Genomic DNA, 55365 nt, shown 5'->3' on the forward strand with positions numbered 1-55365 from the left:
TTTTACAACAATGTTTTAGCCAAATAGAAGCAACCAAGAATACCAGCGTTATCGCCGTTAGCTACTGGCACAATGTAATCTTCTAAATCAGGTACATCTAAATAATCACTCATTTGTTCAGCAAAACTCGCACGAATCAATGGGAATAAGGTTTCGCGATGTGGCACACCACCACCAAAAACAATCTTTTCTGGTCGCAAAATCATGGTATAGTCTAGCGCTGCTTGTGCTAGATAAAAGGCTTCAATTTCCCATGCCTTATCTCCGTCAGGAATTTCTTTAGCACTCTTATGCCAACGCGCTTCAATGGCTGGACCAGCTGCCAAGCCTTCCAAACAATTATCCCCGTGGAATGGACAATGACCTTCATAGTGATCTTCAGGATGCTTTTGCAAGAAAATATGTCCAGCTTCTGGGTGCCCATAACCACTCACCAATTTGCCACCTGACACAATACCAGCACCAACGCCCGTACCTACTGTCAAGTAAACCATATTTTGAGCATCTTTGGCAGCACCAGTCTCAAATTCAGCCCAACCAGCACCATTTACATCTGTTGTCCAGAAATAAGGAATATCACGCCAAGCCTTCATACGACCTAAGAAATCATAGCCTGACCAACCATGTTTTGGCGTGTCCAAAACATAACCATATGTTTTAGATTCAGGAACAATGTCAATTGGTCCAAAAGCAGCGATACCAATAGCATCAATATTGTCAAATTGGTCAAAAAACGCAATAACTTGATCTAATGTTTTCTCCCCATCTAATGTTGGGAATGCTGTCCGTTCAACAATATTATAATTTTCATCTGCTACGGCGACCACAAACTTTGTGCCACCTGCTTCAATTGCGCCTAATAATCCCATGATTCTTTTCTTCTCTTTTCTTATTTGTTTTGTAAGACTGTCTTGCCATTTGCTGTGATGACAAAGGTGCGTGTCTTGGCATTAGCTAGCAAAATAGCTATATTATCTCCGGAATGATCCGTTCGTGTAATTTTAATATCATGTTCTGATGGTGTCTCGACAGTGATTGTCCCATCCAGAGCAAATGCTGAAAACTGATTACGCCATGATAATAGTGCCAATAAGTCAGCAACAACTGGCCGCTTAACAGCTGATTTTATTTCTTCACGAGTATAGTAATGACGATTAATATTATGACCTTCTTTTGAAGATTCCAACAAATCAATATCATTCTCACCTGCAAGTAACCCAACATAATAAATTTGTGGAATACCAGGTGCAAAAACTTGGAAAACACGACTCAACAAATATGCGGCATCATCATTGCCTAAAGCTGAATAGTAAGTTGAATTAATCTGATAAATATCTAAGTTATTATACGCAGCTGATGAGTAGGTCTTTTTGACATTGGCACCAACTTTGTATAATTCCTCAGAAGCATAATCAATTTCTTCGTCCGTCAAAATATCACGTGCGTCAACAACCCCAATGCCATCATGCGTATCTAACGTCGTGAATTGTTTCATCGGAGACTGTTTGAGCCAGTTGGCTAGTCGATTTGTTTTGCCTGAGTAAAGCGTATAAAGTACTGTCATTGGCAAAGCAAAATCATAAGTGAAATAACCATGGGCGTTGATCTTTTGAGGAATTGTATAATGTTCATGAATTTCTGGTAAAATTTCAGCATGCATAGGTGCCAAAATGTCACGCACTTCGTTTAAAACAGTCCATATTTCTGGTTCGACAAAGAAATCATTTGTCCCAACTTTCTTAACAGCATAGGCGAAAGCATCTAAACGAATCAAATTGGCACCATGTTTGACCATGTCTTCTAGCGTTGCTTTAATGAAGGCTTTAGCAATTTGAGAATTAACATCAATATCAATTTGTTCTTCACCAAATGTATTCCAAAGATGCTCTGTCGTGCCATCAGCAAAAGTGATTTCTTGAATTGGCGCCTTGTCTTTGCGCTTATAAATAAGGTCGACGTCTGCTTGAGTTGGTCGATCTGGCCCAGCCTGTTGCCAAAACTTTTCCCAGCGAATGAAGAAATCACGGTACTTTGATTGATCGTGATTTGCTTTAAAATCTTGATACATCTCCGATTCACGAGAAATATGGTTGATCATAAAATCAAACATCAAATAGTATTCTTGCCCAAGTGCCTCAACATCATCCCAATCACCAAATGTTGCATCAACACGCGTGTAATCAGAAGGGGCGAAGCCACGATCACCTGTAGAAGGGAAAAATGGTAACAAATGTACCCCGCCAATCGCATCGCCAATGTCTTCCTTCAAAACTTGGTGGACTTCCTTGATATTACTGCCCAAAGAATCAGCATACGTAATGAGCATTGCTTTGTTTTGAATTTCCATGTCTTTACCTTTGTCATATTCAGTTTTTGTTAAGCGCTTACATAACTAGTTTAATCGATTATATTGATACATGTCAAGCGCTTGTCAGCACTTATTATTGAAAAGAACAAAACAATCATATGTCATTTTTTCTGAAAACAAATTGAAAACACGATGATATCAACTATCTTTTAACATTTCTAAGCAATAAAAAACGCACACTTTTATTCAAAGCGTGCGTTTTTTTATTTATTATTTTACAATTTCACAAAATTCAACGATAACAGCGTCTGGTCCTTCAATATTAAAGAACTTAATACCTTTTTCCCAGAAAGCTAAATGTTGTACTTCTGAATCGATTAGCTTGAAACCTTCAGCCTTTGCAGCAACAAATGCTGCGTCAGCATCAGTTGTATCCATAGAAATATGGTTAATTGCACCAGGCTTACCAGCAACCTCGTCCTGCTGCCAAGTTTCAATCACGAGGTTGTCACGCTTCATGAAAATAACATTACCAACTGGAAAATCACCTGTTTTAGTGAAACCTAGCTTTGTCCAAAAGGCTTCAGCAGCTGCTAAATCTTTTGTGGGAATACCAATGTGTTGTACGCCTGAATAATAATCTGAAAATGACATGTTATGCTCCTATAATTTAGAATGCAAAGGCTGGAACGATATGTTGTCCCACGTCTTCATGATAATTAAATTCCTTGATGTTTAAGATTTGGGAAAATCGCTTTATCTCCCCAACCCGTAATCCCACCTTGAAATAGAAATGCGAACACTGTACCGACACCATAATTGGTAAAATCAGGCAAGATAATAATAGCAATAATACCAATAATTGTTGGCGGAATATATGACGCCCACATCGCCTTAGCGGCAGAACCTTTGAAATACTTAAATCTCAAAATCTGCATCAAATCATCTGCGGGATGTAGGACAAGGTTTGTACGTTGATAAATTGAAATAGCAATTGCAATCATTGCAACACCAATGAAATTCAATACAGTATAACCTATGGTTGTCATGACACTATGTGACTCGGGTAGCACCTGTGAGAACATACCTGCAAAGAAACTAATCAACACTGAGAAAGGTACCATGAAGGCAATATTGCCAACAAACTTTTTCCAATCAAAATAGCCTTGTAAGAATACATTCAATATTGCAATTAAGACACCTACAATGAAAAATACCCAACCAAGCATCAAATTTGATCCTTGAAACACTGCTTTATTAAAACCTGATTCAGCGGCTGTCCAATAAGCAGAGCCCAGAAAAGCTGGGTGGATTTTTTGACTTGTAACGACTGTTAAGACATTACCAGCCGCGTTGATTACCAAAGAAAGCACAAAATATGATAATGAGGCGCCAATCGTCAGCGTGCGACCATTCTTAGATGTCGTCTGTGCTACGTTTTTAGCGTTCATGAAATTATGCCTCTTCTCCACCAACTTTAACAACAGCCTTTGAAACTACACCAAGCTTACCATTAACAAAGTCATCAACTGTGTTATAGTCCAATTCGTGAGACATCAATGCTTCTACGTTCAACTTGCCTGATGACAACAAAGCCAATGAATCTTCAAATGCATTAGGGTTAATAAATGAACCTTGGATTGTCAATTGCTTTTGGAAGACTTCGTATGTGTTCATTTCGAACTTAGCATCAGGACCGCCAACACCAAACATCAATACTTGTGCACCACGTGCTGAAGCTTCAATAGCAGCTTCTTGTGTTTGTGGCAAACCAACAGCTTCAATGATAACATCGTATTCGCCTTCAGGAATCTTGTCACCCTTCATCGTGTTGAAGGTATTTTTAACACCAAACTTTTCTTTGTTCATTGCCAACTTTTCGTCAACGATACCAGCCAGGTCAACTTGGTGAATACCATAGGCTTGCAAAATTTGTACAAAGAGTTCACCCATGAAGCCATCACCAATAACCAAAGCTTTTTGGTATGGTGTTACTTTCAATAACTTAATACCATGGACAGCACATGAAATTGGTTCAACAACAGCTGCTGATTTCAATGATACGTTATCAGGAATTTGATAAACGACTGAAGCAGGTGCTGTAAAGTACTCTTCAAAGCCACCATCGCGTGTCACACCAACGGCTGACAAGTTTTCGCACAATTCTGGACGACCTGTACGGCAGAACTTGCATTGTCCGCAATAAATATTAGGATCAACAGTCACACGGTCCCCTACTTTAACATTGGTTACAGCTGAACCAACTTCGGCAACAACACCTGAGTTTTCGTGTCCCAAAACGATTGGAGGTACGGCTGGAGCTGAACCTGGCAAACCAGCATACAAAGCGTGGTCTGTACCACAAATACCCGCAAACGCAGTATGAATTTTCACCTCGTTTGGTTTTACTTCTGGTTGTGCAATATCTTGCAATTCCAGTGACTTAATGCCTGTTAATACTAATGCATCCATGATTAATGCTCCTCTTTTCTTGTGATTCCTTTAACTTACAAGGACAATGTTAAACCTTAAATTTTTTGTTGTCAAGCGTTGTTCAAAAAATATATTGCAGTAATCATCGTGAGCGTTTACAAAACCGTGTATAATGGACTAGTATAAATATAATTTTTGAGATTAGTTTCTCCACCAATGGAGGTGTTTATGGTTGCAAAGCTAAGTGACGTCGCTGAATTAGCAGGTGTCTCAGTAACAACGGTATCACGTGTGATTAATAGTTATGGTTCATTAAGTCAAAAAACAATTGATAAAGTCCACACTGCTATGCGTGAATTACATTATCAACCTAATGCAATGGCAAGGTCTTTACAGGGAAAATCTTCCCAATTTATCGGTCTTATTTTTCCTAACATACAAAACCCTTTTTTCACAGCACTTGCAAGTGAGATAGAACAACTTTTGTTTGAAAAAGGATACAAGGTTATTATTGCAACAAGTGCAAATAATATAGAAAAAGAACAACAATATTTGCAAATGCTTGCTGCTAATCAGGTTGAGGGTATTATTACATCATCACATAATCTTGGCATTGAAAGTTACAGCAATAGTTTGCTGCCTATCGTCGCTTATGATCGTCATCTGTCTGATAATGTGCCAATTGTTAGCGAAGACAATTACCAAGGTGGTTTTCTTCTTGGTAACTACCTTGTCTCACAAGGCGCCAAAAATCTTTTAGTATTGAACGATAACGATCAATCAATCTCGCCTACGTCAAAACGTTATAACGGTTTTGTTGATGCTGTCGGCTCAAAAAGTAAGATTAGTGCTCTGGATTTTGATTCCAACAAAATATCCGAACCAAATATTATTCAAGACATCGTAAAGGATATCCAAACGCAGAATATCGATGGAGTTTTTGCTTATAATGATATAATGGCTATTCAACTGCAAAACGCACTGCGAACTGCAAACATTCGAGTTCCTGAGGATGTCATTGTCGTTGGTTATGATGGCTCACCAATTGTGCAATTACTTCATCCTGACTTACCAACGATTATTCAACCAATTCACGAAGCAGCGCAACGCTTAATTGAAGTGTTATTTGCTGAAATCAATCAACAATCAACTGTTAAAAACGATTTACTACCAGTCACACTACATGAGCCAAAATAAAAAACCACAACCAAATCTGGTATGTGGTTTTTTTATGCGTTCACCTGATTCAATGGTGCTTCGTTATTTAATACACGCACAACTTCTTTTGCTGCAGCTAATCCGACAGCATCAAAAGCTTCTCGAGACTTAGCAGCAACATGCGGCGTGATAAATGTATTAGAAAGACCTAGTAAGGCATTGTTGTCAGAAATTGGTTCGTTAGTGACAACATCTAAACCAGCTCCAGCAATTTCTCCGGACTTTAGTGCATTAAACAACGCGTTTTCGTCCACGATGGCACCACGTGCTATATTCACTAATACCGCAGTATTTTTCATTTTTTTAAACACTTCAGCGTCAATCATATTCTGGGTATCAGACGTTGCCGGCAAGGCTAACACAATAAAATCAGATTGCGAATAGATTTCTTCTAAAGTTGCCATACGTCCATTTTTAACTGATTTACTATGTCGCGCATAAGCTAGTACCTCAACGTTAAAACCAGTTAAGAGTTCATCTACTTTTTGACCAATCGCACCAAAACCAATGATACCAATTTTCTTATGTGACACTTCTTGTCCTTTGGCTGGGGCATCTGTCTCATCCGTGATGCTTTGTCTCTCTTGATAAAATAAACGTCCGCTCATGAGCATGTGCATTAAGGCTGTCTCTGCAACAGCTGTTGCATTAGCACCAGGTGTATTTGTCACAATGACATGTTGCTGACTGGCGTCCTCTAAATTAACGTTATCATAACCGACACCATACCGCGCAACGATTTTCAAATCCGGAAGCTGAGATAATATGTGCTTATCCACTGGATGCATCATCAAAATCATCCCATTCAAATCCTGATTCACTAAGAAATCGTCATCATTTTTTTGTTGATTTGATATTACCTCAATATGATTGGACTTGAGGTAATCAATGGCAACCTGAGCAATACCATCAAATACTAATACTTTTTTCATTGTTTACTCCTTCGTTTGCTTAATCTAATCCATTAAATGAACCAGGCATTAATGAAGCAATATTCGTTTTTATTTCTTTACCTGAATCATTAATTAACCAAATCGGCATATCTGGGTCAAAAAACTCAACCATCACTTGCCGACATGCCCCACATGGTGCGATTGGTGCTTTTGTACGTCCCGCAATCACTAACCCTTCAAACTGTCGGTAGCCGGCAGCCATCGCACTAAAAATGGCCGTTCTCTCAGCACAATTAGTCAAACCAAAAGAAACATTCTCAATATTAATACCTTTAAAAACACGCCCATCAGCGACTTGTAGTGCAGCACCAACTGGAAAGTTCGAATATGGTGTATATGTCTCATCAAGAGCCATTAAAGCGGTGTTGATTAATTTTTCAGGTGCTGAATTTGGCGACATAATAACTCTTCTCCTCGTTAATAGTTTACCACAGCAGAACGAGTGCTTGTCTTAGTTTGCAAGTAACTTTTCTAACTGGTTCAGTCGCGTTTCAAAGACATGGAAAGCTTGGTTCAGATAATCTGACTGGCTCATATCAACACCAGCTTTTCCAATAACATTTAGCGGATAATCAGAGGCGCCAGCACGTAAATAATTTTTGTAGTCATTAGCACCATCGTGATTGATAATACGGTCAGCTAGTGTTGTAGCAGCTGCTTCACCTGTTGCATATTGATAAACATAGTAATTGTAATAAAAATGCGGAATTCGTGCCCACTCATACGCAATAGCCTCATCAGGAAACAAATCTGGGCCATAATACTTTTGATTTAATTCACCATAATAACTACTCATTTTATCAGCCGTTAGAGCCTCGCCCTCAGCAGCTTGTTGATGAATCCAATCTTCAAATTCTGCAAATTGCGTTTGTCTAAAGACCGTCCCTTTGAAACCGTCTAGATATTGGTTCAAGACATAAGCTTGCACCTTAGGATCATGATTAGTTTTCAGTAAATAATCTGTTAATAGACTTTCATTCGTTGTAGAAGCAATTTCTGCCAAAAAAATGGGGTAGTCACCGTAATGATAAGGTTGTGTATGTCTTGTTAAATAAGAATGAACAGAATGTCCCAACTCATGAGCTAAAGTATAAACATTATTTAAATTATCTTGCCAATTCAATAGAATAAAAGGATTGGTATCGTACGCGCCGCTAGAGTATGCTCCTGTCCGTTTACCCTTGTTTTCAACAACATCTATCCAACGTTCATCAAAGGCACGCTGGACAATACGCACATAATCCTCGCCCAATGGCGCTAATGCTTTAATCACAATGTCTTGCGCCTTATCATAGGAAACATCAAATGTAACATCATCAACTAAGGGCACGTATAAGTCATAGCTATGGACGTCTTCAACACCCAACACTTGACGACGTAACGAGACAAATCGATGTAGTAATGGCAAATGATCATTAACTGATTTTCTTAGGGTCTCAAAAACCGTTGTAGGTAAGCCATGTGGTAAAATAGCGGCCTCGCGCGCTGAATCATAATGTCGTGCTTTCGCCAAGAAATTATGGCCTTTCACATGCGATGACAGTGTTGAAGCAAAAGTATTTTGAAAACTAATATAGCTGTCATAGAGTGTATCAAATGCTTCCTGACGTAGGTCGCGTGATTGCGATTCTAATAATAGACTGTACAAACCATTAGTCAAAGGCACCAGTTCACCTGTTTCAGTATGCACATCTCCGAAAGACAGATCTGAATTATCAAGCACACCAAATGTATTTTCAGACGCATTAAAAATATCACTAGCACCAGCTAGTAGCGCTTCTTGTTCAACAGGTAGTGTGTGTGGCTTTTGTAAACGAATCGTATCAAATAAATGACTAAATGGTTCTAACCCAGGTGTTGCTAGATACTCAGCTAATACCGTATCAGGAATGCGCAATACTTCAGGCTGAAAATAGGCCGTCGCTTCACTAACTTCAGCCCAAAGCGCCTGTACTCGAGCGTTAAATGCTGCATACTGCTGATTAGTTGTGTCTTGATCATATATTTGGTGGGCGTAGACGTAAACTTTCTCTAATAAACGTTCCAACGATAAATCTGCCACTAATGCCGCTTGTAACATGTCAGCCGAATCACCGACGTGCCCAACGAAACGCGTCATATTTTGAGCTGATTCATGAACTTTTTGAAAAGTCTTTTCCCAGGCCTCATCTGATGAAAAAATAGTTGTTAAATCCCATGTTAACGCTGTTGGCACTTCATGACGCTTTATCTGTGGCATATTATTACTGATCAACACTTGCTGCTTCATTAAGAAGACAAAACAGCGGGTGTTGCGTTCCTTTCTAAGATATAATATCTTATTTTATCACTTTTTTCTCACTTTATCTAACTTACCTGCAAGCGATATAAACCAGGGCAGCTCACTCAAAACACATAAATAATCTCCCTGTAAAAATATGTAGCCTTGTTGTTGCAAACTATCTAGCAATTTTTTTACTTGGCGCCATCTAAACCTGTCACTTCCTGCTACATAAGTAAATAATTTGTCTGCAATGCACCGTAAACGCACTTTATGACCAATCCCTACTTTTTCAATTAAACAAACTGCTAATAAACGCCATTGCCAGTTTGCAATTATCAGACCAAAAGTCTCACCATAATGTATCCACAACGGTGCTAGAATAATCAGCCTATTTTGATTATAAAAATAACTAATCATTTGCTGATTGACTCTTTTTTGTAACAGCAGATTTTGCAATTTATAGATTTGTTTTTTGATATCTAACGGCCTTTGTCTTGACAGCTTAGAAATAACAGTGAAAGGCATTGTATCACAAATTTCGGTATAGTGGACACGCTCAAAGTCCTTTTTGATAAAATGGCCGCGATGAATATAATGCCCTTGCGTTGGTAAATAAAAAACAACTTGATCATGAGCAGTCATGAATTTTAAAATCGTTTTTTGTGATAAATGCCGTTCAAAATAAGTCTCCCCTAGTATCCATATCACATCAATATTTTGACGCCGATAGCCTTCATTACGTTCAGCCAGTCTCTTTTGAGATATAGGACTACACTGATATTCAATTGCAAGCTGTTTATCCCCTATAGTTAACAAAATATCTGGCCTCTGCTGGATAGCTACGAGCTTAGCTTCAATTTGAACAACACCGTGAGTAGCCAGTTGCTCAGCTAATTGTAGTTTACCAGATAGATGCGCAGCTGTTTCATTCTCAGAGAATGTCTGACATTTTGCACCAACAATATGCGCAAAATGCTGCTGTTTGATGTCACCAACACGTAATATAACTGGTTCATGACAGCCCGGACAATTAAATTGACTATTTTTTTTAGCATCACGTGCCAAAACATATTGTTCTTTTCGATTAATTGCAACAAACATAAAAGCCTCCAAACCATAATACGGTTTGAAGGCTTTTATAACACATAATTATTTAATTTTTTTCTCAACCCAGTTGCTTAACCATGTTAATAGTGTGATAACAATCAGATATATCACCGCTACAATTGCCCAGACACGGAAGCCTTGAGAGTTACGCGCAACAATTAATGTTCCTGTTTGCGTTAATTCAAGCAAACCAATGGCTGACAAAATTGAGGTGTCTTTCAACGTAATAATAAACTGATTAATAAAGCTTGGCACCATAATACGTAGCCCTTGTGGCATGATTACTTTGCGCATAGCGCTATTATAATTCAAGCCAAGTGATCTTGCCGCTTCCATTTGACCACGTTCGACAGCTTCAAAGCCACCACGAACAAACGCACCGGTGTAAGCACCTTCATTTAATATCAAGGTAATAATACCAGCCGTAAAAGCCGGAATCTTGACCCCAGTGACACCAGGTAAACCAATATAAATAAAGAACGCTAATACCATTAAAGGTAAGCCACGGAAAATATAAATAATCGTTGTCGATACACCACGTACCCACTTCAACTCACTGACACCCATGACACCTAATAAGGTTCCCCAAATTGAAGCTAATACAATCGCAATCACAGTGAGTTGCACTGTTTGCCACAAGCCCTTTAAGAAGGCTGCTTTATTGGCTGTTAAAATCCCCAATACTGTGCTATTATCTTTCTTACTGCCAGAAAATGTTGCTTGACTAGCACCTAGATACTTAGCTGTAATTTTATTATACGTACCATCAGCTTTAATTGCTGCAAAACCTTTATTAAAGGCAGCTAGTAGGGCTTTGTTTTTTCCCTTTTGAACCGCAAAACCGTACCAACCCGCATTACTGGGGTTATCAGCGTTCATGATTTTGAGTTTCATGCCATTTTTAATTGCGTATTGAATTACTGGCATATCTTCAAATGTTGCAGCCGAGTTCCCCACAGCAACATCATTGTACATCGTATCTGTATCATTGAAATACTTGACATTAAAACCGTATTTACTCTGTAAAGATTTACCGTATTCAGACGCTGCCGTCCCCGTTTTCAACGCAACAGTTTTCCCTTTTAAATCAGCTAACTGTTTAATGGTGCTATTTTTTTTAACAATCCAGGCAACACCAGTTTTATAATAAGGCGTTGCAAAATCGTAAACTTCTTTACGTTCTGGGGTAATTGACATCCCCGCAATAATACCATCAGCCTGGCCATTAGAGACTAGCTGAGCGGCAGAATTAAAGCTCATCGGTTTCATTGTATAGGTGAAACCTTCACGTTTAGCAATTGCTTGCATCATGTCCTGTTCAATACCGACATAATTATTATTTTTATCTTGAAATGTAAATGGTGCATAAGTTGCATCAGTTGTAATGGTGTAGTGTGGTTCAGATGCTTGACTCGTTGAAACGAAAGTAAAGAAAGCAGCGAACGTTGCTAGACCAAGTAAACATTTTTTTAACATAGTCATGAACTCTCCCTTATCCCACAAAAAAGTCGACCTAGTGGTCGGCTTTTTTAATTATTTTGATCATATATTAAGCCAAGAGCAGTATTGTCAATGCTTAAGCGTGCATAACCTTACTCAAAAACTCTTGTAATCGTGCATTTTTAGGCGCATTGAATACTTGTTCAGGTGCACCAGATTCTTGTATTTTACCGGATTCAAAGAATACAACACGATCAGCAACTTGCTTAGCAAATCCCATTTCGTGAGTAACAATGATCATGGTCATACCTGAGTCAGCTAGATTTTTCATAACTTCAAGCACATCGCCAACCATTTCTGGATCTAAAGCCGAAGTTGGCTCATCAAACAACATAATATCAGGTGACATTGCTAAGGCTCGCGCAATAGCAATACGTTGTTTTTGACCACCAGACAGTGAATTAACTGAAACATCTGCTTTATCTGCCAAACCAACAGTATCAAGTAATTCACGTGCCTTCTTCTCAGCCGCAACTTTATCTAACTTGCCCAATTCAACTGGGGCCAGCATAATATTCTCAAGTACGGTGTAGTTATTAAATAGATTGAAATTCTGAAACACCATGCCGATATTTTCACGGACTTTGTTAATATCTGTCTTTTTATCAGAAATATCAAAACCATCAACAACAATTGTGCCATCATCTTGTGTTTCGAGTTGGTTAAGCATACGTAAGAAAGTAGACTTACCAGAACCAGAAGGGCCAATCATTACGACAACCTCATTTTCAGCAATATCTAATGAAATATCGCGTAAAACATGATTATCGCCATATGATTTATTAACTTTGTCGACGTGTACTTTTACTTTTTTTTGTGCTTCACTCATGCACGTGTCCTCTTTTCTACCCAATTACTCAACCATGTGAGTAAAGTAATCACAATCAAGTATATCACAGCTACGATAGCCCATACACGAAAACCTTGAGAATTACGTGAAACAATCAGTGAACCTGTCTGTGTTAATTCTAAAATACCAATCGCCGATAGGATTGATGTATCTTTTAACGTAATGATAAATTGATTAATAAAACTTGGTATCATAATTTTGAGACCTTGTGGCATAATAACACGTCGCATAGATTTACTGTACGGTAAACCAAGTGACCGTGCCGCTTCCATTTGACCACGATCGACAGCTTCAAAGCCACCACGGACAAATGCGGCGGTATAAGCACCCTCATTTAAAATAAGCGTTAATAATCCTGCGGTAAAGGCGGGAATTTTAGTTCCTATCACACCAGGCAAACCAATATAAATAAAGAATGCCAATACCATCAGTGGCAACCCACGGAAAAGATAAATAATTGTTGTCGATATTGCCCTAATCCATGGTAATTGGCTAACACCCATAACACCAAGTAAAATACCCCAAATTGAAGCCAATACAATGGCAAATACGGTCAAAATAACAGTTTGCCATAATCCTTGCAAAAAGGCGTTACGGTTGGCATTTAAAATACCCATGACCGTACTGTTATCTTTTTTACTACCGGTAAAAGTCGCGGCACTGGCGCCTAAATATTTGGCGACAATCTTGTCATAAGTACCATCTTTTTTAATTTCGGCAAAACCGTGATTAAATGAAGCTAATAACTTGGCATTTTGTCCCTTTTTGACAGCAAAACCATACCAACCAGCTTGTATTGGTGCTTTTGGATTCATAACCTTTAATTTGGTACCATTTTTAACAGCATATTGAATCACTGGTAAATCACCAAAAGTTGCTTGTGCATTATCATTAATGACATCATTATACAGCGTGTCTGAATCATTAAAATAAGTCACCTTAAAACCATACTCTTTTTGTATAGATAAAGCATAGTCAGCACCAGAGGTACCAGTTTTAAGCGCAACAGTCTTACCCTTCAAGTCTTTTAAGGCTTTAATATTTGAGCCCTTTTTAACGGCCCAACCAATACCTGACCGATAATAAGGTGTCCCAAAATCATAAACCGCTTTGCGTTCATCTGTAATAGACATCCCCGCAATAACGCCATCAGCCTGATCTGAAGATACTGATTGTGTGGCGGCATTAAAACTCATAGGTTTTAATGTGTAGGTGAATCCTTCACGCTTAGCGATTGTCTTGAGAATTTCTTGATCGATACCTGTATACTGATTATTTTTGTCTTGAAAATCAAAAGGTGGATAAGTCGCATCAGTTGTAATCACATAGTTTGGCTTTTCTGAAGCGTTAGTATAAGCCGTTCCACTAATCAAAGATACGAATGCAATCAAAGATAAAATTAAAAATTGACTTGTTTTTTTCATAGTAACTTCATTCTAACAGCATCATCTTCTTAATTTTTGATGAATGTTAGCTTTTATGACATGTTAAAATTTCGTTATATTTTTTATTTTGAAGGCGCAATAAAGCGCCTCAAGCAAATTGAGGCGCTTGTCATGTCATCATTTATGGATGCACAGGCACCTTGATATCACCTGAGATAATCTTCTTCTGCGCTGATTCGATAGCTGACCATACTTCTGAAGAAGCGGAATCCTTAGCTACACCAACACCGTTTTCCTTCAAACCATAAGTAATGGTCTGCCCACCAGGGAACTTGCCATCCTTTGCCTTATTAGAAAGTGACTTAACAGCATTATCAACACGCTTAACGGCTGATACAAGAGTAAAGTTAGACTGCTTATTGTCTTTATCCTTATAATCACCATCGCGCTTTTGATCCATGTCAACACCGATGACCCAAACCTTTTTATCAGAATCGTCTGATAACTTTTGGTTCGTTGCCTTGGCTTCAGCAAAAACACCAGAGCCTGTGCCACCAGCTGCTTGGAAGATAACGTCAGCACCACCAGCAACCATTGAAGCAGCAATAGTCTTACCCTTAGCAGCATCGGTAAATGAATCAGCATACTGAGTTACGACTTTAATATCTGGGTTTGTTGCCTTGACACCAGCTTTAAATCCAGCTTCAAATGTATCGATAATATCACCATGAATACCACCAATAAAACCAACTGTCTTTGATTTTGTTTGTTTTGCTGCCGCAACACCAGCCAAGTATGATGATTGCTCTGATTTAAAGGCTAAAGATGCCACGTTCTTATCAGGCACAACAGCATCAACAATTGCAAAGTTTGTTTTTGGGTTCGCCTTAGCTACTGTATTCATAGCTGGAGCTGTCGCAAAACCAACACCATACACAAGCTTATAACCACCCTTAACGGCTGTTTGAAGATTTGTCTTAATATCTGACGCATCTGTACTTTGGAAGTAATTATAACCCTTCGTGCCTTGCGACAACTTATTATCTTTACCATAGGCTTTCAAACCTTCCCAAGCTGATTGGTTGAATGATCGGTCATCGATACCACCACCATCAGTAACTAAAGCAACCGTATAATTATTTTTACCGGCTGATTTTGAATTTCCTTGCGTTGCAGCATAAATACCACCACCAATGACTGCCACTGCAATAACACCAATTCCAATTTGCGCTGAACGTTGCATAATAAGTTATAACGTGTAAGCCCATTTTGCTTACACATCTCCTCTCAAATTTATAACTCTATTATGCGACATATCATGGTTAAAACCATGATAATTTCATTAAAATATCATTTAAAAAGCGAACATTATTATTTTTTTATTTATTTAGTTCGTTTTTAGAAACTTTTTGCAAACTATGGTTCGGATTTTGGTAAAATAAGCTTATGTCTAATTTCATTACCCATACAATTGAACCTTGGATGCCTCCAGGTGCACTCAAAGCCAAAGCCGATTACGCGCATATTGCTGATCAATCTGGGTGGACCGTGTTACCCTTAGCTCGCTATAATGATGCACGTTACGATGATGCAACACGTACGCAGTTTATTAATTCATGGTTACAGCAAGTCAACACAAACGATATTGTCCTACACCAGTTTCCTTCATATATGAGTGAAAAATTTGAAGTACAGTTCGCCAAAACATTAAAAGCACGCCAAGTTAAACGTGCCATTCTCATTCACGATATTGAACCATTGCGACTGATGAAACATCCAATCTGGGAATTTGATTTATTAAATCTTTATGATATCGTTATTGTTCATTCTCAGGCCATGAAAGTGCAACTTCAGTCATTGGGTGTCACAAGTCAATTCATAATACAACCTTTATTTGATTATTTGGGACTATCATACCCCTTTGTATCCTTTAGTCATGAGATTAACTTTGCTGGTACTTTTCAAAAATCACCTTGGTTGCAACAAGCACAAAACGTACATATCAATTTATTTGGTGCTAAACCAAAAAAATGGCGCGACACAACCTTTCCCGCTAATGTGACCTACAAAGGCAACCTTGATCCTGAGCAGTTAATCATGGCTTTTCGTGATGGATTCGGTCTCATTTGGGATAATGATTTTGAGGATAAAACGTACAAAACGTATACTAAATATAACGCACCTCACAAAGCAAGCCTTTATATTCGCGCCGGCTTACCGCTCATTGCTTGGCGCGAAAGTGCCATTGGCCAAATAATTGCCGAGCAGGAAGTTGGTTTTGTGATTGACAAGTTGAATCAGTTACCAGCGCAGCTATCTGAGACTACAGCTGCCCAATTCAATCTATGGCAACAAAATATGCAACCATTAGCACAGCAACTTGCTTCTGGTTATTTCACAAAAGCGACTTTAGCACAATTAACACAATAAAAAAGCGCTGCTAATGCAGCGCTTTTTAAGGTAATAACCGGAGTCGAACCGGCGATGACGGTTTTGCAGACCGTTGCCTTACCACTTGGCTATATTACCATGATTAAGGCTTGTCATTTTTTAAACCACAACAACGTTTATAATTATAGGGTAAAATCACCTAAATTACAAACACTTTGTTAATTATTGTCATTTGCCATCACTTCACCTTGCTTAATTACTATATGTGGTGTAATTGTGCCATCAGATAACCAAATCGGTGTTTGCGATTTTGGCTCCCACCAGCCTTTAATCTGATTGCGATTCACAAATACTAAATCAGTACCGTAAGGTAAATCTAAAATATATTGCAGGCTTGGTTCAATAGCTAAGGCAGTTGCCACAACAACTGGCATAAAGTTATTTGGTTCTTGGTTCCATTGCTCATTATCATTATCAGCAAATAGCAGCCAGCCCGTATCTTGTGACTGCGTTGGGGCTAACTCTCTATAAATCCAGCGTAAACTGCCACTACCATTCAATAGATGTTTGGAAACCAGCACAACCGCTTCTGGTTGATAAAAAACAGATTGCATAACATTTTCCTCTTAAAAATACTTGTATCGGTATTTTGGCTAAACATGGTCAGCCTAACTTATTTTCTAATAAAATTTGTGTCATGGCTTCCGCCATCTCAGGTGTACGTTGCCACTCTTCCCAACCGTCATACTCCAATGGCAGTAGTTGATAGTTAGCATTAATGTAATTTTCTAATTGTTCTACATAAGAAGATCTTGGAATATTAATTTTTAAAATGCGTACTGACTTGATGTAGCCGTGCTCAGCTGCATATTCAGCACGCCCATTGTGTGGTATATTGCCAAGTTCATAATATATTGAACCATCTAAACGCGTTATTTCTTCAATGAGATTAAATGTCTCTTTCATGCCTTATCCCCACTTTTTGCTGTCTCACATTATCACGTACCACTAACCAACTCGCAACCCAAATACTCAACAGAATGCCTAGCATCCCCAGTAACATTGTCACAACTTCAGTTGCCAACAGCTTAGCATTAATAAACATAGCAATCGGATATTTTAAGCGTACAAACCAAATAATTAACGGTAAATTACTGCCCAATACACCAAAAAACAGTGTATTAATTGCTGTCCCTAGAATTTGTCCACCAATGATTTTTGCATGGCCATATAGACTGCTACTGGTCATTTCTGGTGTCCGCTCCAACACTTCATTTAAATCGGCTACAATAGCCATCGCTGCTTCAGCAACTGCACCAAGAACAGATAACAACATCACGGCAATCGCCACATCACCAAAATGAATACCAACAGTTAGCGACAGTCCTTCTAGTTCTTCAGAATTTTCGGTTGTAAAGCCCTGAAATTGGCCAAAATATTGCATAATAACGGCAATTATCATTAAAATAGCAACAACAATAACACTTGTTTTAAAGGCATTGTTTGTGACCTCACTATTTTCAGCACCTAAATAAATGGCGACAGCCAAAATGATTAGACTCATGATACCTGTAATAATATAAACATTAAATTGCCAATTAATTAAAACAATCAGAACAAAAATAGCTGCAAAATTCAGCAGCAGACCAATGAACACTTTTAGTCCTTGCATATGACCAACTAACAGCATCAATACAAATAAAATAATAATTAATACACCGATTGTATTCATTGCCTACCTGCCTTTCTTGTCAGTGCGAGACCAACAATAACACTGGTTACAGGTACCGCCAAAACAATTCCGATGGCTGAAATGACAGTTTGCAAAATACCAAGATTCATCACTTGATCCATGATGTAGGCCCAGTTATTGCCATTACGTAACATCAAAAAGACCATTGGCAAGGTCTCAGCTATAAATATCATAAATAACACATTCATTAATGTACCCATAATTTCGCGGCCAACAGACACACCGGCATGCCAATAATCACCAAACTCACGTATGCTATTTTCACGTCGCATCCCAAATTGCATCGCCACAATATCAGAAGCCTCATCCATAACAGCGCCCAAAACACCAATGACCGTTTGTGCCATGAATAAAGTGGCCGGTACTTGTGTAACATATGACATGGTCTCAAAATGGACACCAACATTGTGAGTTACATCCAAAACAATAATTAATAAAATAATTGTCAAGAACGTAGTGATTAAGGTGGCTGCTAAAGTTAATGCCATCTGTAGTGTTCGACCCAGAACCAGAATCAAACTGACTGCCGCGAAAAGTATACTCAAAATACTAAAAATCAATAAAACATTCGTATCTTTGTTATGAATATCTACCAACAAAGCGACGCCAAATAAAGCAATATTAATCAACATACTCAATAATAGCCAACTCGTCGCACGCCACTTACTATACATTAATAACAGCGCCAAAAAGAATGTCATTAATGCACCGACCCAAGCATCACGTTTCAGCGATAAAATATGTGTATTGGCAGCAACCTTTTCTAATAATAATTGGTCTCCAACACGATATTTTTGTGTCATCACTTGTGATTTTGCATAGTCATTGTGAATGACAATAATCCTTTTTTCCCGATTCAATAACTTGACAGTTAATCTTTGTGTTATCATGACGTCAGCATTGCCATGTTCATCGGTGGTTTTTTGTGTCACCGATGCCTGTACTTGTGTCACTTGGCCAACTGGATTCTGATATAAAAAAGCATCGTGTCGTAAAAAAAGCCAGACAAAGAGCACGACAACCAATAACAAGCCATATTTTATTGTGTGCCTCATATTTTTCAATTATCTAACCGTCTATTCTTACCGGATACAGTGATTTGTCGCGTCAGAAATTTCACGCGTTGCATCAATCTCGCAGCCTTACCTTTGTCACGGTCATCTCGTGTTTCAGCCAAATAAGACGTTAATTCCGTCATATCAAAATTTGAAGTTATAAATGTCGTCAACTCGTTTTGCATGCGATATTCTAAAATAACCCCTAGAATATCGTCACGTATCCACATACTTAAATTTTCAGCACCTAAATCATCTAATATTAATACGGGTATGCTTTTTGCTTGTGCCATCATGCGTGATTTCAAGTCATTAGATCGCCCAATAGCATCTTTCAAATCAGCAGCAAATGACGGGAAATGCAACATCATTACGCCAATATTATTGGCCGCTAAAGCATTGGCTAGCGCCCCCATCAAATATGTTTTACCGACACCAAAATCACCATACAAGTACAACCCTTGTGTATACTGGTCTGGTTTAGCGATTAGTTGTGTTAACGTCTCTACAATTTCTGTCACTGCCTCTGCACGACCAGATTCTACGGCGATGGTCTGTAGATCAGCATTTTTAATCGCCTTAGGCATTTTATAAGTAATGAGCTTATCAGCCTGCATCAACTGTTGCTGCTTTTTTTCATCGGCAACGTAACGAACATGTGGGTAGCCTTTTTCAATCTCTAGTTGTGGATAATAACCAGGATATAAAGACTTTTCCCCAGATTGAATACGTTTTTTTTGTTGAATAAATTCATGTAAGTCCATCATTTTGAGTTGAAAAGCATCTGCTTTCAGTTCTTTTTGATGTGCAGACCAAAATTGACGTATATCTGAGTCCTCAGCAATACTTTGTACAATTTCGGCTAGTTTAGTTTCTTCAATTTTAGGATATTTTTGTTGAAATTGTTTGAGAATGTCTGATAAATTTTGCATATTAGTTTCTCGTCTTTATATTCTTTAGTTTAGCTAACGCAGCGGCAGCTGCATCGGTGCCCATGTTTGCTGACGATTCCGGTGCTACTGTTTTTGCCTGTTGTTGTAAAAATTTAGGCGCTGTTTTTTCAACTTTTTTAGAGCGACTAAAACGTTTTTCCTGTCTGGATAAATTAGCTTGTTGATGTTGCTGAATTTGAACTAATGCTTTTTCAGGAGAATCAACACGATTTTGCGTCCATGAATCAGCAATTGTTGTGACCAAAGCGCCTTTTAGACTATCATTCTGCAGACCAATCAACACATAATGGACCAAAATATTGATAACTGCCATTGGCAGAACACTTTGTGCCACTAAATAATCCACCAAATCACGTTCATTTTTTAACACTAAGCCATTTTTTAGCGTCGTTTTAACATAGGCTAAAAAGTCTTGGGCGCTCGTTGTATTTGCAATTTCAATCAAAGCCTTAGCTTCTGAATTTTTAATCTCTGGCATCCTATTTTTTTCGTCAGTTACTTGATTAGTAGCCGGTACCATCACAGATTGTGGTCGCGCTACTTGCGCTCGTAATAAGCGTTGTACATCTTTTTCACTTATTTCATGTTTATCAAGACTGACACTCTGACTGATGATATTTGCTAATGTCACTTCATCCACACCATAGTTTAAATGCATGGCAACTAGAAAATTATGGTGTTTCTCGATTTCATCTTTCGTTGTACCATGTACCATCTCTGCCATATCATTGAAACTAAAGTCAGTTGCTTCTGCAGTAACCTTTGCCTCTTGATACGCTAATGGTGTGGTTGGTACACTCTCATCACTTTGATTCTGAAAAACTTGTAAGAACCGCGCAGAAATATCCTTGCCTAATAGTTCCTTTTGCCCCTGAACATCGTAACGCATTTGTAGTGTTAAATAGCGTTCTTCACCAACAAATTTATATAAAAGGCCAGCGAGTAAGGGCTCTTTGAAAAAGCGATCTGCCATTAATGGCATCATCAACCGATAGCCGTAAACTTCACCTACAGCATCGTGTTCATAAAAAGTTTTAATGAGTCCTGCAGCCTCAAGACGGCGACGAAATTTAACAAAATTAGGTAAACTAATATTCAAACTATCTATCAAAAAATTATGATCTTGTCGATGTAACTGATTGGCTGTATAAGGTAACTCATTGACTAACAAATGATACAAGGCATAACTTGTCGAGCCAATAAAAGGCAAATATAAAGTAAACACACGTTCTAGGTCGTCTGGTGTAATAAGATGATCACTTCGAATGAAAACACCTGAAGTGGCGTGAAATTCAATTGTCTCACTACTTTGTGTCATATTCTGGTGCAATGTCCTTTAATTTTTCTATGAGATTGTCTACTTGTGCTTTCAGCTGTGATTTATCCCCGTTATTATTAATCACGTAGTCAGCACGAGCTACTTTCTCTGCAATTGGCATCTGTGTACGCATACGGTTTTTGGCTTGTCGCTCATCTAAACTGTCACGAGATTTTAAGCGCGCTAATTGTACCTCAGGGTCAGCGCTGACAACAATGATTTTATCCACATGATAATTTTTATCATATTCTCGTTCGAACAAGAGCGGGATGTCAAGGATTAAAACAGGTACGTGTTGTGTGCGCCAAAAGTTTATTTTATCTGCCATCACTGAACGAATCGCTGGTTGCATAATTGCATTCAATCGTTGTAATTCACTTTGATTATCAAAAACAATATTCCCTAATTGACTACGGTTTAACACACCGTTTTCAATGACACCGGGACCAAAAGCGAGTTTAATGGCTTCTAGTGTATGCGTGCCAGGCTCAACAACTTCACGTGCCACGACGTCGGCGTCAACAATTGGCATCCCTGCATCTCGTAGCATGGTACTGACTGTCGATTTTCCAGTAGCAATGCTACCCGTTAAACCAATAATAACCATTAGGCCGCCTGCCTTTCTGCTAATTTGAGCGTCAAAAGATGACGCGAATAAGCAACACGTGTGGCATTAAGATAGGGAATGACATAAATGTAAGCTAGTCCTGCTGTTACAAAACCTAAAATATGCCAACCAATAAAGCTCAATTCCAACAAAAATAACTCCCATTTACGACCAGCCATTAGTCGACGACTAATCGTGATGTAATCAGTTAACTGACGTTGACGTGTCCCATGTTCAATATCTATTTTATAAATGAAATAAGTCTGTGAATAAGCAAAATACTTAACCACTCCTGGTACAATCAATAATAATGTCCACAAAAACATCAAGACACTTTGGACAATAGCTAACAACAATGTGTGCCAAATATTACCATGCGTAAAAGCTTGAAAAGCGGTTTTTAGGGTTGGTTTTGTTTTGGGTTGCTCATACCAGTCAATTAGTGTCCAACACACACTCCACGTCAATACAAGCTGCACTGCTTGACTCAAAATATCTTGAATCGTCTCATACATTTGGCTAATACGATCATCACTAGAAACACTAACATCACTTATCGTTGCGAATTGTCGGAATACAATATACAGAGATAAGAGTGTACTAACTGTTGTCAAAATCGTTAAAACAATTGGTACGATGTTGATTTTAATAGCTGTGCCTAAACGACCATGATATAACGCACGTGCTTCACGCTTAACATTACGAATGCTAATTGGTTCTATTGAATTCATTCTTTCTCCTAAATAACTGAATTTGGTTTAAGCTGGCAAAACGGACAAAATGTCGTACCACGTTGTCCAACCTTAATCTTTGACATGGAAGTGCCACAACGTAAGCACGGTTGCCCCACACGTCCATAGGCTTGTAATTCATTTTGGAACTGACCGACTTCGCCAAAAACATTGCTAAAACTATGCACGGTTGTTCCATGATGCTTAATGGCTCGTGCCATTTCGTCAATAATATTTTGTCTTAAAACGGCTAACACTGTTCGTGACAAACTATTGGTTGGCGTTTCAGGATGAATTTTACTCTGCCAAAGCACTTCGTCAGCATAGATATTACCAATGCCAGCAATTTGATTTTGATCCAATAAGAAGCTTTTGACTGGCTTCTTTGATTTGGCAAACGCAGTCACCATATAATCTAAGGATAAATCATCAGCAGTGGGTTCTGGACCCAGTTTTGCCAACGAGGGCACGTCAATTTTTTCATGTCCTGTTGTCGCTAAAACCATTCGTCCAAAACGACGTGTATCGTTATAGAAAACGGCACGATTATCCGATAGTTCAAAAATAATTTCCGTGTGTTTATGTGGTGTTGCTTCACGCGGTTCAACAGAGTACTGCCCTTCCATGCGCAAATGAGAAACAATGGTATGGCCATTGGACAAACGTAATAATAAATACTTTCCTCGGCGATCAATTGCTGTAAAAGAGGCATTCATAACGCCAGTAATAAAAGCATTTGAATCACCGCTAATGACTTTTGGATACGGTAATTTCACCTGAACGATATGTCCACCAATAATTAATTTTTTTAGACCACGGCGAACCGTTTCAACTTCTGGTAACTCTGGCATACTGAACAAATTCCCTTTCTAGCCAAACACAATGATGCGTTGACAGTGTGACGGCATGTCGTTAATACTCATTTTACCACAATAAAAGCTGTAGCAATTTTTACAGTATATAGCCTGATAAAAAAAGAAGCTATGCAACTAATGCAATGACTTCTTTTTAAACAAACAACAAAACTTTATGATAATTCAGCAATTGTTGCCCCATCCCCACCTGCGTTAGCGTTAGCAAAGTGGTAGGCCTTAACACGACGATCAGATCTTAAAAACTCGGTGACACCTTGTCTTAAGGCACCTGTCCCTTTACCATGGATAATCTCCACAGTACCAAGATTAGCAAGCACTGCAGTATCTAAATAGCGATCCAATTCTGCCAACGCTGCTTCATATCGGACGCCACGTAAATCCAAACGAGACTTCGCTGTCGCACGTGCTGAACCAGAAGCCGTCTTGGTTTTAACAATTTTCTGTTGTTTTTGTTTGGCTTTAGATTGTTGGGCTTTGGCAGTTGCTTCTGTTTTAACAATGTCATCTTCGTCAACAAGCATTTTTAAAATACCCATCTCAACTTCCCATTGTCCGTTACTGTGCTGTTTAATTAACGTTCCCTGCTGGCCATAGGATTGCACAGTAATCTCATCACCAGCTACTAGCTGTTTAGCTCGCTTGGCTTTTTGAAGTATCTTATTCTTTTCCAGACTACTATTTTGGCGCAAGCCATCCAGCTGACGTTTTTTAGCCTGTAAGTCTTGCTCACTAAGCTCACCCGCACTTTGACCTGCATTTAGTCGTGCTTTACGAATTTCTGAGATCATTTGTTCAGCTTGTTTTTTAGTTGCTGCAACAATATGATTCGCCTCATTTTTGGCATCTAATACAATCTTGGCGCGCTCTTTTTCCAACTGCCGTTGCTGTTCTGATAATGCTTCTGATTGTTTTTCCGTTGCTTTTAATTGTTCAGAAAGTGCTACATCATGTTGCTTAACCGCGTCACGTTGCGCAACCAAATCAGCAATCATTTGATTAAGATCTTGATCGGCATCGCTAGTCAAAGCTGTTGCTGCACCAATCACATCGTCGCCAAAACCTAAGCGCTTAGCAATTGCCAAAGCATTCGATTGACCTGGTACCCCCATCAAAAATTGATAGGTCGGCTTTAACGTACTGACATCAAAAACCATTGATGCATTAAGCGTTTCCGGTCGGTTATAACCATATAGCTTCAATTCCGGATAATGTGTGGTTGCAATCACAAAGGCACCCAAGCTAGCAACTTTATCTAAAATAGCAATTGCCAGTGCAGCCCCTTCAGCAGGATCCGTACCGGCGCCTAATTCATCAAAAATAACAAGCGTTTTATCGTCAATACGATCAATCATCGAGACGATATTAGCCATATGTGAACTAAAGGTTGATAAGCTTTGCTCAATTGATTGTTCATCACCAATATCTGCAAAAATTTCATGAAACACACCAACAGTTGATGGGCGTTTTGTCGTAATAAACAAACCAGATTGCGCCATCAACTGTAATATGCCTAGCGTCTTGATAGTTATTGTTTTACCACCTGTATTGGGACCCGTGATAATAATAGCCTTATAACCATCGCCAAGTGCAATATCATTGGCAACAGCCAAATCTTTGTCTAGTAGCGGATGCCAAGCTTGTTGCAAGTCAACTTTATTTTCTGTATTAACCATCGGCTGCATAGCATCCAACCGAGCTGCTAGTCGTGCCTTGGCATTTACAAAATCAAAATGCCCCAGAATCATCACATTATTGGCGATTTCTTCTGTGTGTGGCGCTAAGGTCGCTGATAGTTCTTGTAGCACACGTTGTTCTTCGGCTTGCTCTTGGACACGTAGTTCACTTAATTTGTTGTTAAGCGTCACAACTGCTTGTGGCTCAACATACAACGTTTGTCCCGTCTGACTCTGATCATGGACCACACCGCCAAATTGACTACGATACTCAGCCTTAACAGGCAAGACATAGCGATCAGAGCGTATGGTCACAATTGGATCACTTAAATATTGTGCCGTCTTGCCTCGCGTGTATGCTTGCATTCGATTTTTAACTGCCTGCTCTGTTCCGTTGATACGGTCACGCACATGCTTCAATTCGTAGGATGCCTCATCATTAAGGCGGCCTGAGGAATCAATGGCAATCTGAATTTGACGTGTGATATCAGGCAATGTCACTAAATTCTTGGCTTGTTCAGGTAGCACACGTAATGATTCGCCTATCGCCTCGTCCTGCATTTGCTCAAAAAAACTGGCAATCGTAGTTGTGTTACGTAACACGAGACTCATTTCAGATAGTTCAGTGGCACTCAAACTTGCTTCAATATTCAATCGCTTTAAGTGTGGGGTAATGTCACTCAATTTAGATAGTGGTATACCACCCTTTAAGCGATCAATCAAAACAGCATCGGCTGTTTCTGCTAACCAGTGATTAATCAGATCAACATCACTGACAGGCTGTAGTTCATTAGCTTCTTGCAAACCTGTTGGCGTTGATAAAAAATCATTGAGTTGTAATTTAATTTTATCGTATTCTAATGTTTGTAAAACTTTATTATTCATATTTGTTTAGTATCTATCTTATTTATAGGCTGTACGAAAGTTATCACAATAAGGTGCCCATAAAATTATAGCCACCAATGATAAATTTGTTCAGCGAAAAAAGGGACATTGTCGAGGATCTGATTTAACTGGGGTGTGTTCAAGAACTGGTCTTGAATCCATGTATTTGGGACAACCGACAATAATTGGAGTGTGAAAAAAGCAATCACTGCACCAATAAAGCCGTAGAGGATACCACCAAGTACGCCATCAACCCACCCTAATAGCGGAATATGTCGAATAATTTTTAAGGAACGTAACACATAGTGACTGATTGCACCACCAACCATAAGTAATACAATAAACACTAGTCCTGAGCCCAAAAATTGTGTCCCGTGACTAACCACATCTTGTGGTACACTCGTTCTTACAAATTGCCCGTTCACGAAATTAGTTACTACTGAACCAACTGGCTTGGCAAATTTAATTGCTATATACCAAACAACAAACCAGAGCGCAATTCTTAATAAACCATTGACAAAACCATGTCGATAGCCGGATATAAACCATATTAAAATAAAAATGATGGCAGCGCCAAGTAAAATCATATTGAGGTTCCTTGTTTAAAAAGTTTATTAGTTGATCGTGCCTGGCTATCTTGCTTCGCGTGGTCAATAATTGAGCCAATCGCACTTTTTGATTCACGTCTTGTTGCCGGTTTCGTTGGTTGTTCACGCGCTGCTAACATTTTTTCTAGCTCAACAACTTGTTTTTTTAAGTTGTCTACTTCAGCTTGCTTATATAATTGATCTGATAATGCATTAAAAGTCAATAACATGGCTTGATCCATCGTTGAAATTTTAGGGGCAACAACTTTAATTTGTTGCCACTCCTTATTCAACAAAGTTTCTACTGCTTTAAAGTGTGGTAAGCTTGCCTGCCCTGAAATGATGTAGTTTTTACCAGCCAAATTTGCTTTATATTGTCGTTTCTCTTTTTGAGTTGCCATTGTATTATCCCTTATGATGTCCTACCAATTATACACCATATTTTTCTCAACAAAAACTGATATACTTATATTATGCAAATCGTTCTTCAAGTTTCTATACCACAACTTAAAAAAATGGCGGCCTATTACGCTCCTTACGCTGTTTCCAAAGCACCAAAAGGTGCAGTGTTTGCAGCTAAATTATCACAAGCAACAGTAACAGCTTACAAATCTGGTAAAGTCCTATTTCAAGGGAGCGGTTTTAAAGTAGAAGCTGCTCGTTGGCAAGACAATGCAAACCAGCCGACTCAAAAAATGAATGCTAGTCACGTAACGCCAGGTGCGACTATCCCAACTGATTTTGCTAATTGGTCTGTTATTGGGTCTGATGAGGTCGGTGCGGGAGCCTACTTTGGCCCACTGACAACAGCGGCTGTTTTCGTATCTAAAAATGACCTTGATTGGGTAAAAGCGCTGGGCATAGCTGATTCAAAAACTCTGACTGATGCCAAAATGCGGGACATAGCCCCTGAAATTATTCAACGCCTCCCTCACCATGTGGTCAATTTATTACCAGAAAAATACAATGCCCTACAGCCTCACAATAATGTTAATCAACTCAAGGCCATCTCACATAATTTTGCTTTGCATAAAGTCTTAGAAAAAATTGCGCCAATAACACCTGATGCCATTTTAATAGACCAATTCGCCCAAGCAACCACTTATTTCAACTATTTATCAAAAGCACAACAAAGCCCAGTCATTAGACAAAATGTTTATTTTACAACCAAGGGCGAACAGTACCATTTAAGTGTTGCAGCTGCTTCTATACTCGCTCGTGTGGTAGAATTAGATACTATGGTAGCTTTAAGTCACGAAGCTGGCATGACGCTCCCTATTGGAGCAGGAAAAGCTGTGGATTTAGTTGCGGCAAAATTAATACGTCAAGGTCAAGATTTAAATCACTTTGCTAAACTACATTTTGCAAATACGGCTAAAGCTAAATCACTCGTCAATTAAATTTATAACTTATATACTGGAGGCTCACTTATGTTTTTCATGTTATTCGTACCGCTACTTATTGTTTTATTTGTCGTTTATTTCTTCGCTTCTCTTTTTGCTAACACATTTGGTATTCTACCAAGATTGATTTTAGCAATTGTTTTTATTCTCTTAATCAGTTTTGTTATTAAAAACTTTTTCGCAGTGGTTGGTGTCTTGCTACTCATCGGCTTAGCTTTCTGGATCCGCGCAACATTTATTCAACCACCTAAACAACCCCATCACGACAGTCATGATCAAACATTTGATGGCGATTTTGAAGAAGTCGATAAAGATAAACATTAAAATCAAAAAAACACTTCGCGATAATTCGTGAGGTGTTTTTTAATGCATATCTTCTTTTTAAAACACACTAATAATTAATAAGCATTTTTCTTTATATTCTAAGTTCATTCTGATATGATTGTTCTATTGAACTATTTTAATTAGCATAGTTTATGTTTTCTTATGCACATAATTTCACAATTTATACATATCTGAAAGTAGTTACTATTATGAAAAATTACAAACCCACCTTACGCACATTAGTGCACCATCCGACAACGTTAGCTTTGGCTTTGGTAAGCACCATGGTCATGTTTATGTTGACTTATAATACCGTCATTCGCTATGGTTTCTCTTGGCCAATTTTATTAAATGTCATCAAAATTTATCCTCTGGCAGTTATTTTCATCTATTGCTTAAGGACTTATGTGACCTTACCACTGGTCATACGCCTGCACCACTACTTCCCAAAAGCTATTTCAAACAAAATTCCGCGTCATATCACTGTGCCTTTGCTGGTTATTACTGGTAACGTCTCGATTATGATGGCAATTCTTACGGAAACACATCGTCAGCTATATCCGCTGTTTTTACCTGGTTATATAGATAATTGGGCCAAAACCTTTTTTGTCGCTATTCCCTTATTCTTTTTTATTGTTCGACCCGCGATTATTTATATCTTTAACCATTTAAAACTGCGTTTTCCAAAAGTCGATTAAAAAAAGGTCTCCTTGACGTAAGGACACCTTTTTTTAGTTAACAGTTATTCAACTATTCTTTGAATTGAACTGGTTTTATTAAACACCATCGTCTCAGAATCATTTGACGTCAGTTTTGGCCATGTCAAGTTCGGTGCAATATTTGGATTGCCATACTTAATAAACTGATAGAAATAACTTTGCATTTGGTGTGCTAATTGCTGAGCTGATAACTGATCCATGCCAGCTAACATCGGCGCATTGTCCCACATTTCAAAATTATCAAATATAAACGGCAATTCGATACAATGACAAGCCAAAATGTTTGGGTCAGCTGCCGGATAGGCCATTACATATTGGAAAACATCATTATGCCTATCTGCCATTGCCTTAAACAGTCTGGATGTTGGTTCAGTAAATATCGTTGTTGTACTCGTTGCAATAAAATCTAAATAATCGGCTTTTTTACTTTGTGGTGTTTGATGAAAAAATGAGGTCGTCTCGTGCGTTGTCGTTCCGCCAAAGATTGCCACATGACCTTGCGCATGTCGCACAGCTTCAGAAATAATATCACCCTTTAACAGTTTGCCGTCAATCATTGGAATAAATCCAGTAGGAACATAATCGTGCGTCCGCTTTTGCATGGCTAACGTTACCGCTCCCTGTGCGGCAATTAATTCATCATCGGCCACATCTAATAGTTTTGAAGCTTGTTTGCTAGATAAATTAAAATGTGACAACAGTAGGGATGCGAGCAGTTGCGCATTTTCTTCCGATAAGGCTTCAACACTACCAGGAAAACTCATTAATCCAAGGCGATTAAAGAGTTGATAACTCTCGTCAGAAGCTAGTAAAGCTAAGCTGTACCAGGCTCCGGCTGATTGACCTGCCACTGTTACTTGTTCTGGGTCACCACCAAAGGCACTAATATGACGTTTTACCCATTTTAGGGCTGTGATCAAGTCATTCAAAGCTAAATTACCATCAGAGATGCCAGGTAATCGTAAGTTTCCAAAAACGCCTAGTCGATAATTAACGGTGACAACGACAACATCCCCATTCTCAGCTAAATGACGTGCATCATACCATGATAATGCCCCGCCACCTGTCAGAAATCCACCACCATGAATCCAGAAAAGCACAGGCTTTTTTCCTCTGACATCCGGTGTCCAAACGTTTAAGCGAAAAGCATCCTCACTTTGATTCTTTTCCCCTGGCTTAGAACCCATAACAGAGGCTAAACGATTTGGCCCTTGCTTGAATATCACACCAGGTTGCCTAGCATCTCGCACACCAGTCCAAGATATAGGTGTCCCGACATGCTTGAAACGCCCTTGATTACTGCCATATGGTACATCATAAAAAGCGCTTGTTTGCCCTTCTTTTGTTCCTAATAATTGCCCTTGTGAAATCGTAACTACTGTTGCTTCATCTGCCATTTTTTACCTCTTCACCTAATACTAGATCATAATACCTTTCATAAATGACGTGAGTATCACGTCAATCGATGCTGTGTCTAACGCTTTACCATAGAAGAACACATTCATATAAACATCACCGAATAGCATATCTAAGACCACATCGATATTAATATCTGCCTTAATCAGCCCATCATCAATGCCCCGTCTTAATAATTGACTTGCCTGCTGTCGTCTTGGCTCAAAGAAACGTTGGTGAAACTGGTCTAATAAGTCGCGATCTTCTAGAATCGCAGTGATTAGTGCACGGCCCAGCGCGCTATCTAAAACAACAGTCAATTCCACGATGACTTGCTTAAAATCATCTAGTAATGGTGCTTCCTGATTGAAAACCACATGATCATCAGCTGTATCAAGGAAGGTTTCAAGTAGTAAGTTTTCCTTGCTACCCCACCAACGATAAATTGTTGCCTTACCCACACCCGCTTCTTTTGCAATCCGTTCTATTGTTAAATTAGCAAATTTAAAATCTTTTAATAGTGTCATTGTTGCTGTCATAATTGCTGATTTGGCTGCTTCATCTCGTGGTCGACCTGCGTGTGTCATATTTGTGTTCAAATTATTCATTGTGACCTCCTTCTGCCACTAATTATAAAACGATACGTTTCGTTTTTCAAGAGAAGATTAAGCGTATAAAATAAGAACATCTTAATGTAGGTAATATCTGCTATAATATAAGTATAATCTCATAAAACCTTGCAAGCATATTTGTTTTATTTTAAGAAAGGATTTTTCCGTGCAGACATATGATAATAAAACAGCGCTTCTAAATGCCATTCAAAGTAATTATGCTAAATACATCAATGAATTTGAAACCATTCCTAATGCCCTGCAAGATAAGCGCATCGACGAGGTTGACCGCACACCTAGCGAAAACTTAGCATACCAGTTAGGTTGGCTGACCGCCATATTGCGCTGGGAGAGTGATGAACTATCAGGAAAAAAAGCCGAGGTGCCCGCACCAGGTTATAACTGGGGACATCTCGGTGATTTATACCAATCGTTTTACCAGACATATGCAGATATGACACTTGAGGACAAAATCGTTTTATTGAATCAGCGTGTCTCGGAAATTTGTGACATGATTACACGGTTACCCGATGAGGTACTCTTTGAAGCTAACCAACGTGACTGGGCATATACCAAGGCACAATGGCCAGTATGGAAATGGCTACACATCAATACTGTCGCACCGTTCAAAACTTTTCGCACCAAAATTAGAAAATGGAAAAAAGTTGCTTTAAGTTAAACTACTGACCATTAGTTTAAAATCAGAACAGCAATTGATAGATACGATGCAAACAATAGCCAAGCAAGATATGGGATTAGTAAATATTTTACGCGGCGTTGATCTAACACTAATAACCAAACAACTAAACTATCCATCACAACAATCATGATTGAGGCTAACCATAAATTGGCAAAAGAGAAGAACACCACCGTCCAAAGTATATTCAAAGTCAATTGACCATACATGGCATAATATATGACCTGCCTATTGGTTGTCACACTGCTAAGCTTGGCACAATAAATGCCAAGTAGAATATATAAAATACCCCAGGCAGGGCCAAATAGCCAGCGTGGTGGTGCAAGTGGTGGTAAGTTAAATTCGCCATAGACTTTAGCAATTGACACACCCCTAATCCACTCGACGCTAAATGACGATAAAGACCCTAAAATTAAAATAGCTACTGTAAACAATACAGCTTTCACTGGGACAGATAATTGTTTCATCATGATTCTCCTTTTTACTTTTCTATTCATCCTATTACTCTATTCTAACATTCGACGGCCACGTATTTTAAACTGATCACTTGGACAAGGCAACATTGTTAAGGAGGTAACTGATATGACCACAACCAAACAAAAAATCGTTATAGCTGGTGGTACTGGCTTTGTGGGACAAGGCATCATTAAACAACTACCACCACAATTATTTGATGTTCACAGTCTGTCACGCCATGGCCGTCAACCAAAGAATGGCGAGTCAACGACCTACCATGCCGTTGACTTTAATCAGCCTGATCAGCTACAAGCTGTTATCATGGATGCTGATTGGGTGATTGACGCAATTGGTATTCTATTGCCTAACCCTATCAAAAAACAAAATTACCAAAATAGTAGTTACGAACCGGCAAAAAAATTGATCGATGTTGTCGTGCAATCGCCAAAAACAAAATTTTTGTTTGTTTCAGCTAACACCGGTCCCTTCTTTATGAGACCCTATCTCAAAGCAAAACGTGCCGTTGAGAAAGATATGGCACAACTACTTCCTAAGCGTTCTTTTTCGGTTTACCCAGGAATTATTTTTGACAAAGATCGCACCAGTTCTTACCTACCTGGCTTAATGGTGGCTCGCCTGCGAGGCATATCTTACTTTTATAAGCTAAGGGCAATTCCTAGAACATACTTCGCTAAAGAAATTAAAAAAATATTATTAGGTCATCGTAGTGAATTACAACAGCGACGTGTGTAATCACGCGCATCCCTATCACGAGAAAAACTTTAAGGAGAGAAAACATGGATGAAAATGGCACAAACGTACCTGCTGAAGTGAAAGGCTGGAACTGGGGCGCTTTCATGTATAACATTTTTTGGGGTATTGGCAACAAAACCTATTTGCCTTTACTATGCTTAATTCCCGTTTTTAATTTTGTTTGGATTTTCGTATGCGGCTTTAAGGGTAATGAGTGGGCTTGGCAAAAGAATGATTACAAGGATGTGGCGACTTTTAAGGCCGTACAAGCCACATGGAACCGTGCTGGGCTAGTGCAGTTCGTTATTACAATTGCCGCTATGATTTTGTATTTCTTATTCTTTGCTGCCATGGTATCATCGCTTATCAATTATTCACATGATTAAAAATATCATGGTTAAATATCAAATGTGCAAATGCTTATCCACATTAAAAGATGTTCTAGAGGGTTGCGTATGACTGCAATAGAGTTGACTTAATCTATATTTTTCTTTAATTTCTGTAAATCATTATATGGCACATTAAAGAAAAGAGAAAAAAATGTTTATAGGTAAAAACGTTAAATTGTCACATTATCACGAAGATGATGCTAAAAAACTAGCTGAATGGCAGTGGGATGATGATTTCATTAATCCCTTGTGTAACGATATGATTCATCCTTATACGCCTGAAAATTGGGAAAAATTATTTCGTGAGGCCGCTGATAGTTATGAACGTGTTGAATTCACTGTCAGAAAAATTGACGATAATCGATTGATTGGTTTTGTCGATTTATTAGATATTAGTATTCGAAATCACTCGTGTGAACTAGGTATCGGCTTTCCGAGAAAAGAAGATCGCTCACAAGGCTACGGCTCTGAAACACTTGATTTAATTTTAGACTATGGCTTTAATAATTTGAATATGCATAAAATCAAATTATCTGTCTATCCCTTTAACATTGGTGCCATCAAAGCATACACGAGAGCTGGCTTCAACAAAGAAGGAAGCTCAAAAGATGAAGTATTTTATAATGGTCAATGGGTTGATATTGATCATTACGCTATTTTTCAAAATGATTGGTATGCTAGACAATAGCAATAAAAAGAACTGTGGATTAAGGCGTTTAATCCACAGTTCTTTTGTTCTTAATCAATAATATTAACAACTAACCGTTCCAACCTTTTGACATAATCAATGTAACACCACAATGCAATATCTACTGACCAATGATCTGAATAAATCGTAAAAAAAATAGCATACTAGTTGTTTTCGTTTAAGTATGTCACAATTTTTTTAATACTATCCATGTTTGTCAAATCAATATAAAATTTTCCATGTGTTGACATATTAATTGTTTTTGACAAAACCAGTTCCTTTAATTGTTCGTTCTTATCTAACAACATTAATACTTCTTTTTTCGACAAAGCCACCTGTTTTTCCGGCTCACGTTGAGCATAAAAATAATAAGCACGATTTTTACCAGCAGTGATATTGCCAATATTCCAAATTACATCTCTTATACTGCGCTTTTCGAAAATACCATACTTTGTCATACGATTGTATTATTGCTCCTACTAAATTTTTAATTAATTTTATTATAACACTAACTTTTCGAAACATCCCCTTGGTTAGCTTGCTTTAAATAACGGGCTAAATTTTGTCTAAACATGTGGTAATTACCAATACTAAAAGTTGCCTGTTCATAATCAATGTTGAATATTGGTTGATTAAAAAAATCATTGATGGCTTGCACTTCAACAATCGTCAATCTGAATTTTTGTGTGTCTTTTATGGCCATTTTTACTCTAACGCACAACAATAAAAAGTATATACCGTGACTACCAAACAAGCTTTTTTGTATCTGTCAGCGGTTAATCGTATTGTTGTGCTTTTTCCCTTTCAATAACTTTTTGTGTTTGGTATGATTAATGTGTATATTCTAAACACGTCACATATCAACGTTTATTAAATAAACAATTATTATTAATATAATATCATTTGATTACTAAATACACAAATCATTTTTCTTTCTTAACTTAAATTTATTATTTATTTTGTCAAACAACGAACTCAAAAGGTAATTATCACATGTCTAAAACTGCTGACCGTATTAAGCTATTACGAAAGCAAAAACAATTGACGCAAAGCGAACTAGCTAATATAATCAGCGCTTCGCGTATGGCGATTGCTAATTATGAAACAAATCGAAATACCCCTTCGCTTGGTATGCTTAGTTTACTAGCTGAAGCTTTGAATACAACAACTGACTATTTACAGGGCAAAACTGATAGTCCAGTTAGAAATTTGTCACAAGAGGCATTGCCAACTCATCCAAATGCAACACGTGTTGATCTGGCAGATAAACAATTGATTTTGTCTTACGAAGGACAAGACTTGTCGGATGATTATAAGCAAGCAATATTCGCTGTTCTTAAAACGATGCACGATGGCAACAAATGATAGTCATATTTCCTCTGAGCAGCAGCTGGTTACGGCCCATATAAACGCCACTTATCAAAAGATAAGTGGCTAAAAATCACGTATAATTGTTCATCGTTTATCTTTTTTTATTCATTGAACCTTTTTTGCGTACTGAACTATGATCCTTTGCAATACCGTCGTAGCACCTTTCCCTGCTTTTTTGTCATAATACTGCCGAAACCTGTCATCTTCAATATAGCTATACGAGAGAGTCAAACATTAATTTAAAAATACTGGTTTTCGTAAATTTTCAAAACGAAATGAAGGGTACTTATATGCAAAAAACAATATTACGGCTTATTACTGCTTCTCTTATAATACTTTTTATACTCACAATAGCGCGTTTATTCACTGGAATAGCCTTACTAACACAAATTGGATTAACACTTATTGCTTTTGAATGTATTATTTTTTCTGTACTAGACTTTTTCCGTAATAATCACTGCTATATCACGACTATAAGTGGTATTACGTCTGGCTTACTTATTTTATCCATGACTTGGCCATTTTTATAATATGCTCTTATGCACGTTATGGGACAGTTTAGTCTCCTCAATTCGTCAAATACAGTAAAAATTCAATCCATTACATCATTTCAGAAAGGATTTATCATATCATGAAACATAAAAAATGGTTTATTTTCAACATCCTTAGTAGTGTCTTATTTTTAGTTGTAAGTATTTTCTTATGGTTTCGACACGTCGATGGCTCTGGTGCCATTATGAATACAAAACTACGACTGTTAAACTTAGCTATTTGGTGCATATTTTTTACTATAATGGTGCTTGTTGAATTTATTATAATTCGGATTAGTAAACACGTGAACCAATAAAAATAGACTTATTTTTCTAATTAAGGTTAATCTAGTCAGACGCATTGATGACTTACAATTATAATTCTGCTAATAGCCAAAAATATTATACGCAATTAAAACACAAATTATGTGCTGGGCAATCACATAAAAAGGCTAAGGAGAATTGACTATGTTTCATATTCAGCCAACACCAATATCTTGGGTTTTATGGCTTGCTATGTTTGCTGTTCCTATCATTATTATTATTATTGGTATTGGTATTTATTTTGTCAGTCATAAAGCCAAGCTGGGGAACATCTTCGGAGTGATAGGCTTAATCGGTATTGTAGTAGTTGCATTACTCGGTGCTTCTTCAAAGTATTATAATTATACGCACTCGTCAAGCTATATCAAATCACAAAAATCATATCAACTGGAATATAATAATAATCAACAACGAGAGATTATCATCAAAGACTATCAGGGTAAAACTTTTTACCAACATACTGGTACATTTAGCTTTGATCGTAATGGTCACGGTGTCAATCTTGTCGATAGCAAGACGGGTAAAAAAACAGCTATTTACATTGGTGATAACGACACTGTGATTGTCACAGATAAATAACACCAAGTCATCGTTGTTTTTGAGTGATTACAAATCAAAGCATGAATAGGAGCATCATGTTGGCTAGCAAGAAAATCATAATTATCGGCTGTGGTGGTTCTGGAAAATCAACCCTAGCACGAGCGCTCAGCAATAAAATCAACGTACCTGTTTACCATCTAGATAAGCTTTTTTGGCGAGATAATTGGCAAATGACTAGTAAACCATATCAACAAAAAGTCATTAACAATGTGATTAGTCAGGATAATTGGGTCATTGACGGCAATTATGGTGCGACAATGACATTAAGAATCGCTGCCGCTGATACAATTATCTTTTTAGACCGAAATAGGTTTGTATGTCTATTAAATGTATTCAAACGTTTCATAAAATATAAGGGCAAATCTCGCCCAGATATGCACGATAACTGCCCCGAAAAAATTGACTTCGATTTTTTAAAATGGATTTTGACCTTTCCTGAAAAAAGAAGGCCTAGCATATATAAAATGTTATCTGCTAGTAAAGGATCCAAAAACATCGTTATACTAAAAAATAGTCAACAAATAAGACTTTTTTTGGCATCTTTTCACTAAAAAGCACTCATAGAGTGCGTACATATCACGTGCGGGACTCACGTTAAAAGCATTATTGGAGATGAAATAAGATGAACACATTAAAAAAACAAGGATTAGACGCACCAATCGTACCACTTTTGTATATTATTGCTGGCTTAGTTGCTACTAGCTGTGCTGTTATTTTTCGCAACAATTATAGTGGCTACTTATGGACGCTTTTATATGGCATCATTATGGTTCTGGGTGGCCTGATTTTCATACATACTTCAATGCGCGGGAAACACATCATTTGGGATAATATTTTATCTACCCTGACTATCCCTAATGATAGCAAAGTCCTTGATTTAGGCACTGGTCATGGGCTTGTATTACTAAAATTTGCATCACGTTTATCAGAAAACGGTCATGCCACGGGAATTGACCTATGGCGTAATCAAGACCAATCAAATAATAGTATTGAAAACACTCAAAATATAATTAAATCATATCATTTGGATAAAGTGGCAAGTGTGCAAACCGCAAACATGTTAGACCTACCATTTAAAAATAATCAATACGACTTTGTCGTTACTAGCTTAGCTTTGCACAACATTAAGCCAGCGACAGCACGTAAAGCAGCTCTGAATGAAGCGACACGTGTTTTAAAATCTGCCGGCACACTGGTGATTGTTGACACAGGACATAAGAAAAAAGAATATCTATCTATACTACAATCGAATGGCTTCATGATTCAAGAACAAAAAACTTACGGTATCATTGGCTGGTGGAGTGGTCCGTGGATGTCGACCTACGCGATTATTGCTACCGCACCAACAAAGCATCCTTTGAACAAAAGATGATAGTAGTAAACACTATATATTGGAGCATATAATGAATTTAGCAATCACTTTCATGTTTTTTTGCAGCGGTGTTTCTTTTTTAAGCATAGCCAAAGAAAAACACAATAAGGAATATAAGATAACTGGGTTTTTGATGATAATAGCTAGTATTATTAGCGCTTTAACTTACTTTTTCCATAAAATTTAGGGGTAATCAATTCATGAACATCGATCACTTGACAATTTCCAATATTTTAATTGCGCTTATCATATTAGTCTTTATCGTCAAAAGGCAACTAACCATCCATGTCATTAATTTCAAAATAAAATTGTATATTATTTTAATCGTGGTTGGTTTATCGCAATTTACAAAAATCCACAATCTAGATATTAATTCAAATTTCTATCTGTTCGTTACGCTATCCTTGCTAACAGTTGTCATATCAGGTATTCTAAGAGCTTTTTCAAGTAGAATCTTTCTCAACACTGAGGGTGTGATTGTTCGACAAGGAACCTATTTGACACTCCTACTTTGGCTACTAACTATTGCGGCTAAATATTCATTTAGCAGTCTCTGGCAATATAGTTCTCTGTCAATATTAGTCACATTAGGCCTCTCGTTGATGGTTCAGCGTGGCACAACATGGCTGTTAGCCAGCACAAAATTCCCTGAAAATATCACGATTACAAAGCAATTTTTAATTGACGCAAAGAGAAAAAAATAAATCATCAGTACTTAGATAGACAACATAAAAATGAATTGATTCTTCAACTTTAAACACTACAAAATAAAAATCAAACTCAAATTTACTAACAAAATTAGTGGATTTGAGTTTGATTTATTTTTAAGTGGTGTGTAAACACTACTTTTAGTAGCCATAATATCTCTTTTTAGGTAGTTGTTTGATCATCAATTAATAACAAATACTACGTGCACTGAACCACGTTAAAAGCTTAAGGGGGAAAACTATGATTACTATGACACAATCATTTAAGAATTTTTGGAAAAACTATTTTAATTTTACGGGCACGGCTACTCGTTCAGAATACTGGTGGATGGCGCTGTGGGCGCTTATTATCAGCATTATATGGTTCATTGCAACTATAATCATCATTATATTTTCATTAGCAAGCCAAGATAAAGTAAATATCAAATTTAATACATTCGCTGAATTTATTCACAATACTCCAAGTACATTAATAGTTTGGTGTTTACTATCTTTACTAACATTACTAGCTTTCGTTATTCCATCATTATCGCTTACAGTGAGACGTTACCGTGATAGTGGTCTGAATGAAGTATCAGTATGGCTCTTATTTGCTTTAACATTGATTTCAAGTTGGATTACGTCACCAAATGATTCTCAAAATACCTTCTTTTCTATTTATTTTTCAACTATAGGCATTGTATCTATTATTGAACTTATTGTTACTGTTTTACCAACTAAACAACTTGCAAACACAAGGGTTATCGGTAAAAACAAGTCATATCAGAACAGTGAATTATAAAAGTATATGTTTTTTAATACAGCGTATGTTGTACTTTGTAGAAAATAAAACATTGCAACGCTTACTATTCCTTTTTTGTTGAAGGACATCAATATAAAAATAGTTGGTAATTTATTATTATCGGCTATATTTGCACTAATGTTCATATTAACCCTTTATCAATATTTCGTATAGAATAATAAAAAAGCCTCCGAACAATCGGTGGCTTTTAATGTGTACAGTTGTAGGGAATTATGTATATATTGCAATCTCAAACAAATATTTATACATTATGTACCATATTTTAATTTATGCGTTATTTTGATTAAAATACTATGCAATCTAATGAAACCATATTCATAAGAAAAGGCGCTACATCAAGGTTTTTAAAACCTTATGCAACGCCATAAAATGCTTAGTGGAGTCGAGGGGAGTTACTACACCCCTGCCACATCAACAATTCTGGCGTTTTGTACTATATTTAGTACCTTTTAATCAATTAAACCCGACAAAACATTACCTGTATCATCACTGGCTCGTTTTGTAATGTCGCTATACACATCTAAAGTCATAGATACATCCGCATGTCCTAAGTAAGTTTGTACTTGCTTCACGCTTGCGCCCTGATCTAATGCCAATGTCGCCCATGTATGCCTTAACTTGTGCATAGATAACCCAACCGCAACATTATACTTATCACTGACATCATGTAGCCACTTATTTGGTCTCATGACCTGCAACGTATGCCCATGATTATTGAATACATAATCATCCCCGCTTTTATGGTTACTGACTTCATACCAATTAGACATCACAACTAACATCTTATTATCAATTTTAAGGGTGCGCCTACTTGTTTGGCTCTTAGGCGCTTTAATATAGGTACTACCATTTAAACCACGCCCCAACGCTTGCATAATACTTATATATCCATTGTCAAAGTCTATATTTTGCCATTGTAAAGCGAGTAGTTCCTCGGTTCTCATCCCCGTGAATGCACCTAATCTAAGCAACGTATAGGCTTGCTGATTAATGTATTTGTATTGGCTATCTAGTACGTCAACAAACGCCTTGAACTCGTCAACATCCATAAATTGCCTAGGCTTATTGATTGATCTGCGTGCCTTTGGCATATCTACCTTGGTAAATGGGTCTACATCAATCATATCCATACGCACTGCAATATTTAATAGTCTTTTGAAATAACCTGTTATCTTACGATAATGCAATATTTTACCCTGCATTGTGTTAATATATCGTTGTAAGTTCAATGGCTTAATATCAGTTACCAATATATCGCCCCACTCGGGGATGATATGGATGTTAAAAACGTTCATTGTTTTATTGAGCGTACTTTCTTCCACAGTATGCTGATAGGTATCAAGCCACATATTATACAACTCTTCAACGGTCATCACGTTTGGGGTTGTTTTTTTGTTGTATTTACTTTGGCCATTATCAAACAAAACACTTTGATTATTAAACCATTGTCTAGCACTTTGTTTGCTTTCAAATCCTCGTTTCTTTACACGGACTTTTTGACTACTATTAATTAAATACCCATTTACTTCCCAAACTTTCCCTTTTGGTGTGTCAATTTGCTGAAATTTCATGTTATACCTCTTTGCTACAAGCGAGTAAGCAGAGATTTAGATAAAATAAAAAAGCATGTTCACACGCTTTCATTATTTCACATTATCATGTTGTCTTGCCCTTGCTTAACTCTTTTTTAAACTCCTAATCATAATAATGGCGTACGGCTTCATCTATTTCATCACGATCATAGCGTAACCCGTGTGCTGTTGGATAGGCTCTCACTTTACCTGTATTCACATAACGTTTGATAAAAGTATTGTCTGCAACACTAATATATTTGTGCGCTTCATTGCGTTTCATCCACTTTGGCCATAACTGGCGATGTTCTGTGTTTGCTGTCATCTAGTCTCCTTTCCACAATTCAAGTATTAATTTATTCACGTATCGCTCAATGCCATTAACATTGATATACTTAACCGCCAATGCTAATGCTAACCTGCCTTTGTAGACTAAGTGTATGCTCATTGACTGTGCGACATAAACATCAAAGCGTTTTGAATACTTGTTTGCATTCACATTAGCTGTTCGTTTACTCGCCATAGGGTGTGTTTCTTGATAGGCTCTGGTCTTATTGCCGTAAGTTGTATAGCTCAAAACATAGTTTATAGCTCTGCGATTAGTTAGCTTTCTAGTCATTAACTCATCCATAACGAGGTTGAATACATACACATAAAACATAGTGCTTTCTTTCTCTGCATAGGTTTTTTCTGGTCTCGGCAACCTATTCATATAATCTTGAATATCCATAAAAACTTTCTCACTAGTAAAAGGCAACCTCTACATTTTAATGTTCATAAGCTAAGTCCTTGCAAACACTACATTTAAGACAGCCACACTGTATACCTTTTTATATTTTATTCATTAAAACAACCCTCAAAATACCTTTATAACAGTTTTTAAACGTGATTATTGCTATTTTAAAAGATGTCATTTTGTTCAGTTTTGTCTACCTATTCAATGCCCCTCAATTCTAGCTCGGTCTCAAATTTAATTTGCGCACTGCGTGACTTTTGTTGTAATTGCAAATACTCTGCCCATATCTCTTGTAACTGCTCTTGTGACGGTTCACTCTTAGTAAAATCACTGGCTTCAAATCGTTCAACGTTGTAACCAAACATATTTAATGTCAACTCAAGCATTTTTGCTTTGTGTCTAGTGAGTTCTAACTGGTGTGCTGTCATAACGTCGTGTGTCTCTTGATTATGATTAACTTGTTCAAGAAACTTGATGTGTCTACGCTGTTCAAACAAATAGCCAATCATTGCTATAAATATAAAGCCAACTATATAATTCATTTCATCCCCTTAACGACTGCGTCATATTGTCACACTCAACTTTTCCAGTCCTTGCTTAATTGCTTCAATCTGACAAAATTCGCCAAAACTGATACTAATATCATCTGTCTTATTTTTCATTAAATCTTTGTAAGCTGTCATGCAGTTATAATAAAAATCTTTATTCATAATTCCTCTTTTCCTTATCAAATTGACTTTAAAATACTTTCAATTTACCTATTATTGACTTTGCTAAAACGCTGTATCTGTTGTGCCACAAACCTTAAACCTAAATAATTGACTTTCTCGACCTTTTCTCGAAGTCCTTATATATACGTATATATATTATTTATTCTAGTAACTTCAATAAAAAGTCAATAACATCAATAACCTTTATACACCAACGGTTACAAGCATTTTTTATGTCAATAATAGCTCTATAAAACATCTGTTTAACGTCAATCTATATACTTAATATCCAAAAATCGCTTAGTTGCTTTGCCGTGTTCATCATCTAAACTTGAAATAGTCACACTTTTTGAACTTTTAATACCTAAATGTTCCATACGACTGTAAAATGTGTTGCGGTTTATCGTTTCTTTCATACCCATATCTTCAACATCTCGACTAAATTGCTGATACATATACTTGGCGGTTGGTCGCCTGTCTTTAGCTTCCTCCGTATGTTCATCTAGCCACTGTGAGACAATATCAGCGCTCTTTAGCCATTCTGCTGTCGCTTTCTGGACGTTTTCGGGGATGTTTAACGTCTTAGCTCGCTCTGCGTCCATAAATAGCTTAATGACCTTACGTGTAAACGCTGGGCGCTCATCTAATAACTCGGCTTCATCAAAATAATCACTCTTGCCGTCTTTGGTAGTAAACCCCTTACCTTGCGTTGTGAGTACCAATGGTCTACGATCTAATCCGCTATCTCGTCTAATGTTGGGTAAGTCATTAGCTGAAAAAAATAGTGTGGCATAATTGACGATACTAAAAGCCTGCACACCCTTAGATTCCACTTCAAATCGTTCTTTACCACTCACAGCTAGTTTGAGGTTCTCTGTGTTTGGCATGTAGTTAGCTGGTATATCACTGCCAATGTTTGCATACTTACCCACTAGCCCAACCGTTTTGAATTTATCCCCAAATGCTTGTAAACTCAATTCACTGACGTTACCGCTATACAGTTTCTGACCAATATAAGTAAGCGCCGTGCCTTTTCCGTTACCACCTTTACCATACAAAATGACAAAGTTTTGAAAGGGCAAGTAATTACGTTTAAAGCCATAACCAATAAACTTGTATAATAGCTCTGCATTTTCATCCCCTAACAGTCGGGTAAAAAACTCGTCCGTCTTGGGTGTCGGTAAATCTTTATCACTAACTGGATAATCTAACCCACCTAAAGCATGGTACTGTGATGCGTTTGGCTTAATTTCTAACGTCCGCATATCCAATGTGCCATTAGTAAAGCTAACCATATAAGGCTTATCAGTAAAATCGATATAATCAGCCACATCTTTTACTGTGATTACTCGGATTAAGTCCACAATATTTTTGACTTGCTTGGCACTGGTTAGCTTTTTATGCTGTTTTAATAGTGTCGCCACTCTTGAACTTAACGCATTATCTGCCTGCTTCACATTCTTGTACCGTTTCCAATACTGACCGTTAAACAAATACCCTGCTAGATTATTGTTATCAGTGTAAAAATTAGTCTCTTTCGCCACAAACTCCGCTAATCGTTCAACATTCACTGTCGTCTTGCTGATTTCGCCTGTCTCGTTGTATTGCACATCCAACCAACTCGGCACTTTGTTCGTAACTTTTGGCATTGGTGTTGTATCAATCTCTGCCATAGCTATTTATCCTCATTATTTTACGTTCCTCTCGCCTTCTTGCACTCATATACACCTTGCCTAGTTCATCATGGGGTAATGGTTCGTTACTGCGTTCATTGGTAATTTGTAAAATATCGTAAATGCTTTGTGGCTCAATATTTAAGGCAAACAAATACCCTGCTAAGCTCATCGCTTGATCGTTGCGTTGTCCTGTCTCAAAGCCATTTTTGACCATTAACCAACGGTCTACATTGCTGTATCTGCTCGTTGATTTTGTCTTTGATGTATTTGTACCACCGTGATTATTTGCAAGCTGATACACCCACTCTGGCGCTTGCTGTATCGTCTCAAAAGGGGTAATTGCTCGATATGGTTGCTGATTGATAACACTGGGTGCAACAATGACCCCATGTTTGTTAGTCAAAAGGTCTACACCTTGCAAGGCGCTGACTTTCTCTGCTGGCTTAGTCTTGCCCTCGGTGATGAGATAAAAAGCGTGTAGTCCACCACTGGCTGTCCGTTCAACATAAGTGTCTTGGATAGTCTCTGGGTTGATGTCGTGCGACTTAAACCATGCGCTAATGCTTTTCATACCATTGTGTTTATGCTTATCAATATCAACCACAATTAAATTACTCCGTGACAAGTCAATTCCCACATTGCCGTCTTGATACTCTGGATGTCCGTTTATCCAGTGTTTTAAATCATCCCCATTTTTAAAACTGTTATTGTACCCACCGCTGACTGCATTGTGCTTCTGATTAGGTAGCGCCATAAACACATAAGCACCTGTCTGTTGATATTGTTTGATTTGTTCCCACTTAGCCACTGTTACACCCTGCCTTTAAGCGTTTGCAAACGTGTCTCAACTTCATTAAGGTCAGTCCCTATCCTTAACACCATGCTAATGAGTTTTTGTGGCTCTTTCTGATACCTAGCTAAATTGACAAGGCTCTTTGCACTCATCACACTTTCTAAGGCGTGATTAACCGCTACTCGTTGTGATTGTGTCATGCTTAAACCCTCGCAAATCTTTCTTCATGCTTCAACAACGCATTAATGATTGTTTGTTGACTATTAACACTCTTTTGTAAGGTGTTCACTGTTTCCCAAAACTCGTTACTTGTAACAATAAGATACATGCCACCGTGCGCTTGGCGGTTACTCCCGATTAAATACCCACGTTTACGCAAATCTGCGACAATATCACTCACACGCTTTTTATTAATCCGCAATAAGTAAGCCAACTTCTCCAATGTAATTGCTTGCGCACGTCCCGCGGGCAATGTATTTAGTATCTGCTGTTCAATGTTTGATAATGGTGTTTCTGTCATTGTTGGTCGCCTCGCTCGAAACTGTCTAACCAATCGTGAAATCTAATTTCATCTACAGGCTGAAACGTTTTTTTGTTTAAATCAACGCTGAACATTGGTTCGTTAAATAACGAGTTGATGTAATCAACTTGAGCCAATGTAATATAAAATTTTGTATTTTTATCCTTATCCATGTTAAAATGTGTATAGCAAAAGCCATGATATAGGCGTTTGTAGCAAGGCTCATCCGTAAGTTTGGTCGCTCGGGGATGTGCTTTTTTTGTGCCCTTTTTCATGCTTTGCCGTCCTTTCTATTTAGTTACTTGAAATAATTCACGTTCAATGGCTTTAATATCATAGATCACTACTTTGTCATGTTTATAACCTGTGATAAGTCCTTGTCGTTTCCAGCTTTTAACCGTTCCCAAACTCACATCAAAATGTTCCGCCACTTTCTCAGCTCGTTTCCAGACATGCGTATTTTGTCTGAACTGAAATGCCAGTTCTGCTAGTTCTTCCATTAGATCATCATTACTTACTGCCATATCATCCCCTAATAATCAATCGTGTGGTGGCTCTGTCTAACAACTCATAAGCTTGCATGATTTCAAACTGTGCTTGTTCGTTACCTGCTACCCTGTCACTGTTAGCAATGTCAACCAAGGGCTTATACATGCGCTCTAACGTTCTCACATACACATTGCTCATGCTTTGCGTTCCTCCTTTAGACTATCTCCAACAACCACACCCATAATAAAGGCGCTACCTACTACAAATACAAGCCCGATAACTTGTGCTAACCATAATGTCATTCTTAGTCCTCCTTTTCTGTTTGTGCTTGATTTTCTAAACCGCCTTGCACATTCTCGTTATCTTCCATACGGTCATAATATTTGAGTTGCATGTCTTCCAAATCTTTCAACATGTTAATGACTGTTGGCGTTGTGATATGGTCGCCTGCTTTCAAGCTATCAACCAATGTGAGCGCTAATGTTTCTTGTACATCCTCAAGCGCGCTGTTCGTGTCCTTGATAACTTCTGCTTCATTAAATAGTGCGTTTGATACTGCCATGATAATTTCTCCTGTCTCGTTGCTTTTATAGTGATTCACTCTTGCACTTAATATCCTTACTTGCCTTTAAATGACCTTGCTTGTCTGGTATGATTAGTGTATATGTAACCAACTGAACATTATAAACGTAACCTTAGGTACGTATCGTTATTTATAATTTACACTTTGATACCTTAGGTTACAACGAGCTTTATTGTTTCTTAACTTAGTTTTATTTTTAGTTAACACCTTTATTTTTTCTTAATATTTAAGCGAGGTACATTATGTCTGTGACTGCTAACCGTATAAAAGAATTACGTACACAAAAAAAGCTCACCCAAAGTGAACTTGCTGAAATAATCAACACATCCCGTGTAACCATTTCACGTATTGAGAGTGAGGCACGCCAGCCCTCTTTTGCCATGCTCTCATTGATTGCTAACGCTTTAGATACAACTATGGACTATTTACAGGGCAAAACAGATAATGTGCTTAAAACGTCTCAAACTAGCTCTGATGACGGGGATGATAAGCCACTTACTCCCAACCAACGGCGCATAGCATATAGTATTGACCCCTCTGTGTCTGACGAGGAACGCGAAGACATTATAAAAATGGTTCATCTCGCTATGAAACACCGCAGACGCATTTAATTCGAGGTTACGCCTATGACTAACCTTGAATACGTATTAAATTTATTGCCTGATTATGCTTTTTACTTTATTGACGTGTCATCCCCGAACTTTCATGGCTGTATCGACTATGACAGCAAAGCCATATATCTTAATGAGAATGACAACGATTATGTACAGCTTATGACAGCCCTACATGAGTATGGTCATGCTGACGATAAGCCCTCTGATTATTCAAGCAAGAGGCATTACAACACGCTATTAGCTGAAAAACAAGCCAATATAACGGCAAAACGGTTACTAGCTGACTTATTTCCAACCAAAAAAGCTACCTACTATCAGTAAGTGACTTGAACTGTTATATAAAAATGACATCTCCTCTGATTATTCAAACAGGAAAACATATAAAACACGACCTGCTGAAAATCAGGATTATTAGGCAATAAAACATTCTAAATTAGACTCTGTTAATGAATGTATCGAAATTTTCAACTTCATTTAATAAATTTATGTTATGAATTTTTGTATAAAATTACTGTAGAGAGTATTGAATATGGACATTAAAGTAAAAAAAATGTTTGAACATTATAAAATAAAATATTGTTTGTACAAACATTCTCCTATATACACGATTGCAGACGCTCAACAACTTCCTTTCATTTCTGATATTTATGAGGTTAAAAATCTGTTTTTAAGAAATCAAAAAAAAACTGCCTATTATTTGTTTAGTCTACCAGTAAATAGTTCTTTAACGCTTAAAGACATTGCCTATATTACAATGAATAAAAAAGTTAGTTTTGCCTCTGACCAAGATTTAATGAATATACTATCAGTATCTTCAGGTAGCGTGTCCATATTAAATGCACTAAATGATGATAATAAATCAGTTGAATATTATATTTCTAATGATATTTTAACAGAAAACAACGTGGCATATCATCCAAACCAAAATAATGAAACAGTTGTTTTCAATGGCTCAGAAATTACAAAGATTTTAGATGGTTATAAATTACACGTACTATAATCTGGGTATTGATTGTCTAAACAATATAAGCTCCATACTATTAAAAAAGGTTTCATAAATGAATACATATCTTCCAAAACGTATTGTCGTAAATTCTAATAATAGTCGTTTTTTTGCTATACTAATGGCTTTTTCCGGTGGCGTATCAGATGTTTACTGCCATATATACTTTCATGGTCTAGTTGCAACTCAAACTGGAAACGTGATTTTATTAGCTTCTGATTTATCTCAAAAAAATTGGTCTCAAGTAATCCCTAAACTATTGTCGATACTTACATTTTCGCTCGGATTTCTCGCAGGAATTTGGATCAAAGAAAAAAACGATCATTATTTATATTGGCGGAGTTACACAATGATTCCTGTTGTAATTGCTAGCCTACTAATTCCCTTTGCACCATATGACTTCCATCTACTTAAACTATGCTCGTTGGCATTTGGAACGGGTCTCCTAATGTTAACCTTCACAGGAGTTAGAGTTGAAAAAAATCAATACACAATAATGATGACTTCTGGTAATTATCGTAGAATGTTAACAGAATGGTATTACTATCTCACATCAAAAAATAAATCAGCCATTTTAAAACGTAATGCTGAAAATTACACTATAGTTGTCATCTCTTTTCTAACTGGTGCCTGTCTTCTAGCTATTGTAAACCTTTTCTGGGGTCCATATACTATTTGGCTAGCATCTATAACGTTCTTTTTAGCATTTATGATCGAATTTTCCCAAGCTTCGCGAAATAATTAGTTAATCAATACAGAATGGTAAATAAAAATACGTGCCAGAACCACGTTAAAAGCAAATGGAAGAGAAAAAATGAATTTAGTAATTACTATTATTAGCCTTTTAGTCGCCGTAGAATTTCTATACATTATGTATTTAGAAACTTTTGCTACAACATCCCCAAATACAGCCAAGACATTTAACATGTCGGAAACTGATTTACAAAGTAAAAAAATACAGACTTTGTTAAAAAATCAAGGTGTTTACAACGGTTTGATTGCAGTGGGTATAATTTATTCACTATTCTTCACACACAACTACCACAACAGCTTACTTGCTATTATGATCTATATTATTTTAGTAGCTTTGTATGGTAGTTTCTCATCTGGAAATAAATCTATATTTTTCAAGCAAGGCACACTGGCTGTCATTGTAGCAATTTTATTATTGATTAGTTAATTTTATAAGCACTCACAGAGTGCGTACATACGTGCCAAGCGTTCACGTTAAAAAGTTAAAAATAACAAGAATGCAATGTTTGAATACGAAATCTAAAAAAGAAGACATCAATGAGTAGAAAAGACAAACCAAAATTAAATACCCTTTCACTAATTAATCACATGAAATCGAAGGGAATAACTTTTTCATTAATTTCAGAAGCCGAAGCAGAGCAATTTTTAGATACCAAAAATTACTATTTTAAAGCAACATCTTATCGCTCTAATTTCCCAAAAACAAATAGCAAATATGTAAATCTCGATTTCGCATATTTAGTAGAACTCGCAGCAATAGATGTACAGCTTAGACGATACCTTTTTGAAGTCGCTATGAATGTTGAACATGGGCTCAAAGTCAAAATGCTTGCAATCATTAACAATAATGACCAAGAAGACGGATACACAATAGTTGATGAATTTAAAAGTAGATATCAGAGTTACTATAACACTACTATTGATTACATGAAAAAGAGTAAATATTCTCAGGATTTATACGCAAAACATAGCAAAGATCTTTCCGTCTGGGTTTTACTTGAAACAATGTCATTCGGAGCACTCACAAAATTTATTGAATTTTACGCTAAAAAATACCCAAGTAAACAATTAAATACATTTGTAAATACAATGCGCTACGCAAAAAATATTCGTAATGCTGTAGCTCATTCATCTCCAATATTGATTAATTTGTTTACTTCGAAAGAATTTGTTCCAAAACCCTCAGCTGTGGTATCAAACTTTTCCCGGATTCATGGAATTCAGAGACAATTTATTCAAGACATGAAAGTACATGATTTGGTAGCATTGTTTTATTTGAATAGACAACTTTCGAGTGAGCGCGCTAGATATCATACAGAGAAAAATGGTCGCGAAACACTAAATCGTCTGACACGACACAAGGAGTATTTCCAAGGGTTGCCATCTCTTCAACAATTTGAAATCGTATTCTCTCAAATTCTTGACACTCAAATCTAGATATAGTATTATTAATTTACGGAAACATTGGTAAGCCCGATGGCTTGTGAGATGGTATCAAAATTCAAGTTGTACATAAAAAAGCAAATTCTAAAATCTCATTAGAATTTGCTTTTTCTTTATATATTTTAAATTGCTCAACATTTTTCTAGTATAGATCACTTCAGAAAGTGTGACCTTGTGACCAGCAAAATGTAACCTTTTTGTAACCTGTGACAACGTTTGCGACGCCTTGTATAGCCCTTTATAGCAACGATTAAACGCGTGTTAATGTAGGTATTTGTTGGTATTACCATGCTAGAAAATACTAGAATTCATGTTGGAAAATACTGGAGTTACATGTTAGGTTTTGTTAGAGTTTTTGTAACCTTGCATGCTAACATTTTTGTAACCTTATATGCTTGCATGTTTGTAACATTTGATATTGTCAATTCATCCCCATATATAATAAAAAGCCACGCTCTAGGTTTGATCTAGGTCGTGGTTTTATTATGTCTATTTTAAAGCAATATAAGCTGTTTTAAGCGTTGTTAATCGTTTATAGTATAATTTACACCATTTTATATTTAAGACGCTTATTCAACGTTATTATCGACTGATTACGTAAATCTCACCCCTTTTATGCGTCGTCAAGTTCTGGGTATTCGGATATAATCTGATTTTTTATGGTTCGTCTAATTCTTTTTATTTGGGGATGTCCCTTTTTATGGTGTCCAAAATGTACAGATAATTTGCATATCTCATTCTCGAAATTAATTTACATTTGTAGTCTTACACAATTTACACCCCGCCCTCGTGTATCAGAATAGAGAGCGCTCACATATCGTCATCTTGTAAAAATGTTCAATTTTCAAAAGTTTTTTTCTGTTAATTATGGGTGCCTGATTTACTGTTACATTAGCATTCTTTGTTGTAAAAAGTACCCGCTAAACCGACCCTATTTTACTTTCCTTTATTAGCGGGCGCGTCCGATTGACAAGAAAAAAACACTTTAGTAGTATTTAATTCATAAATATTACTAGGAGAAAAAACATGTTTATAATTGAATTAACTTACATCAAACCGATTGCTGAAGTTGAACATTTTTTGCCAGCTCATATTGAATACTTAGATAAGTACTATAAATCAGGGCATTTTATTATGTCTGGTAGAAAAGAACCACGAACAGGTGGCATGATTGTGGCTCAGGCCGAATCTTTGGAAGAGCTAACACAAATCTATAATACCGACCCATTTTTTATAAACAATATTGCTTCCTTTAATATAACTTACTTTGTTCCTTCAAAATGGGCAGAACAAATGAATAGCTATTTGTCATAGTTTGTAACGCATGATAGCAACGATTAAATGTCTGTTAATGTAGGTGTGTCACATATGTAAAACAGGTCACTATCACTCTGAGTGATAGCGGATTCAATGTAATTGATAACGGCTAATTTATTGATTAGTTTTTCTGTAAACATTTTTTAAAACCAAAAGACAAGCCATAATGTAATGTGCGCTCGTCTACTGTTTATCCAACAAGATTCATCTTTAATTGCTGTACCAATATCCTAACTTCATCACGTGTCTTTCTAAACTGATTTTGAATAACCTCTTCTGGTCCTGTGGTGCTAGCCGGGTCAGTTAACGGCCAATGCAACCTTTTAATATTGGCTGGAGTAACAGGGCATTTATCATTGGCATCTCCACACAACGTAATAATATAGTCACAGTTAAATAAAAAATCGTTATCAATTAAATCGGACGTATGATTAGATATATCAACTCCCACTTCTGCCATAACACTTACAGCTCTTTGATTTAATCCATGTTGTTCAATACCTGCACTCTTAATTATCCAGTTCTTAGGCATAATATCTTTCGCAAACCCTTCTGCTATCTGACTACGGCAGGAATTTCCTGTACACAAAAAGTAAATTTTCATTAATCTATTCCTTTAAATTTATAAAATACTGTTGTACAACTAATTATACCTGATACTAAATAAATCCATATTAATAAACCTATTTTGGGTTAATAACTTAAAACTTATAACGTGTAGCCCCAACCAGCGGGTTCCTATTTACGTCTTTTGTAATGTACATATAGCATGTCTTACAACAAAACATGCTAATAACCATAAATGTTTGTGCTACCCCTAAACGCCTATTTTTAGTTAGAAATGCCTTTATATCAGCATTCTATATGAAAAAATCACCTTTAAAAAATTTTTGATTTCTGCATTCGTAAGATTTCAGGACGCCACCTTGTGACGCTCCCCTCCAACAACCCCACCCCGGGTTTTTTTATAAAAACCAATATTAAGGGCATATGTACCTGATTTTTTAGTAATATGTCATACTTTTTTAGTGAACTGGTCAACTAATTGAACATACCTATAAATCCTAACGGCATTGGTAATTGCTTTATGTGAACCAAAAATTTCTACATTTTCACGAATCACTTATTGAATTTCAAATTATTTTTTTGTTTAGTTCTTTGAATTTGACAACAATCAATCTTCTTCCAATCATTCATCACGTTTCTTTATTACAAACAAAAAGCACTGCTTTTACTGCAATGCACAATATCTTAAATGATTAAAACTCACAGTTATGTGTTAGAGTCTTTAAAATGATGATGCCATTCCATTAATTTTACTCTTGGTCCTTATAAATTAGTATATCAGACCTTTTTAAATAATGGTTTCATAATTATGGGTGCTAGTATCGTTGAAACAATTACGGCAACAACAAATTCTGCTGACGTATCATCATTAATAATCTGTGATGATATACCTATTTGAATAATTACAAGAGCCATCTCACCTCTAGAAATCATCCCCGCTCCTATTGCGTTTGCAACATTAACATTTAAACCTGAAAGTCTTGCTCCCCATAAAGACCCGATAAATTTGGTTGTAACAGCCAACACACTAAATATTATAATAGCTGTTAGCTTGTTCCCTAGTCCTTGAATCGCAACTTCAAGACCAATAGATCCAAAGAATACTGGATAGAAAAACCAATTACCAATTTTTGTACTTAAAGCACCTACCTTATCAGAAAAATTAAATTTTCTCAATACTATTCCTAAGGCAAAAGCAAATAAGGGCAATAGACTATTTATCCCTAAGGCGCCTCCGCCTACAAAAACAGAGAATAACGTCACAGCAACCAAAGCAATTATATCATCCAACACAGCTGCTGAAAGTATAATTGCCCCCATTGAAGTCGCTAATTTCTTTTGTTCGGCTAGTACAGCTAATGTGATTGAAATAGACGTTGCAGAGAAAACAACCCCCGCAAATATAGCAGTTTGCATATTATATCCAAGCAATAGAAATGCAATCGGGAAAGCAATTACTGGTAATAGCACTCCCATGATTGCAATAAGCGAAGAGGCCTTAATATATTTTTTCATTTCTTTTACATCAGACTCTAGACCCGAATTTAACATTAACAAAAAAATACCTGTCTCAGCAAACAAGTGAATTAAATAGCCTGGTTCTACTACATTCAACAAACTAGTTCCTAAAATGATACCTGACAATAGTTGTCCAACAACTTCAGACAACCCAAACCAAGTGCCTATTTTCCCAAGTACAACAGTAACTATAACTAGCAACAAAATTAATAGATATTCCATTATTTCTCCTAACATTTAAAAAGCCCCAAAAACAGCTAGTTCCCCGACTAACCATTCTTGAAGCTTACGCCCAACCGTTCAAATTTAATTACGTTTACTATATCATAGTTTTGATGTTCAAATCAAATTTGATCATCTAGTTACATTTTTTTATTCCTGCAATTAATTTTTGTGATGTTCTAGCACAACTGAATTCATACTACTTTGTCGGCTCACTCATTATACAATCTTGCCCGTGGTCGCTCTATCTTGCTGACAATGGCGTTTAATTCATTATTTAGTGCCACAATATAGCTAGTTGGTGCTACGATATTATAGAACTCTCCAAACGCTCTATTTTCGCGATATTTGAGCTTGTACATGTCTTTTAACTCTGGTGTAAGCTTGAGACTAAACTCGTCTAAAACACGCTTAATTTCACGTATAAACGGCTCGTTGTCTCGTCTATATTGATTATCACTATCTGGGTACTTATCTATGTACTCAATCTGTAAATCTATCATCCCCATAAAATAACTTCTCAATATTTCACGATTAGTCCATTGGTTTGTCATAGTTACCTCTTTAATGAGTTGGTATTATATGAATATTATACTGTATATATACAATTTATTTTAGTATATATGCTGATTATGTACCACATCCTGCTGATGTGCTAAATATTTCCCATTTAGACAAATAAAAAACGGCTTAAATGCCGTTACACTGCCTACTCGCTCGGTTATAAAAAGTACCTAAAAAAGTACCTAAATGTGTGAAATGCTATGAAATACAGTGCAACGTTTTTCATAAGAAAAGGCGCTACATCAAGGTTTTTGAAACCTTATGCAACGCCATGAAATGCTTAGTGGAGTCGAGGGGAGT

68 protein-coding genes and 1 tRNA gene are annotated in these 55365 nt (G+C 37.1%); 23 read left to right on the forward strand and 46 right to left on the reverse strand.

The genetic code is table 11. The features are described 5' to 3' along the window. Nucleotides 1–2 precede the first annotated feature (2 nt). From C5L21_RS09025 to C5L21_RS09045, 5 genes are all read right to left on the reverse strand, one after another. The gene (locus C5L21_RS09025) at nt 3–869 is read right to left on the reverse strand and encodes an ROK family protein (RefSeq protein ID WP_004900140.1); all 867 of its coding nucleotides are present in this window, start codon (nt 867–869) and stop codon (nt 3–5) included. A 20-nt stretch (nt 870–889) separates the two neighbouring features. Then, complete coding sequence (gtfA, locus tag C5L21_RS09030) at nt 890–2347, reverse strand: sucrose phosphorylase (RefSeq protein WP_085699893.1); 1458 nt, start codon at nt 2345–2347, stop codon at nt 890–892. Between the two features lie 231 nt (nt 2348–2578). Beyond that, complete coding sequence (locus C5L21_RS09035; RefSeq protein ID WP_004907397.1) at nt 2579–2962, reverse strand: VOC family protein; 384 nt, start codon at nt 2960–2962, stop codon at nt 2579–2581. A gap of 65 nt (nt 2963–3027) precedes the next feature. Beyond that, on the reverse strand, nt 3028–3759 hold the full coding sequence (locus C5L21_RS09040; RefSeq protein ID WP_004900146.1) for a DUF6198 family protein: 732 nt from the start codon (nt 3757–3759) through the stop codon (nt 3028–3030). Between the two features lie 4 nt (nt 3760–3763). Continuing rightward, on the reverse strand, nt 3764–4780 hold the full coding sequence (locus C5L21_RS09045) for a zinc-dependent alcohol dehydrogenase family protein (RefSeq protein ID WP_004900149.1): 1017 nt from the start codon (nt 4778–4780) through the stop codon (nt 3764–3766). Between the two features lie 189 nt (nt 4781–4969). On the opposite strand from C5L21_RS09045, the gene C5L21_RS09050 reads away from it, so the two are divergent. Continuing rightward, a complete protein-coding gene (locus C5L21_RS09050) occupies nt 4970–5938 on the forward strand; it encodes a LacI family DNA-binding transcriptional regulator (RefSeq protein WP_085699891.1) in 969 nt (322 codons plus the stop codon). Nucleotides 5939–5970: 32 nt separating this feature from the next. Here the strand turns inward: C5L21_RS09050 and C5L21_RS09055 are convergent, their stop codons facing one another. From C5L21_RS09055 to C5L21_RS09090, 8 genes are all read right to left on the reverse strand, one after another. Then, nucleotides 5971–6891, reverse strand: coding sequence for an NAD(P)-dependent oxidoreductase (locus tag C5L21_RS09055; protein ID WP_085699889.1), 921 nt, complete (start codon nt 6889–6891; stop codon nt 5971–5973). Nucleotides 6892–6910: 19 nt separating this feature from the next. Beyond that, nucleotides 6911–7312, reverse strand: a complete 402-nt coding sequence (locus tag C5L21_RS09060; RefSeq protein WP_004905938.1) for a cytidine deaminase — start codon at nt 7310–7312, stop codon at nt 6911–6913. Between the two features lie 51 nt (nt 7313–7363). Then, nucleotides 7364–9181 (reverse strand): oligoendopeptidase F, encoded by a 1818-nt coding sequence (pepF, locus tag C5L21_RS09065; protein WP_004905940.1) that lies wholly within the window; start codon nt 9179–9181, stop codon nt 7364–7366. A 57-nt stretch (nt 9182–9238) separates the two neighbouring features. Continuing rightward, entirely contained in the window at nt 9239–10276 is a 1038-nt protein-coding gene (locus C5L21_RS09070; protein ID WP_085699887.1) for a competence protein CoiA, read from the reverse strand. Nucleotides 10277–10324: 48 nt separating this feature from the next. Continuing rightward, nucleotides 10325–11764: an ABC transporter substrate-binding protein/permease gene (locus C5L21_RS09075; RefSeq protein WP_186727979.1), complete on the reverse strand. Its 1440-nt coding sequence runs from the start codon at nt 11762–11764 to the stop codon at nt 10325–10327. A gap of 94 nt (nt 11765–11858) precedes the next feature. Continuing rightward, nucleotides 11859–12611, reverse strand: a complete 753-nt coding sequence (locus C5L21_RS09080; protein WP_004900167.1) for an amino acid ABC transporter ATP-binding protein — start codon at nt 12609–12611, stop codon at nt 11859–11861. Beyond that, a complete protein-coding gene (locus C5L21_RS09085) occupies nt 12608–14056 on the reverse strand; it encodes an ABC transporter substrate-binding protein/permease (protein ID WP_004907404.1) in 1449 nt (482 codons plus the stop codon). The genes C5L21_RS09080 and C5L21_RS09085 overlap by 4 nt, the downstream gene beginning before the upstream one ends. Nucleotides 14057–14198: 142 nt before the next feature. Then, a complete protein-coding gene (locus tag C5L21_RS09090) occupies nt 14199–15260 on the reverse strand; it encodes a BMP family lipoprotein (protein WP_004900172.1) in 1062 nt (353 codons plus the stop codon). Nucleotides 15261–15463: 203 nt separating this feature from the next. On the opposite strand from C5L21_RS09090, the gene C5L21_RS09095 reads away from it, so the two are divergent. Beyond that, nucleotides 15464–16447 (forward strand): sugar transferase, encoded by a 984-nt coding sequence (locus tag C5L21_RS09095; RefSeq protein ID WP_085699885.1) that lies wholly within the window; start codon nt 15464–15466, stop codon nt 16445–16447. 28 nt (nt 16448–16475) lie between these two features. Here C5L21_RS09095 and C5L21_RS09100 read toward each other — a convergent pair. From C5L21_RS09100 to zapA, 13 genes are all read right to left on the reverse strand, one after another. After that, a tRNA-Cys gene (locus C5L21_RS09100) sits at nt 16476–16546 on the reverse strand. Between the two features lie 80 nt (nt 16547–16626). Next, nucleotides 16627–17022, reverse strand: a complete 396-nt coding sequence (locus C5L21_RS09105) for an immunity protein Imm33 domain-containing protein (RefSeq protein ID WP_040189881.1) — start codon at nt 17020–17022, stop codon at nt 16627–16629. Nucleotides 17023–17071: 49 nt separating this feature from the next. Next, on the reverse strand, nt 17072–17374 hold the full coding sequence (locus C5L21_RS09110) for a hypothetical protein (RefSeq protein WP_004900181.1): 303 nt from the start codon (nt 17372–17374) through the stop codon (nt 17072–17074). After that, on the reverse strand, nt 17358–18140 hold the full coding sequence (locus tag C5L21_RS09115; protein ID WP_085699884.1) for a YibE/F family protein: 783 nt from the start codon (nt 18138–18140) through the stop codon (nt 17358–17360). The genes C5L21_RS09110 and C5L21_RS09115 overlap by 17 nt, the downstream gene beginning before the upstream one ends. Continuing rightward, entirely contained in the window at nt 18137–19216 is a 1080-nt protein-coding gene (locus C5L21_RS09120) for a YibE/F family protein (protein WP_133286271.1), read from the reverse strand. Before C5L21_RS09120 ends, C5L21_RS09115 begins: the two co-directional genes overlap by 4 nt. 5 nt (nt 19217–19221) lie before the next feature. Then, nucleotides 19222–20148, reverse strand: a complete 927-nt coding sequence (gene dnaI / locus C5L21_RS09125) for a primosomal protein DnaI (protein ID WP_085699880.1) — start codon at nt 20146–20148, stop codon at nt 19222–19224. 1 nt (nt 20149) lies between these two features. After that, nucleotides 20150–21487 carry a DnaD domain protein gene (locus C5L21_RS09130; protein ID WP_085699878.1) on the reverse strand — a complete coding sequence of 446 codons (1338 nt, stop codon included), beginning with the start codon at nt 21485–21487 and terminating at the stop codon, nt 20150–20152. Next, nucleotides 21474–22094, reverse strand: coding sequence for a dephospho-CoA kinase (gene coaE, locus C5L21_RS09135; protein WP_085699876.1), 621 nt, complete (start codon nt 22092–22094; stop codon nt 21474–21476). Before coaE ends, C5L21_RS09130 begins: the two co-directional genes overlap by 14 nt. Beyond that, a complete protein-coding gene (locus C5L21_RS09140) occupies nt 22094–22825 on the reverse strand; it encodes a DUF975 family protein (RefSeq protein WP_040176600.1) in 732 nt (243 codons plus the stop codon). Before C5L21_RS09140 ends, coaE begins: the two co-directional genes overlap by 1 nt. 8 nt (nt 22826–22833) lie before the next feature. Further along, on the reverse strand, nt 22834–23676 hold the full coding sequence (gene mutM, locus C5L21_RS09145; RefSeq protein WP_085699874.1) for a bifunctional DNA-formamidopyrimidine glycosylase/DNA-(apurinic or apyrimidinic site) lyase: 843 nt from the start codon (nt 23674–23676) through the stop codon (nt 22834–22836). A 176-nt stretch (nt 23677–23852) separates the two neighbouring features. Next, the gene (locus C5L21_RS09150; protein WP_085699872.1) at nt 23853–26258 is read right to left on the reverse strand and encodes an endonuclease MutS2; all 2406 of its coding nucleotides are present in this window, start codon (nt 26256–26258) and stop codon (nt 23853–23855) included. Nucleotides 26259–26323: 65 nt separating this feature from the next. Then, nucleotides 26324–26845: a CvpA family protein gene (locus C5L21_RS09155; RefSeq protein WP_004900200.1), complete on the reverse strand. Its 522-nt coding sequence runs from the start codon at nt 26843–26845 to the stop codon at nt 26324–26326. Next, nucleotides 26842–27246: a cell division protein ZapA gene (gene zapA / locus C5L21_RS09160; protein ID WP_004900204.1), complete on the reverse strand. Its 405-nt coding sequence runs from the start codon at nt 27244–27246 to the stop codon at nt 26842–26844. The genes C5L21_RS09155 and zapA overlap by 4 nt, the downstream gene beginning before the upstream one ends. Nucleotides 27247–27318: 72 nt before the next feature. On the opposite strand from zapA, the gene rnhC reads away from it, so the two are divergent. The 3 genes from rnhC to C5L21_RS09175 all read left to right on the forward strand — a co-directional run bounded on the left by rnhC (nt 27319) and on the right by C5L21_RS09175 (nt 29270). Beyond that, nucleotides 27319–28245, forward strand: coding sequence for a ribonuclease HIII (gene rnhC, locus C5L21_RS09165; RefSeq protein ID WP_048801701.1), 927 nt, complete (start codon nt 27319–27321; stop codon nt 28243–28245). Between the two features lie 30 nt (nt 28246–28275). Continuing rightward, on the forward strand, nt 28276–28572 hold the full coding sequence (locus tag C5L21_RS09170; protein ID WP_004907417.1) for an AFWIR motif membrane protein: 297 nt from the start codon (nt 28276–28278) through the stop codon (nt 28570–28572). Nucleotides 28573–28781: 209 nt separating this feature from the next. Then, the gene (locus C5L21_RS09175; protein WP_004900212.1) at nt 28782–29270 is read left to right on the forward strand and encodes a hypothetical protein; all 489 of its coding nucleotides are present in this window, start codon (nt 28782–28784) and stop codon (nt 29268–29270) included. Between the two features lie 44 nt (nt 29271–29314). Here the strand turns inward: C5L21_RS09175 and C5L21_RS09180 are convergent, their stop codons facing one another. Together C5L21_RS09180 and C5L21_RS09185 are read right to left on the reverse strand one after the other, a co-directional pair. Next, nucleotides 29315–30688 carry a carboxylesterase family protein gene (locus tag C5L21_RS09180; RefSeq protein WP_040189873.1) on the reverse strand — a complete coding sequence of 458 codons (1374 nt, stop codon included), beginning with the start codon at nt 30686–30688 and terminating at the stop codon, nt 29315–29317. Nucleotides 30689–30709: 21 nt separating this feature from the next. Then, entirely contained in the window at nt 30710–31294 is a 585-nt protein-coding gene (locus tag C5L21_RS09185; RefSeq protein ID WP_004904292.1) for a TetR/AcrR family transcriptional regulator, read from the reverse strand. A 169-nt stretch (nt 31295–31463) separates the two neighbouring features. Between C5L21_RS09185 and C5L21_RS09190 the strand changes: the two genes are divergently transcribed. Further along, the gene (locus C5L21_RS09190) at nt 31464–31976 is read left to right on the forward strand and encodes a ClbS/DfsB family four-helix bundle protein (RefSeq protein WP_004900220.1); all 513 of its coding nucleotides are present in this window, start codon (nt 31464–31466) and stop codon (nt 31974–31976) included. Nucleotides 31977–31987: 11 nt separating this feature from the next. Here C5L21_RS09190 and C5L21_RS09195 read toward each other — a convergent pair whose 3' ends face one another. After that, nucleotides 31988–32461, reverse strand: coding sequence for a TspO/MBR family protein (locus C5L21_RS09195; RefSeq protein WP_085699870.1), 474 nt, complete (start codon nt 32459–32461; stop codon nt 31988–31990). A 115-nt stretch (nt 32462–32576) separates the two neighbouring features. On the opposite strand from C5L21_RS09195, the gene C5L21_RS09200 reads away from it, so the two are divergent. The 3 genes from C5L21_RS09200 (at nt 32577) to C5L21_RS09210 (ending at nt 34280) form a co-directional block, all read left to right on the forward strand. After that, nucleotides 32577–33203, forward strand: a complete 627-nt coding sequence (locus tag C5L21_RS09200; protein ID WP_040176595.1) for an NAD(P)H-binding protein — start codon at nt 32577–32579, stop codon at nt 33201–33203. Between the two features lie 44 nt (nt 33204–33247). After that, nucleotides 33248–33589, forward strand: coding sequence for a hypothetical protein (locus C5L21_RS09205; RefSeq protein ID WP_004900229.1), 342 nt, complete (start codon nt 33248–33250; stop codon nt 33587–33589). Between the two features lie 154 nt (nt 33590–33743). After that, nucleotides 33744–34280 carry a GNAT family N-acetyltransferase gene (locus C5L21_RS09210; protein ID WP_085699868.1) on the forward strand — a complete coding sequence of 179 codons (537 nt, stop codon included), beginning with the start codon at nt 33744–33746 and terminating at the stop codon, nt 34278–34280. A gap of 164 nt (nt 34281–34444) precedes the next feature. Here C5L21_RS09210 and C5L21_RS09215 read toward each other — a convergent pair whose 3' ends face one another. Beyond that, complete coding sequence (locus C5L21_RS09215) at nt 34445–34738, reverse strand: hypothetical protein (RefSeq protein ID WP_085699867.1); 294 nt, start codon at nt 34736–34738, stop codon at nt 34445–34447. A gap of 50 nt (nt 34739–34788) precedes the next feature. Further along, nucleotides 34789–34983, reverse strand: coding sequence for a hypothetical protein (locus tag C5L21_RS09220; RefSeq protein WP_004904307.1), 195 nt, complete (start codon nt 34981–34983; stop codon nt 34789–34791). A gap of 290 nt (nt 34984–35273) precedes the next feature. On the opposite strand from C5L21_RS09220, the gene C5L21_RS09225 reads away from it, so the two are divergent. The 7 genes from C5L21_RS09225 to C5L21_RS09260 all read left to right on the forward strand — a co-directional run bounded on the left by C5L21_RS09225 (nt 35274) and on the right by C5L21_RS09260 (nt 39965). Further along, a complete protein-coding gene (locus C5L21_RS09225; protein ID WP_085699865.1) occupies nt 35274–35645 on the forward strand; it encodes a helix-turn-helix domain-containing protein in 372 nt (123 codons plus the stop codon). 637 nt (nt 35646–36282) lie between these two features. Continuing rightward, on the forward strand, nt 36283–36498 hold the full coding sequence (locus tag C5L21_RS09235) for a DUF3923 family protein (RefSeq protein ID WP_004904312.1): 216 nt from the start codon (nt 36283–36285) through the stop codon (nt 36496–36498). A gap of 151 nt (nt 36499–36649) precedes the next feature. Continuing rightward, nucleotides 36650–37084, forward strand: a complete 435-nt coding sequence (locus C5L21_RS09240; RefSeq protein WP_004900243.1) for a hypothetical protein — start codon at nt 36650–36652, stop codon at nt 37082–37084. 59 nt (nt 37085–37143) lie between these two features. After that, complete coding sequence (locus tag C5L21_RS09245) at nt 37144–37656, forward strand: DNA topology modulation protein (RefSeq protein ID WP_004904315.1); 513 nt, start codon at nt 37144–37146, stop codon at nt 37654–37656. A gap of 71 nt (nt 37657–37727) precedes the next feature. Further along, nucleotides 37728–38477, forward strand: coding sequence for a class I SAM-dependent methyltransferase (locus tag C5L21_RS09250; RefSeq protein ID WP_085699861.1), 750 nt, complete (start codon nt 37728–37730; stop codon nt 38475–38477). Nucleotides 38478–38677: 200 nt separating this feature from the next. Continuing rightward, complete coding sequence (locus tag C5L21_RS09255) at nt 38678–39181, forward strand: hypothetical protein (RefSeq protein WP_024047304.1); 504 nt, start codon at nt 38678–38680, stop codon at nt 39179–39181. Nucleotides 39182–39425: 244 nt separating this feature from the next. Next, nucleotides 39426–39965 carry a DUF805 domain-containing protein gene (locus C5L21_RS09260; protein WP_085699859.1) on the forward strand — a complete coding sequence of 180 codons (540 nt, stop codon included), beginning with the start codon at nt 39426–39428 and terminating at the stop codon, nt 39963–39965. Between the two features lie 470 nt (nt 39966–40435). Here C5L21_RS09260 and C5L21_RS09265 read toward each other — a convergent pair whose 3' ends face one another. The 12 genes from C5L21_RS09265 to C5L21_RS09320 form a co-directional block, all read right to left on the reverse strand. Beyond that, entirely contained in the window at nt 40436–41557 is a 1122-nt protein-coding gene (locus tag C5L21_RS09265; RefSeq protein WP_085699857.1) for a tyrosine-type recombinase/integrase, read from the reverse strand. 124 nt (nt 41558–41681) lie between these two features. Next, nucleotides 41682–41882, reverse strand: a complete 201-nt coding sequence (locus C5L21_RS09270; protein ID WP_133286262.1) for a hypothetical protein — start codon at nt 41880–41882, stop codon at nt 41682–41684. After that, on the reverse strand, nt 41883–42287 hold the full coding sequence (locus tag C5L21_RS09275) for a hypothetical protein (RefSeq protein WP_085699853.1): 405 nt from the start codon (nt 42285–42287) through the stop codon (nt 41883–41885). A 203-nt stretch (nt 42288–42490) separates the two neighbouring features. After that, complete coding sequence (locus C5L21_RS09280) at nt 42491–42835, reverse strand: hypothetical protein (protein ID WP_085699851.1); 345 nt, start codon at nt 42833–42835, stop codon at nt 42491–42493. A gap of 437 nt (nt 42836–43272) precedes the next feature. Beyond that, complete coding sequence (locus tag C5L21_RS09285) at nt 43273–44676, reverse strand: DNA primase family protein (protein WP_085699849.1); 1404 nt, start codon at nt 44674–44676, stop codon at nt 43273–43275. After that, complete coding sequence (locus C5L21_RS09290; protein WP_085699847.1) at nt 44663–45487, reverse strand: bifunctional DNA primase/polymerase; 825 nt, start codon at nt 45485–45487, stop codon at nt 44663–44665. The genes C5L21_RS09285 and C5L21_RS09290 overlap by 14 nt, the downstream gene beginning before the upstream one ends. Before the next feature lie 2 nt (nt 45488–45489). After that, nucleotides 45490–45672 (reverse strand): hypothetical protein, encoded by a 183-nt coding sequence (locus C5L21_RS09295; protein ID WP_085699845.1) that lies wholly within the window; start codon nt 45670–45672, stop codon nt 45490–45492. A 2-nt stretch (nt 45673–45674) separates the two neighbouring features. Beyond that, nucleotides 45675–45992: a hypothetical protein gene (locus C5L21_RS09300; protein ID WP_085699843.1), complete on the reverse strand. Its 318-nt coding sequence runs from the start codon at nt 45990–45992 to the stop codon at nt 45675–45677. Further along, complete coding sequence (locus C5L21_RS09305) at nt 45989–46267, reverse strand: hypothetical protein (protein WP_085699841.1); 279 nt, start codon at nt 46265–46267, stop codon at nt 45989–45991. Before C5L21_RS09305 ends, C5L21_RS09300 begins: the two co-directional genes overlap by 4 nt. 15 nt (nt 46268–46282) lie before the next feature. Next, entirely contained in the window at nt 46283–46516 is a 234-nt protein-coding gene (locus tag C5L21_RS09310) for a hypothetical protein (protein WP_085699839.1), read from the reverse strand. Between the two features lies 1 nt (nt 46517). Next, a complete protein-coding gene (locus tag C5L21_RS09315) occupies nt 46518–46679 on the reverse strand; it encodes a serine/threonine protein kinase (protein ID WP_085699838.1) in 162 nt (53 codons plus the stop codon). A 106-nt stretch (nt 46680–46785) separates the two neighbouring features. Beyond that, complete coding sequence (locus tag C5L21_RS09320) at nt 46786–47043, reverse strand: hypothetical protein (protein WP_085699836.1); 258 nt, start codon at nt 47041–47043, stop codon at nt 46786–46788. A 263-nt stretch (nt 47044–47306) separates the two neighbouring features. Here C5L21_RS09320 and C5L21_RS09325 point away from each other — a divergent pair, with 263 nt between their 5' ends. The 7 genes from C5L21_RS09325 (at nt 47307) to C5L21_RS09355 (ending at nt 52191) form a co-directional block, all read left to right on the forward strand. Further along, complete coding sequence (locus C5L21_RS09325) at nt 47307–47675, forward strand: helix-turn-helix domain-containing protein (protein WP_085699834.1); 369 nt, start codon at nt 47307–47309, stop codon at nt 47673–47675. Between the two features lie 15 nt (nt 47676–47690). Beyond that, a complete protein-coding gene (locus tag C5L21_RS09330) occupies nt 47691–47999 on the forward strand; it encodes an ImmA/IrrE family metallo-endopeptidase (protein WP_085699832.1) in 309 nt (102 codons plus the stop codon). A 208-nt stretch (nt 48000–48207) separates the two neighbouring features. Further along, a complete protein-coding gene (locus tag C5L21_RS09335; protein WP_085699830.1) occupies nt 48208–48678 on the forward strand; it encodes a YbaK/EbsC family protein in 471 nt (156 codons plus the stop codon). A 58-nt stretch (nt 48679–48736) separates the two neighbouring features. Beyond that, entirely contained in the window at nt 48737–49426 is a 690-nt protein-coding gene (locus C5L21_RS09340) for a YoaK family protein (protein ID WP_085699828.1), read from the forward strand. 69 nt (nt 49427–49495) lie between these two features. Further along, nucleotides 49496–49861, forward strand: coding sequence for a DUF1304 domain-containing protein (locus tag C5L21_RS09345; RefSeq protein WP_085699826.1), 366 nt, complete (start codon nt 49496–49498; stop codon nt 49859–49861). A 110-nt stretch (nt 49862–49971) separates the two neighbouring features. Further along, nucleotides 49972–50871 carry an Abi family protein gene (locus C5L21_RS09350; RefSeq protein WP_085699824.1) on the forward strand — a complete coding sequence of 300 codons (900 nt, stop codon included), beginning with the start codon at nt 49972–49974 and terminating at the stop codon, nt 50869–50871. A gap of 1032 nt (nt 50872–51903) precedes the next feature. Beyond that, on the forward strand, nt 51904–52191 hold the full coding sequence (locus C5L21_RS09355; RefSeq protein WP_004901108.1) for a YciI family protein: 288 nt from the start codon (nt 51904–51906) through the stop codon (nt 52189–52191). Between the two features lie 193 nt (nt 52192–52384). Here the strand turns inward: C5L21_RS09355 and arsC are convergent, their stop codons facing one another. The 3 genes from arsC to C5L21_RS09370 all read right to left on the reverse strand — a co-directional run bounded on the left by arsC (nt 52385) and on the right by C5L21_RS09370 (nt 55055). Further along, complete coding sequence (gene arsC, locus C5L21_RS09360) at nt 52385–52798, reverse strand: arsenate reductase (thioredoxin) (protein ID WP_004901110.1); 414 nt, start codon at nt 52796–52798, stop codon at nt 52385–52387. Nucleotides 52799–53538: 740 nt separating this feature from the next. After that, the gene (locus C5L21_RS09365; RefSeq protein WP_004901112.1) at nt 53539–54501 is read right to left on the reverse strand and encodes a cation:proton antiporter; all 963 of its coding nucleotides are present in this window, start codon (nt 54499–54501) and stop codon (nt 53539–53541) included. A gap of 212 nt (nt 54502–54713) precedes the next feature. Then, a complete protein-coding gene (locus tag C5L21_RS09370; RefSeq protein ID WP_004901115.1) occupies nt 54714–55055 on the reverse strand; it encodes a hypothetical protein in 342 nt (113 codons plus the stop codon). Nucleotides 55056–55365: the final 310 nt, after the last annotated feature.

This window comes from Leuconostoc citreum, from assembly GCF_004354555.1.
Lineage (GTDB): Bacteria > Bacillota > Bacilli > Lactobacillales > Lactobacillaceae > Leuconostoc > Leuconostoc citreum.

Coding starts and splice junctions, on each gene's coding strand:
- C5L21_RS09025 (WP_004900140.1), bottom strand. CDS start 869: ATGGGATTATTAGGCGCAATTGAAGCAGGTGGCACAAAGTTTGTGGTC.
- gtfA (WP_085699893.1), bottom strand. CDS start 2,347: ATGGAAATTCAAAACAAAGCAATGCTCATTACGTATGCTGATTCTTTG.
- C5L21_RS09035 (WP_004907397.1), bottom strand. CDS start 2,962: ATGTCATTTTCAGATTATTATTCAGGCGTACAACACATTGGTATTCCC.
- C5L21_RS09040 (WP_004900146.1), bottom strand. CDS start 3,759: ATGAACGCTAAAAACGTAGCACAGACGACATCTAAGAATGGTCGCACG.
- C5L21_RS09045 (WP_004900149.1), bottom strand. CDS start 4,780: ATGGATGCATTAGTATTAACAGGCATTAAGTCACTGGAATTGCAAGAT.
- C5L21_RS09050 (WP_085699891.1), top strand. CDS start 4,970: ATGGTTGCAAAGCTAAGTGACGTCGCTGAATTAGCAGGTGTCTCAGTA.
- C5L21_RS09055 (WP_085699889.1), bottom strand. CDS start 6,891: ATGAAAAAAGTATTAGTATTTGATGGTATTGCTCAGGTTGCCATTGAT.
- C5L21_RS09060 (WP_004905938.1), bottom strand. CDS start 7,312: ATGTCGCCAAATTCAGCACCTGAAAAATTAATCAACACCGCTTTAATG.
- pepF (WP_004905940.1), bottom strand. CDS start 9,181: ATGAAGCAGCAAGTGTTGATCAGTAATAATATGCCACAGATAAAGCGT.
- C5L21_RS09070 (WP_085699887.1), bottom strand. CDS start 10,276: ATGTTTGTTGCAATTAATCGAAAAGAACAATATGTTTTGGCACGTGAT.
- C5L21_RS09075 (WP_186727979.1), bottom strand. CDS start 11,764: ATGACTATGTTAAAAAAATGTTTACTTGGTCTAGCAACGTTCGCTGCT.
- C5L21_RS09080 (WP_004900167.1), bottom strand. CDS start 12,611: ATGAGTGAAGCACAAAAAAAAGTAAAAGTACACGTCGACAAAGTTAAT.
- C5L21_RS09085 (WP_004907404.1), bottom strand. CDS start 14,056: ATGAAAAAAACAAGTCAATTTTTAATTTTATCTTTGATTGCATTCGTA.
- C5L21_RS09090 (WP_004900172.1), bottom strand. CDS start 15,260: ATGCAACGTTCAGCGCAAATTGGAATTGGTGTTATTGCAGTGGCAGTC.
- C5L21_RS09095 (WP_085699885.1), top strand. CDS start 15,464: ATGTCTAATTTCATTACCCATACAATTGAACCTTGGATGCCTCCAGGT.
- C5L21_RS09105 (WP_040189881.1), bottom strand. CDS start 17,022: ATGCAATCTGTTTTTTATCAACCAGAAGCGGTTGTGCTGGTTTCCAAA.
- C5L21_RS09110 (WP_004900181.1), bottom strand. CDS start 17,374: ATGAAAGAGACATTTAATCTCATTGAAGAAATAACGCGTTTAGATGGT.
- C5L21_RS09115 (WP_085699884.1), bottom strand. CDS start 18,140: ATGAATACAATCGGTGTATTAATTATTATTTTATTTGTATTGATGCTG.
- C5L21_RS09120 (WP_133286271.1), bottom strand. CDS start 19,216: ATGAGGCACACAATAAAATATGGCTTGTTATTGGTTGTCGTGCTCTTT.
- dnaI (WP_085699880.1), bottom strand. CDS start 20,148: ATGCAAAATTTATCAGACATTCTCAAACAATTTCAACAAAAATATCCT.
- C5L21_RS09130 (WP_085699878.1), bottom strand. CDS start 21,487: ATGACACAAAGTAGTGAGACAATTGAATTTCACGCCACTTCAGGTGTT.
- coaE (WP_085699876.1), bottom strand. CDS start 22,094: ATGGTTATTATTGGTTTAACGGGTAGCATTGCTACTGGAAAATCGACA.
- C5L21_RS09140 (WP_040176600.1), bottom strand. CDS start 22,825: ATGAATTCAATAGAACCAATTAGCATTCGTAATGTTAAGCGTGAAGCA.
- mutM (WP_085699874.1), bottom strand. CDS start 23,676: ATGCCAGAGTTACCAGAAGTTGAAACGGTTCGCCGTGGTCTAAAAAAA.
- C5L21_RS09150 (WP_085699872.1), bottom strand. CDS start 26,258: ATGAATAATAAAGTTTTACAAACATTAGAATACGATAAAATTAAATTA.
- C5L21_RS09155 (WP_004900200.1), bottom strand. CDS start 26,845: ATGATTTTACTTGGCGCTGCCATCATTTTTATTTTAATATGGTTTATA.
- zapA (WP_004900204.1), bottom strand. CDS start 27,246: ATGGCAACTCAAAAAGAGAAACGACAATATAAAGCAAATTTGGCTGGT.
- rnhC (WP_048801701.1), top strand. CDS start 27,319: ATGCAAATCGTTCTTCAAGTTTCTATACCACAACTTAAAAAAATGGCG.
- C5L21_RS09170 (WP_004907417.1), top strand. CDS start 28,276: ATGTTTTTCATGTTATTCGTACCGCTACTTATTGTTTTATTTGTCGTT.
- C5L21_RS09175 (WP_004900212.1), top strand. CDS start 28,782: ATGAAAAATTACAAACCCACCTTACGCACATTAGTGCACCATCCGACA.
- C5L21_RS09180 (WP_040189873.1), bottom strand. CDS start 30,688: ATGGCAGATGAAGCAACAGTAGTTACGATTTCACAAGGGCAATTATTA.
- C5L21_RS09185 (WP_004904292.1), bottom strand. CDS start 31,294: ATGAATAATTTGAACACAAATATGACACACGCAGGTCGACCACGAGAT.
- C5L21_RS09195 (WP_085699870.1), bottom strand. CDS start 32,461: ATGAAACAATTATCTGTCCCAGTGAAAGCTGTATTGTTTACAGTAGCT.
- C5L21_RS09200 (WP_040176595.1), top strand. CDS start 32,577: ATGACCACAACCAAACAAAAAATCGTTATAGCTGGTGGTACTGGCTTT.
- C5L21_RS09205 (WP_004900229.1), top strand. CDS start 33,248: ATGGATGAAAATGGCACAAACGTACCTGCTGAAGTGAAAGGCTGGAAC.
- C5L21_RS09210 (WP_085699868.1), top strand. CDS start 33,744: ATGTTTATAGGTAAAAACGTTAAATTGTCACATTATCACGAAGATGAT.
- C5L21_RS09215 (WP_085699867.1), bottom strand. CDS start 34,738: ATGACAAAGTATGGTATTTTCGAAAAGCGCAGTATAAGAGATGTAATT.
- C5L21_RS09220 (WP_004904307.1), bottom strand. CDS start 34,983: ATGGCCATAAAAGACACACAAAAATTCAGATTGACGATTGTTGAAGTG.
- C5L21_RS09225 (WP_085699865.1), top strand. CDS start 35,274: ATGTCTAAAACTGCTGACCGTATTAAGCTATTACGAAAGCAAAAACAA.
- C5L21_RS09235 (WP_004904312.1), top strand. CDS start 36,283: ATGAAACATAAAAAATGGTTTATTTTCAACATCCTTAGTAGTGTCTTA.
- C5L21_RS09240 (WP_004900243.1), top strand. CDS start 36,650: ATGTTTCATATTCAGCCAACACCAATATCTTGGGTTTTATGGCTTGCT.
- C5L21_RS09250 (WP_085699861.1), top strand. CDS start 37,728: ATGAACACATTAAAAAAACAAGGATTAGACGCACCAATCGTACCACTT.
- C5L21_RS09255 (WP_024047304.1), top strand. CDS start 38,678: ATGAACATCGATCACTTGACAATTTCCAATATTTTAATTGCGCTTATC.
- C5L21_RS09260 (WP_085699859.1), top strand. CDS start 39,426: ATGATTACTATGACACAATCATTTAAGAATTTTTGGAAAAACTATTTT.
- C5L21_RS09265 (WP_085699857.1), bottom strand. CDS start 41,557: ATGAAATTTCAGCAAATTGACACACCAAAAGGGAAAGTTTGGGAAGTA.
- C5L21_RS09270 (WP_133286262.1), bottom strand. CDS start 41,882: ATGACAGCAAACACAGAACATCGCCAGTTATGGCCAAAGTGGATGAAA.
- C5L21_RS09275 (WP_085699853.1), bottom strand. CDS start 42,287: ATGGATATTCAAGATTATATGAATAGGTTGCCGAGACCAGAAAAAACC.
- C5L21_RS09280 (WP_085699851.1), bottom strand. CDS start 42,835: ATGAATTATATAGTTGGCTTTATATTTATAGCAATGATTGGCTATTTG.
- C5L21_RS09285 (WP_085699849.1), bottom strand. CDS start 44,676: ATGGCAGAGATTGATACAACACCAATGCCAAAAGTTACGAACAAAGTG.
- C5L21_RS09295 (WP_085699845.1), bottom strand. CDS start 45,672: ATGACACAATCACAACGAGTAGCGGTTAATCACGCCTTAGAAAGTGTG.
- C5L21_RS09300 (WP_085699843.1), bottom strand. CDS start 45,992: ATGACAGAAACACCATTATCAAACATTGAACAGCAGATACTAAATACA.
- C5L21_RS09305 (WP_085699841.1), bottom strand. CDS start 46,267: ATGAAAAAGGGCACAAAAAAAGCACATCCCCGAGCGACCAAACTTACG.
- C5L21_RS09310 (WP_085699839.1), bottom strand. CDS start 46,516: ATGGCAGTAAGTAATGATGATCTAATGGAAGAACTAGCAGAACTGGCA.
- C5L21_RS09315 (WP_085699838.1), bottom strand. CDS start 46,679: ATGAGCAATGTGTATGTGAGAACGTTAGAGCGCATGTATAAGCCCTTG.
- C5L21_RS09320 (WP_085699836.1), bottom strand. CDS start 47,043: ATGGCAGTATCAAACGCACTATTTAATGAAGCAGAAGTTATCAAGGAC.
- C5L21_RS09325 (WP_085699834.1), top strand. CDS start 47,307: ATGTCTGTGACTGCTAACCGTATAAAAGAATTACGTACACAAAAAAAG.
- C5L21_RS09330 (WP_085699832.1), top strand. CDS start 47,691: ATGACTAACCTTGAATACGTATTAAATTTATTGCCTGATTATGCTTTT.
- C5L21_RS09335 (WP_085699830.1), top strand. CDS start 48,208: ATGGACATTAAAGTAAAAAAAATGTTTGAACATTATAAAATAAAATAT.
- C5L21_RS09340 (WP_085699828.1), top strand. CDS start 48,737: ATGAATACATATCTTCCAAAACGTATTGTCGTAAATTCTAATAATAGT.
- C5L21_RS09345 (WP_085699826.1), top strand. CDS start 49,496: ATGAATTTAGTAATTACTATTATTAGCCTTTTAGTCGCCGTAGAATTT.
- C5L21_RS09350 (WP_085699824.1), top strand. CDS start 49,972: ATGAGTAGAAAAGACAAACCAAAATTAAATACCCTTTCACTAATTAAT.
- C5L21_RS09355 (WP_004901108.1), top strand. CDS start 51,904: ATGTTTATAATTGAATTAACTTACATCAAACCGATTGCTGAAGTTGAA.
- arsC (WP_004901110.1), bottom strand. CDS start 52,798: ATGAAAATTTACTTTTTGTGTACAGGAAATTCCTGCCGTAGTCAGATA.
- C5L21_RS09365 (WP_004901112.1), bottom strand. CDS start 54,501: ATGGAATATCTATTAATTTTGTTGCTAGTTATAGTTACTGTTGTACTT.
- C5L21_RS09370 (WP_004901115.1), bottom strand. CDS start 55,055: ATGACAAACCAATGGACTAATCGTGAAATATTGAGAAGTTATTTTATG.